This window comes from Streptomyces pinistramenti (genome assembly GCF_020564935.1).
Taxonomy (GTDB): domain Bacteria; phylum Actinomycetota; class Actinomycetes; order Streptomycetales; family Streptomycetaceae; genus Streptomyces; species Streptomyces pinistramenti.
The window spans coordinates 1-57,507 of record NZ_JAJCXB010000035.1 but is presented as its reverse complement, the minus strand read 5'-3'; the positions used below and the strand labels follow the sequence as shown (position 1 = coordinate 57,507).

General features: G+C 70.5%; 51 protein-coding genes and 1 pseudogene (1 of these 52 only partly in view). 33 read left to right on the top strand and 19 right to left on the bottom strand.

The features are described 5' to 3' along the window. Together LIU39_RS22525 and LIU39_RS22520 are read left to right on the top strand one after the other, a co-directional pair. On the top strand, window positions 1-268 hold the 3' end of the coding sequence (locus LIU39_RS22525) for an aldo/keto reductase (RefSeq protein WP_227048645.1). The gene continues 731 nt to the left of window position 1, outside the view; only the last 268 of its 999 coding nucleotides appear in the window; its start codon lies beyond the left edge, outside the window; its stop codon occupies window positions 266-268. Beyond that, a complete protein-coding gene (locus LIU39_RS22520; RefSeq protein WP_227048644.1) occupies window positions 268-1,122 on the top strand; it encodes an amidohydrolase family protein in 855 nt (284 codons plus the stop codon). The genes LIU39_RS22525 and LIU39_RS22520 overlap by 1 nt, the downstream gene beginning before the upstream one ends. Window positions 1,123-1,150: 28 nt before the next feature. On the opposite strand, the gene LIU39_RS22515 is transcribed toward LIU39_RS22520, so the two are convergent. The 5 genes from LIU39_RS22515 to LIU39_RS22495 form a co-directional block, all read right to left on the bottom strand. Then, window positions 1,151-1,822: a FadR/GntR family transcriptional regulator gene (locus LIU39_RS22515; RefSeq protein ID WP_227048643.1), complete on the bottom strand. Its 672-nt coding sequence runs from the start codon at window positions 1,820-1,822 to the stop codon at window positions 1,151-1,153. A gap of 214 nt (window positions 1,823-2,036) precedes the next feature. Next, window positions 2,037-3,641, bottom strand: a complete 1,605-nt coding sequence (locus LIU39_RS22510) for a glycerol-3-phosphate dehydrogenase/oxidase (RefSeq protein ID WP_227048642.1) — start codon at window positions 3,639-3,641, stop codon at window positions 2,037-2,039. 2 nt (window positions 3,642-3,643) lie between these two features. Further along, window positions 3,644-5,197, bottom strand: a complete 1,554-nt coding sequence (gene glpK / locus LIU39_RS22505) for a glycerol kinase GlpK (protein ID WP_227048641.1) — start codon at window positions 5,195-5,197, stop codon at window positions 3,644-3,646. 49 nt (window positions 5,198-5,246) lie between these two features. Next, window positions 5,247-6,035, bottom strand: coding sequence for an MIP/aquaporin family protein (locus LIU39_RS22500; RefSeq protein ID WP_227048640.1), 789 nt, complete (start codon window positions 6,033-6,035; stop codon window positions 5,247-5,249). A 228-nt stretch (window positions 6,036-6,263) separates the two neighbouring features. Next, a complete protein-coding gene (locus tag LIU39_RS22495; RefSeq protein ID WP_227048639.1) occupies window positions 6,264-7,028 on the bottom strand; it encodes an IclR family transcriptional regulator in 765 nt (254 codons plus the stop codon). 237 nt (window positions 7,029-7,265) lie between these two features. On the opposite strand from LIU39_RS22495, the gene metH reads away from it, so the two are divergent. The 3 genes from metH (at window position 7,266) to LIU39_RS22480 (ending at window position 13,628) form a co-directional block, all read left to right on the top strand. Then, complete coding sequence (gene metH, locus LIU39_RS22490; RefSeq protein WP_227048638.1) at window positions 7,266-10,775, top strand: methionine synthase; 3,510 nt, start codon at window positions 7,266-7,268, stop codon at window positions 10,773-10,775. A gap of 172 nt (window positions 10,776-10,947) precedes the next feature. Beyond that, the gene (locus LIU39_RS22485; RefSeq protein ID WP_227048637.1) at window positions 10,948-11,661 is read left to right on the top strand and encodes an HAD family hydrolase; all 714 of its coding nucleotides are present in this window, start codon (window positions 10,948-10,950) and stop codon (window positions 11,659-11,661) included. Between the two features lie 362 nt (window positions 11,662-12,023). Beyond that, entirely contained in the window at window positions 12,024-13,628 is a 1,605-nt protein-coding gene (locus LIU39_RS22480; protein ID WP_227048636.1) for an ABC transporter substrate-binding protein, read from the top strand. Between the two features lie 116 nt (window positions 13,629-13,744). Here LIU39_RS22480 and LIU39_RS22475 read toward each other — a convergent pair whose 3' ends face one another. After that, window positions 13,745-14,416 (bottom strand): response regulator, encoded by a 672-nt coding sequence (locus LIU39_RS22475; protein WP_227048635.1) that lies wholly within the window; start codon window positions 14,414-14,416, stop codon window positions 13,745-13,747. 13 nt (window positions 14,417-14,429) lie between these two features. Continuing rightward, window positions 14,430-15,392 (bottom strand): RecB family exonuclease, encoded by a 963-nt coding sequence (locus LIU39_RS22470; protein ID WP_227048634.1) that lies wholly within the window; start codon window positions 15,390-15,392, stop codon window positions 14,430-14,432. A gap of 175 nt (window positions 15,393-15,567) precedes the next feature. Here LIU39_RS22470 and LIU39_RS22465 point away from each other — a divergent pair, with 175 nt between their 5' ends. From LIU39_RS22465 to LIU39_RS22455, 3 genes are all read left to right on the top strand, one after another. Beyond that, window positions 15,568-16,851 (top strand): site-2 protease family protein, encoded by a 1,284-nt coding sequence (locus LIU39_RS22465; RefSeq protein ID WP_227048633.1) that lies wholly within the window; start codon window positions 15,568-15,570, stop codon window positions 16,849-16,851. Between the two features lie 67 nt (window positions 16,852-16,918). After that, entirely contained in the window at window positions 16,919-17,854 is a 936-nt protein-coding gene (locus LIU39_RS22460; RefSeq protein ID WP_227048632.1) for a tRNA (adenine-N1)-methyltransferase, read from the top strand. 181 nt (window positions 17,855-18,035) lie between these two features. Then, window positions 18,036-18,608, top strand: a complete 573-nt coding sequence (locus tag LIU39_RS22455) for a hypothetical protein (RefSeq protein ID WP_227048631.1) — start codon at window positions 18,036-18,038, stop codon at window positions 18,606-18,608. Window positions 18,609-18,680: 72 nt separating this feature from the next. On the opposite strand, the gene LIU39_RS22450 is transcribed toward LIU39_RS22455, so the two are convergent. Then, window positions 18,681-18,977, bottom strand: a complete 297-nt coding sequence (locus LIU39_RS22450; RefSeq protein WP_227048630.1) for a ferredoxin — start codon at window positions 18,975-18,977, stop codon at window positions 18,681-18,683. A 251-nt stretch (window positions 18,978-19,228) separates the two neighbouring features. Here LIU39_RS22450 and arc point away from each other — a divergent pair, with 251 nt between their 5' ends. From arc to prcA, 5 genes are all read left to right on the top strand, one after another. Continuing rightward, window positions 19,229-20,995, top strand: a complete 1,767-nt coding sequence (gene arc, locus LIU39_RS22445; RefSeq protein ID WP_227048629.1) for a proteasome ATPase — start codon at window positions 19,229-19,231, stop codon at window positions 20,993-20,995. A 278-nt stretch (window positions 20,996-21,273) separates the two neighbouring features. Then, complete coding sequence (dop, locus tag LIU39_RS22440; protein ID WP_227048628.1) at window positions 21,274-22,785, top strand: depupylase/deamidase Dop; 1,512 nt, start codon at window positions 21,274-21,276, stop codon at window positions 22,783-22,785. Window positions 22,786-22,952: 167 nt separating this feature from the next. Beyond that, entirely contained in the window at window positions 22,953-23,171 is a 219-nt protein-coding gene (locus tag LIU39_RS22435; RefSeq protein WP_227048627.1) for a ubiquitin-like protein Pup, read from the top strand. A 293-nt stretch (window positions 23,172-23,464) separates the two neighbouring features. Further along, window positions 23,465-24,310: a proteasome subunit beta gene (gene prcB, locus LIU39_RS22430; RefSeq protein ID WP_227048626.1), complete on the top strand. Its 846-nt coding sequence runs from the start codon at window positions 23,465-23,467 to the stop codon at window positions 24,308-24,310. Between the two features lie 66 nt (window positions 24,311-24,376). Next, a complete protein-coding gene (gene prcA, locus LIU39_RS22425) occupies window positions 24,377-25,222 on the top strand; it encodes a proteasome subunit alpha (RefSeq protein WP_227048625.1) in 846 nt (281 codons plus the stop codon). 97 nt (window positions 25,223-25,319) lie between these two features. On the opposite strand, the gene LIU39_RS22420 is transcribed toward prcA, so the two are convergent. Further along, window positions 25,320-26,372, bottom strand: a complete 1,053-nt coding sequence (locus tag LIU39_RS22420; RefSeq protein WP_227048624.1) for a LacI family DNA-binding transcriptional regulator — start codon at window positions 26,370-26,372, stop codon at window positions 25,320-25,322. Between the two features lie 123 nt (window positions 26,373-26,495). On the opposite strand from LIU39_RS22420, the gene LIU39_RS22415 reads away from it, so the two are divergent. From LIU39_RS22415 to LIU39_RS22360, 12 genes are all read left to right on the top strand, one after another. After that, window positions 26,496-27,755, top strand: a complete 1,260-nt coding sequence (locus tag LIU39_RS22415; protein WP_227048623.1) for an MFS transporter — start codon at window positions 26,496-26,498, stop codon at window positions 27,753-27,755. 9 nt (window positions 27,756-27,764) lie between these two features. Then, entirely contained in the window at window positions 27,765-29,126 is a 1,362-nt protein-coding gene (gene pafA / locus LIU39_RS22410) for a Pup--protein ligase (protein ID WP_227048622.1), read from the top strand. A 135-nt stretch (window positions 29,127-29,261) separates the two neighbouring features. Then, the gene (locus LIU39_RS22405; RefSeq protein ID WP_227048621.1) at window positions 29,262-30,251 is read left to right on the top strand and encodes an FKBP-type peptidyl-prolyl cis-trans isomerase; all 990 of its coding nucleotides are present in this window, start codon (window positions 29,262-29,264) and stop codon (window positions 30,249-30,251) included. Between the two features lie 57 nt (window positions 30,252-30,308). After that, window positions 30,309-30,683, top strand: a complete 375-nt coding sequence (locus LIU39_RS22400) for an FKBP-type peptidyl-prolyl cis-trans isomerase (protein WP_227048620.1) — start codon at window positions 30,309-30,311, stop codon at window positions 30,681-30,683. Window positions 30,684-30,832: 149 nt separating this feature from the next. Continuing rightward, on the top strand, window positions 30,833-31,819 hold the full coding sequence (locus LIU39_RS22395) for a helix-turn-helix transcriptional regulator (protein ID WP_227048619.1): 987 nt from the start codon (window positions 30,833-30,835) through the stop codon (window positions 31,817-31,819). Between the two features lie 17 nt (window positions 31,820-31,836). Then, complete coding sequence (locus LIU39_RS22390; protein WP_227048618.1) at window positions 31,837-32,787, top strand: helix-turn-helix transcriptional regulator; 951 nt, start codon at window positions 31,837-31,839, stop codon at window positions 32,785-32,787. Between the two features lie 37 nt (window positions 32,788-32,824). Next, window positions 32,825-33,085 (top strand): hypothetical protein, encoded by a 261-nt coding sequence (locus tag LIU39_RS22385; RefSeq protein ID WP_227048617.1) that lies wholly within the window; start codon window positions 32,825-32,827, stop codon window positions 33,083-33,085. Window positions 33,086-33,166: 81 nt separating this feature from the next. Further along, window positions 33,167-33,397: a hypothetical protein gene (locus tag LIU39_RS22380; protein ID WP_227048616.1), complete on the top strand. Its 231-nt coding sequence runs from the start codon at window positions 33,167-33,169 to the stop codon at window positions 33,395-33,397. A gap of 200 nt (window positions 33,398-33,597) precedes the next feature. Next, window positions 33,598-33,885: a Sec-independent protein translocase subunit TatA gene (tatA, locus tag LIU39_RS22375; RefSeq protein WP_227048615.1), complete on the top strand. Its 288-nt coding sequence runs from the start codon at window positions 33,598-33,600 to the stop codon at window positions 33,883-33,885. Between the two features lie 61 nt (window positions 33,886-33,946). After that, a complete protein-coding gene (gene tatC, locus LIU39_RS22370) occupies window positions 33,947-34,924 on the top strand; it encodes a twin-arginine translocase subunit TatC (protein ID WP_227048614.1) in 978 nt (325 codons plus the stop codon). A 142-nt stretch (window positions 34,925-35,066) separates the two neighbouring features. Next, window positions 35,067-37,883, top strand: a complete 2,817-nt coding sequence (locus LIU39_RS22365) for a DEAD/DEAH box helicase (protein ID WP_227048661.1) — start codon at window positions 35,067-35,069, stop codon at window positions 37,881-37,883. Between the two features lie 138 nt (window positions 37,884-38,021). Next, window positions 38,022-38,387: an L-rhamnose mutarotase gene (locus LIU39_RS22360; protein WP_227048613.1), complete on the top strand. Its 366-nt coding sequence runs from the start codon at window positions 38,022-38,024 to the stop codon at window positions 38,385-38,387. A 41-nt stretch (window positions 38,388-38,428) separates the two neighbouring features. On the opposite strand, the gene LIU39_RS35015 is transcribed toward LIU39_RS22360, so the two are convergent. From LIU39_RS35015 to LIU39_RS22335, 5 genes are all read right to left on the bottom strand, one after another. Further along, window positions 38,429-39,187 carry an SRPBCC family protein gene (locus LIU39_RS35015; RefSeq protein ID WP_264483118.1) on the bottom strand — a complete coding sequence of 253 codons (759 nt, stop codon included), beginning with the start codon at window positions 39,185-39,187 and terminating at the stop codon, window positions 38,429-38,431. A 3-nt stretch (window positions 39,188-39,190) separates the two neighbouring features. Continuing rightward, window positions 39,191-39,799 (bottom strand): winged helix-turn-helix domain-containing protein, encoded by a 609-nt coding sequence (locus LIU39_RS22350; protein WP_227048612.1) that lies wholly within the window; start codon window positions 39,797-39,799, stop codon window positions 39,191-39,193. Continuing rightward, window positions 39,796-39,933 carry a hypothetical protein gene (locus LIU39_RS22345; protein WP_227048611.1) on the bottom strand — a complete coding sequence of 46 codons (138 nt, stop codon included), beginning with the start codon at window positions 39,931-39,933 and terminating at the stop codon, window positions 39,796-39,798. The genes LIU39_RS22350 and LIU39_RS22345 overlap by 4 nt, the downstream gene beginning before the upstream one ends. 180 nt (window positions 39,934-40,113) lie before the next feature. Beyond that, window positions 40,114-40,968, bottom strand: a complete 855-nt coding sequence (locus LIU39_RS22340) for a siderophore-interacting protein (RefSeq protein ID WP_227048610.1) — start codon at window positions 40,966-40,968, stop codon at window positions 40,114-40,116. Window positions 40,969-41,018: 50 nt separating this feature from the next. Then, a complete protein-coding gene (locus LIU39_RS22335) occupies window positions 41,019-41,933 on the bottom strand; it encodes a 5'-3' exonuclease (protein ID WP_227048660.1) in 915 nt (304 codons plus the stop codon). 228 nt (window positions 41,934-42,161) lie between these two features. On the opposite strand from LIU39_RS22335, the gene LIU39_RS22330 reads away from it, so the two are divergent. The 4 genes from LIU39_RS22330 to LIU39_RS22315 all read left to right on the top strand — a co-directional run bounded on the left by LIU39_RS22330 (window position 42,162) and on the right by LIU39_RS22315 (window position 47,441). Further along, window positions 42,162-43,352 carry a quaternary amine ABC transporter ATP-binding protein gene (locus LIU39_RS22330; protein WP_227048609.1) on the top strand — a complete coding sequence of 397 codons (1,191 nt, stop codon included), beginning with the start codon at window positions 42,162-42,164 and terminating at the stop codon, window positions 43,350-43,352. Then, complete coding sequence (locus tag LIU39_RS22325; protein WP_227048608.1) at window positions 43,345-45,954, top strand: ABC transporter permease/substrate binding protein; 2,610 nt, start codon at window positions 43,345-43,347, stop codon at window positions 45,952-45,954. Before LIU39_RS22330 ends, LIU39_RS22325 begins: the two co-directional genes overlap by 8 nt. A 243-nt stretch (window positions 45,955-46,197) precedes the next feature. Next, window positions 46,198-46,632: a hypothetical protein gene (locus tag LIU39_RS22320; RefSeq protein ID WP_227048607.1), complete on the top strand. Its 435-nt coding sequence runs from the start codon at window positions 46,198-46,200 to the stop codon at window positions 46,630-46,632. Between the two features lie 74 nt (window positions 46,633-46,706). Further along, entirely contained in the window at window positions 46,707-47,441 is a 735-nt protein-coding gene (locus tag LIU39_RS22315) for a helical backbone metal receptor (RefSeq protein ID WP_227048606.1), read from the top strand. A 29-nt stretch (window positions 47,442-47,470) separates the two neighbouring features. Here LIU39_RS22315 and LIU39_RS22310 read toward each other — a convergent pair whose 3' ends face one another. The 3 genes from LIU39_RS22310 to LIU39_RS22300 all read right to left on the bottom strand — a co-directional run bounded on the left by LIU39_RS22310 (window position 47,471) and on the right by LIU39_RS22300 (window position 50,553). Then, a complete protein-coding gene (locus LIU39_RS22310; RefSeq protein WP_227048605.1) occupies window positions 47,471-48,172 on the bottom strand; it encodes a gamma-glutamyl-gamma-aminobutyrate hydrolase family protein in 702 nt (233 codons plus the stop codon). 57 nt (window positions 48,173-48,229) lie between these two features. After that, the gene (gene eat, locus LIU39_RS22305; RefSeq protein WP_227048604.1) at window positions 48,230-49,702 is read right to left on the bottom strand and encodes an ethanolamine permease; all 1,473 of its coding nucleotides are present in this window, start codon (window positions 49,700-49,702) and stop codon (window positions 48,230-48,232) included. Between the two features lie 119 nt (window positions 49,703-49,821). Next, window positions 49,822-50,553: a FadR/GntR family transcriptional regulator gene (locus LIU39_RS22300; protein ID WP_227048603.1), complete on the bottom strand. Its 732-nt coding sequence runs from the start codon at window positions 50,551-50,553 to the stop codon at window positions 49,822-49,824. Between the two features lie 73 nt (window positions 50,554-50,626). Between LIU39_RS22300 and LIU39_RS22295 the strand changes: the two genes are divergently transcribed. The 4 genes from LIU39_RS22295 (at window position 50,627) to LIU39_RS22280 (ending at window position 55,571) form a co-directional block, all read left to right on the top strand. Continuing rightward, window positions 50,627-51,994, top strand: coding sequence for a glutamine synthetase family protein (locus LIU39_RS22295; RefSeq protein WP_227048602.1), 1,368 nt, complete (start codon window positions 50,627-50,629; stop codon window positions 51,992-51,994). An 11-nt stretch (window positions 51,995-52,005) separates the two neighbouring features. After that, window positions 52,006-53,376 carry an aldehyde dehydrogenase family protein gene (locus LIU39_RS22290; protein ID WP_227048601.1) on the top strand — a complete coding sequence of 457 codons (1,371 nt, stop codon included), beginning with the start codon at window positions 52,006-52,008 and terminating at the stop codon, window positions 53,374-53,376. Continuing rightward, window positions 53,373-54,158, top strand: coding sequence for a 3-oxoacyl-ACP reductase (locus tag LIU39_RS22285; protein ID WP_227048600.1), 786 nt, complete (start codon window positions 53,373-53,375; stop codon window positions 54,156-54,158). Before LIU39_RS22290 ends, LIU39_RS22285 begins: the two co-directional genes overlap by 4 nt. Window positions 54,159-54,254: 96 nt before the next feature. Continuing rightward, a complete protein-coding gene (locus LIU39_RS22280) occupies window positions 54,255-55,571 on the top strand; it encodes an HAD family hydrolase (protein WP_227048599.1) in 1,317 nt (438 codons plus the stop codon). Between the two features lie 40 nt (window positions 55,572-55,611). Here LIU39_RS22280 and LIU39_RS22275 read toward each other — a convergent pair whose 3' ends face one another. Together LIU39_RS22275 and LIU39_RS22270 are read right to left on the bottom strand one after the other, a co-directional pair. Next, window positions 55,612-56,829: an amino acid deaminase/aldolase gene (locus tag LIU39_RS22275; protein WP_227048598.1), complete on the bottom strand. Its 1,218-nt coding sequence runs from the start codon at window positions 56,827-56,829 to the stop codon at window positions 55,612-55,614. 488 nt (window positions 56,830-57,317) lie between these two features. Further along, window positions 57,318-57,507: pseudogene (locus LIU39_RS22270) on the bottom strand (amino acid deaminase/aldolase); the annotation flags it as partial.

Sequence of the window (57,507 nt, the reverse complement as noted above, 5' to 3'; positions counted from 1 at the left end):
GCCCGACGTTCTGGCGCGCGCCCGCCAACTCTCCGAGGTGTGCGCGGAGTTCGGCGTCCCGCTCAAGGCCGCCGCGCTCCGCTTCCCGTTCGGCCACCCCGCCGTCGCCTCGGCGGTCGTCGGCGCCGCCACCGCCGATGAGGCCGCGCAGAACGCGGCGCTGTTCACCCACGACATCCCCGACACCCTGTGGCACACCCTCGTCGCCCGCGGCCTGCTCGGCCCGGACCTGCCGCTGCCCACCGCCGACCCCGGAGCGCGCCCCTGATGCGTATCGACGCCCATCACCACCTGTGGGACCTCGGCAGCCGCCCGCAGCCCTGGATGGACGGCCCCTGGGCCGACCCCATCCGCCGCGATTTCACCCTGTCCGACCTCGCCCCGGAGCTGGCCGCGCACGGCATCGGCGGCACCGTACTCGTCCAGTCCTCCTCCTCGTACGAGGAGACCGCCGAGCTGTTGGCGCTCGCGGCGGGGGAGGGGCCGGTACGCGGCGTCGTCGGCTGGGCCGATCTCACGGATCCGGCGCTCGGCGAGGCGCTGGTCGCGCTGGGGTCCGGCCTGGTGGGCATCCGTCACCAGGTCCAGGACGAGCCGGATCCCGGCTGGCTGACCCGGCCGGACGTGCTGCGCGGGCTGCGCGCCGTGGCCGCTGCGGGGCTCGTCTACGACCTGCTGGTCACGCCGCGCGAGCTGCCCGCGGCGCTGGCCGCGGCGCGCGCGGTACCGGAGCTGGCGTTCGTCCTGGACCACGCGGGCAAACCGGCGGTGGCCCGAGGGGAACGCCGGCCCTGGGCCGGGCACCTCACCGCCCTCGCCCGGCTGCCGAACCTCACCTGCAAACTCTCCGGCCTGGTCACCGAGGCCGACTGGGCCACCTGGCGGCCTCGGCAGCTCCTGCCGTACGCCCATCACGTCCTGGACACCTTCGGCCCCGACCGGGTCCTCTTCGGCTCCGACTGGCCGGTCTGCACCCTCGCCGCCCGCTACGACGGCGTCGTCGCCCTCGCCGAGTCGGCCACCCGCCGTCTCACCGCGGCCGAACGCGCCGCCGTCTTCGGCGAAACGGCGGCACGGGTGTACGGCATCGGGCGGCGCGGGACGCGGCAGCGAGGGGAGTGAGGGAGGGACGGGAAACCGGGGGCGGCCGTCACAGCGTCGAGCGCAGCCACTGTTCCACGCTCGCGATGTGCACCGTCGCCCACGCCCGCGCGGCCTCCGCGTCGCGGTCGCGCAGCGCCCCGATGATCGCGCGGTGCTCGGTGAGGGTGCGGGCCACCGCGTCCTTCTGCGTCAGCCCACGCCAGATCCTGGCCCGGGTGGTCGGCCCGGACAGGCCGTCCAGCAGCGAACAGAGCACGGAGTTGCCGGACGCGGAGACGATCCTGCGGTGGAACTCCAGGTCGCCGCCCACCAGATCCTCCACCGAAGGGGCCGGGCCCAGGGCGTCCAACTGCGCTTCCAGGGCGTCGAGTTCGGCCGGATCGATCCGGCCTGCCGCCATCGCCGTGGCGGCCGGCTCCAGGATCCGGCGGACGGAGAGGAATTCCAGCACCGTGTCGTCGCGGTGGAAGTCCACCACGAAGCTCATCGCCTCCAGCAGAAGCTGCGGATCGAGGCTGGTGACGTACGTCCCGTCGCCCTGCCGGACGTCCAGGATGCGGATCAGCGAGAGCGCGCGGACCGCCTCGCGCAGGGAATTGCGCGACAGGCCGAGATCGGCGGCCAGTTCGCTCTCCTTGGGCAGCCGGTCGCCCGGCCGCAGCGCCCCCGAGACGATCATGCCCTTGATCTTCTCGATGGCCTCGTCAGTGACGGCCATGGCCGACCTCCCCGCTCGGACCCGCCGGACATCCACCAAGACATCCGATGTCTGGCCCCATTATGGCCTCTCCCGCGCCCGCCGGCGGCCTCCGCACCCGGACCAGCCGTCCCCGCCCCCACGGCAAACCCCCACCGGCTCCGGCCCCACCGCACGCCGGAGGGGCGGCCCCCGCCCACCGGGAACCGCCCCTCCGTCCGACCGTGCCCGAGGATCAGCCCTCCAGCATGCCCTTCACCTTGGCGCGGACGTCCTCCGTGTCCAGGCCGCGGATCGTGAGCGTGGTACGGCGGCGCAGCACGTCGTCCACGGTCTCGGCCCACTCGTGGTCACGGGCGTAGGCGACCTGCGCCCAGATCTCCGGCGCGTCCGGGTGGATCCGCTCGGCCAGCTCCGGGTTCTCGTTCGCCAGCCGGGCGATGTCGAAGGACAGCGAGCCGTAGTGGGTGGCGAGGTGACGCGCGGTCTCCGGGGCCATCCGCGGGCCGGGGGTGGAGCCGTCGATCAGCAGCCGGTGCGCCACCGCGTTCGGGTTGGCGATACCGGGCAGCGGGAGCTTCTTCGGCAGGTGCGAGATCGGCTCCATGTCCTCGGCCAGCGGGTGGCCGGGGAGCGCGGCGAGCTTGTTCATGACCGTACGGCCGATGTGCCGGAAGGTCGTCCACTTGCCGCCCGCCACGGACAGCATGCCGCCGCTGCCCTCGGTGACGACCGTCTCGCGCTTGGCCTTCGAGGTGTCGCCGGGGCCGCCGGGCAGCACCCGCAGACCGGCGAACGAGTACGTGATCAGGTCGCGCGAGAGCTGCTGGTCACGGACCGAGAACGCGGCCTCGTCGAGGATCTGCGCGGTGTCCTTCTCGGTGACCGCGACATCCGCCGGGTCGCCCTCGTACTCCTCGTCGGTGGTGCCGAGCAGCAGCATGTCCTCCCAGGGGAGGGCGAAGGTGATGCGGTACTTGTCGATCGGCGTGGCCAGCGCGGCCTTCCAGGGGGCGGTGCGCTTGAGCACCAGGTGCGCGCCCTTGGACAGGCGGATGGAGGGGGCCGAGTCCTTGTCCTCCATCTTGCGCAGGTGGTCGACCCACGGTCCGGTGGCGTTGAGCACGAGGCGGGCGTTGACGCCGAACTCCTCGCCCTCCATCCGGTCCTTCAGCTCCGCGCCCGTGACCCGGCCCTGGGTGAAGCGCAGGCCGGTGACCTCGGCGTGGTTGAGGACCGTGGCGCCGGCCGCGACGGCGGCGCGGACGGTCATCAGGGCCATCCGGGAGTCGTTCATCTGGTCGTCGCCGTACACGGCAACGGCCTTGAGGTTGTCGGTCCGCAGCTCCGGCACGTCACGCTGGGCCTTGGCCGGCGATATGACGTGGCCGACACCGTCGCCGAAGGCGGACAGCGCGGAGTACGCGAAGACGCCGGCGCCGAGCTTGGCCGCGCCGTGCGGGCCGCCCTTGTAGACGGGCAGGTAGAAGGTCAGGGGGTTGGCGAGGTGCGGTGCCACGTCACGCGAGACCGCACGCCGCTCGAAGTGGTTCTCCGCCACCAGCTTGACCGCGCCGGTCTGCAGGTAACGCAGGCCGCCGTGCAGCAGCTTGGAGGAGGCGGAGGAGGTGGCGCCGGCGAAGTCACCGGCGTCCACCAGGGCCACCCGCAGTCCGGCCTGCGCGGCGTGCCAGGCAGTGGAGATGCCCAGGATGCCGCCACCGATCACCAGGAGGTCGTACGTCGCCTTGGAAAGCTGTTCCCGGGTCTCGGCGCGGCTCGCGGTCGAACCATCGGCCGGGTGCGTCCCAAGTGCCGGGACGCTCTGCAGGGTGCTCATGATTACTCCTCGACAATGCTGTCATCGAGCCAGCCCATGGAGCGTTCCACGGCCTTGAGCCAGCTCTTGTACTCGCGGTCACGGGTGGCCGCTTCCATCCGGGGGGTCCACTCGGCGGCCCGGCGCCAGTTGGCGCGCAGTTCGTCGGTGCTGGACCAGAAGCCGACGGCCAGTCCGGCCGCGTAGGCGGCGCCGAGGCAGGTCGTCTCGGCGACCATCGGGCGCACCACGGGCGCGTCCAGGAAGTCCGAGATGGTCTGCATCAGCAGGTTGTTGGAGGTCATTCCGCCGTCGACCTTCAGTGCGGTCAGCTCGACGCCGGAGTCCTTGGTCATGGCGTCGGTGATCTCGCGCGTCTGCCAGGCGGTGGCCTCAAGCACGGCGCGCGCGATGTGCGCCTTGGTGACGTAACGGGTCAGGCCCGCGATGACGCCGCGGGCGTCCGAGCGCCAGTAGGGGGCGAACAGGCCGGAGAACGCCGGCACGAAGTACGCGCCGCCGTTGTCGTCCACCGTGCTGGCCAGCGTCTCGATCTCGGCGGCGGAGTTGATCAGGCCCATCTGGTCGCGCATCCACTGCACCAGCGAGCCGGTGACGGCGATGGAGCCTTCCAGCGCGTACACCGCCTGCTGGTCGCCGATGCGGTAGCCGACGGTGGTGAGCAGGCCGTTGTACGAGTTCACCGGCTCGTGTCCGGTGTTCATCAGCATGAAGGTGCCGGTGCCGTACGTGGACTTGGCCTCGCCCTGGTCGAAACAGGTCTGGCCGAACAGCGCGGCCTGCTGGTCGCCGAGCGCGGAGGCGACCGGGACACCCGCGAGGACGCCGTCGGCGGTGGTGCCGTAGATCTCGGCGGAGGACTTGATCTCGGGGAGGACCTCCGCCGGGATGTGGATCGACTGGAGGATCTTCTCGTCCCACTCCAGCCGGTGCAGGTTCATCAGCAGGGTGCGCGAGGCGTTGGTGACGTCCGTGACGTGCACGCCGCCGTTGACGCCACCGGTGAGGTTCCAGATGACCCAGGAGTCCATGGTGCCGAAGAGGATGTCGCCGCGCTCGGCGCGCTCGCGCAGGCCGTCGACGTTGTCCAGCAGCCAGCGGATCTTGGGCCCGGCGAAGTACGAGGCCAGCGGCAGGCCGGTCTCGCGGCGGAAGCGGTCCTGGCCGACGTTGCGGCCCAGTTCCTTGCAGAGCGCGTCGGTGCGGGTGTCCTGCCAGACGATGGCGTTGTGGACGGGCTCGCCGGTGTGCTTGTCCCAGAGCAGCGTGGTCTCGCGCTGGTTGGTGATGCCGATCGCCTTGACGTCGGCGGCGGTGATGCCGGCCTTCTCGACGGCGCCGGCCACGACCTGCTGGACGTTGGCCCAGATCTCGGCCGCGTCGTGCTCGACCCAGCCCGGCTTCGGGAAGATCTGCTCGTGTTCCTTCTGGTCGACCGACACGATGCGGCCGTCCTTGTCGAAGACGATGCAGCGGCTGGAGGTCGTGCCCTGGTCGATGGCCGCGATGAACGGTCCGTGGCCGTGGGAGGAGGGCGTGTTGTGGGTGTCGCTCATGGTGTGCTCCAGAAAATCTGTGCGGGCGGGGTCGGGGCGGGGTCGCGGATCAGGCGAATGCCACCTGATAGATGCCACCGGCGATGGCCCCGCCAATCAGCGGGCCGACGACCGGGATCCAGGCGTATCCCCAGTCCGAACCGCCCTTGTTGGGCAGCGGCAGCAGCGCGTGCACGATGCGCGGCCCGAGGTCGCGGACCGGGTTGATGCCGTAGCCGGTGGGCCCGCCCAGCGACAGACCGATACCGACGACGACCAGGGCGACCAGCAGGGAGCCCAGCGGCCCGACGCCCTTGCCGTTGTCGCTCAGGCCGAGGTTGAGGATCGCCAGCACGAGCACGATGGTGGCGATGATCTCGGTTGCGAGGTTCTGTACCGCGTGCCGGATTTCCGGGCCGGTGGAGAAGATGCCCAGAACCGGGCCTGCCTTCGGTGCCGCGGCCTGATCGACGAGGCCGTCCGTGCCGTTGTGCGCGGCCAGCACCTCGGGGTCCGTCAGGTGCGCCCGGAACTGCCCGTAGTACGAGATCCACACCAGGAACGCGCCGATCATGGAGCCGAGCAGCTCGCCGCCGAAGTAGACCGGTACCTGGCTCCACTCGATGCCGCCCTTGATGGCGAGCCCGATGGTGACCGCGGGGTTGAGGTGCGCGCCGGACTTCGCGGCGATGTAAGCGCCCGCGAGGACGGCCAAGCCCCACCCGAAGGCGATGGCGACCCACCCGGCGTTGTACGCCTTGGAGCGCTTGAACGTGACGGCGGCGCAGACGCCACCGCCCAGCAATATCAGAACAGCGGTACCGATGGTCTCGCTGATGAAGATGTCGGAGCTGGACACCCGCGACTCCTTTGTCCTTCGTCCAGGGGAAGGCGGACCCCCAGGTCCCTCCGGTGGTCCGCACCCTCCAAGAGGGTGGTGGTCGGCCCGCGGCACTGCCCACCATAACGAAGATTGTCGCAAGGTGTTCGACAATGCCGACCGACGAACGGCAGTTTTGTTTACCCGCAGGAAACCGTCAAGGCATCTGTGGCGAAAACCTTGGGTGAGTAATTGCACCTAAAACGGTCAGAAGCGGCCTGCACCAAGATCCCTGGACACGGCGCGTGCGCAATCCCTCACAGCAGCGATGATTTCCGGCCGTAGCTCGCCCTCTTTGCACACCCGCTCCACGGCCCCTGTGATTCCCACCGCACCCACCGGCATCCGCCTGCGGTCATGGATCGGCGCGGCCACCGACGCCACCCCGTCCCAGGTCTCCTCGACGTCCGCGGCCCAGCCGCGCGCCCGGGTCACGTCCAGCACGCCCTCGAAGTCGTCGAGACCGGTCACCGTGCGCGGCGTGAGCGGCTGCCGCTCCACCTCCGTGACCTCGCTGTGCGCCACCGGGTCGTACGCGCACAGCACCTTGCCCAGCGCCGTGCTGTGGAGCGGGTGCATCGCGCCCACCTCAAGGACCTGGCGGCTGTCGTCCGGCCGGAAGACGTGATGGACGATCAGCACGCCCTGCTGGTGCAGCACACCGAGATACACGCTCTCGCCGCTGGAACGGGCCAGATCGTCGGTCCACACCAGCGCCCGCGCGCGCAGCTCGTGCACGTCCAGGTAGCTGTTGCCGAGGCGCAGCAGTTCGGCGCCCAGCTGGTAGCGCCCGGACGCCGGGTCCTGTTCGACGAAACCCTCCTGCTGGAGGGTGCGCAGGATGCCGTGTGCGGTCCCCTTGGCCAGGCCGAGGGCGGAGGAGATGTCGGACAGACCCAGCCGCCGTTCCCCGCCGGCCAGCAGCCGCAGCACTGCGGCGGCTCGCTCCAGCGACTGGATGGTGCGTGCCATCGGACAACCTCCGTATTGAGCGGTTCGACAATGCTGAACGATATCGGCCCATGCCGACCGGCGGGGGGCACTGGAGCCATCACGATCATGGATTGTGCCGCGCACGCGGCAGGCCACGTGGCTGTCCACGCGCTGGAATGCGGCACCCCCGTCCCGGGCCGGCAGCTACGCTGGCCGGGTGCGCCCTCTCCCGGAGGGTGCAAAGCCGACAGCCGTCGCAACCAGGGGAGTATCTCCATGGCCTCGTACACGCCATCGTCCGACAGCACATCCCGCGTCGATTCCTTCCGCGAGGCGCTGGCCTCCCGGGTGGTGGTCGCCGACGGGGCGATGGGCACGATGCTGCAGGCGCAGGACCCGACGATGGAGGACTTCCAGCAGCTGGAGGGCTGCAACGAAGTCCTCAACATCACCCGTCCGGACATCGTGCGCTCGGTGCATGAGGAGTACTTCGCGGTCGGCGTCGACTGCGTGGAGACCAATACCTTCGGTGCGAACTTCGCCGCGCTGGCCGAATACGACATCCCCGAGCGGGTCTTCGAACTGTCCGAGTCCGGCGCCCGGATCGCCCGCGAGGCCGCCGACGAGTTCACCGCGTCGACCGGGCAGCAGCGCTGGGTGCTGGGCTCGATGGGCCCCGGCACCAAGCTGCCGACGCTGGGCCACGCCCCGTACGTCACGCTGCGCGACGCCTATCAGCAGAACGCCGAGGGCATGATCGCCGGCGGCGCCGACGCGCTGCTGGTGGAGACGACGCAGGACCTGCTGCAGACCAAGGCCGCCATCCTCGGCGCCCGCCGCGCCCTCGCAGCGACCGGCACCCGCCTCCCGGTGATCTGCTCGGTGACGGTCGAGACCACCGGCACCATGCTGCTGGGCTCGGAGATCGGCGCCGCGCTGACCGCGCTGGAGCCGCTCGGCATCGACATGATCGGCCTCAACTGCGCCACCGGACCGTCCGAGATGAGCGAGCACCTGCGCTACCTCGCCCGCAACTCCCGCGTCCCGATCTCCTGCATGCCCAACGCGGGCCTGCCGGTCCTGGGCAAGGACGGCGCGCACTACCCGCTGTCCGCAGGTGAACTCGCCGACGCGCAGGAGTCGTTCGTCGCCGAGTACGGCCTGTCGCTGGTCGGCGGCTGCTGCGGCACGACCCCCGAGCACCTGCGGCAGGTCGTCGAGCGGGTGCGCGGCCTGGTCCCGCCGGCCCGCGAGGCGCGCCCCGAGCCCGGCGCCGCCTCCCTCTACCAGACCGTGCCCTTCCGCCAGGACACCTCCTACCTCGCCATCGGGGAGCGCACCAACGCCAACGGGTCGAAGAAATTCCGCGAGGCGATGCTGGAGGCCCGCTGGGACGACTGCGTGGAGATCGCCCGCGACCAGATCCGCGAGGGCGCCCACATGCTCGACCTGTGCGTCGACTACGTCGGCCGGGACGGTGTCGCCGACATGGAGGAGCTGGCCGGCCGGCTCGCCACCGCCTCCACCCTGCCGATCGTGCTGGACTCCACCGAACTGCCCGTGCTCCAGGCCGGCCTGGAGAAGCTGGGCGGCCGCGCGGTGATCAACTCCGTCAACTACGAGGACGGCGACGGCCCCGAGTCCCGCTGGGCGAAGGTGACCGCGCTGGCCGCCGAGCACGGCGCGGCGCTGATCGCGCTGACCATCGACGAGAAGGGCCAGGCCCGCACCGCCGAGGACAAGGTCGCCATCGCGGAGCGGATCATCGCCGACCTGACCGGCAACTGGGGCATCCACGAGTCGGACATCCTCATCGACACCCTGACCTTCACCATCTGCACCGGTCAGGAGGAGTCCCGCAAGGACGGCATCAACACCATCGAGGCGATCCGCGAACTCAAGCGCCGCCACCCCGACGTACAGACCACGCTGGGCCTGTCGAACATCTCCTTCGGCCTGAACCCCGCCGCCCGCATCACGCTCAACTCCGTCTTCCTCGACGAGTGCGTCAAGGCCGGCCTGGACTCGGCGATCGTGCACGCCTCGAAGATCCTGCCGATCGCCCGGCTGGAGGAGGAGCAGGTCAAGGCCGCCCACGACCTGATCTACGACCGCCGCGCCGAGGGCTACGACCCGCTGCAGAAGCTCATGGAGCTGTTCGAGGGCGTCAACACCAAGTCCCTCAAGGACGGCCGCGCCGAGGAACTCCTGGCCCTGCCGCTGGACGAGCGCCTTCAGCGCCGCATCATCGACGGCGAGAAGAACGGCCTGGAGGCCGACCTGGACGAGGCGCTGACGAGCCGTCCGGCGCTGGCCATCGTCAACGACACGCTCCTGGAAGGCATGAAGGTCGTCGGCGAGCTGTTCGGCTCCGGCCAGATGCAGCTGCCGTTCGTCCTCCAGTCCGCCGAGGTCATGAAGACCGCGGTCGCCCACCTCGAACCGCACATGGAGAAGAGCGACGACGAGGGCAAGGGCACCATCGTGCTCGCCACCGTCCGCGGCGACGTCCACGACATCGGCAAGAACCTCGTCGACATCATCCTGTCCAACAACGGCTACAACGTCGTCAACCTCGGCATCAAGCAGCCCGTTTCGGCGATCCTGGAGGCCGCCGAGGAACACCGCGCGGACGTCATCGGCATGTCGGGACTCCTGGTCAAGTCCACGGTGATCATGAAGGAGAACCTCCAGGAGCTGAACCAGCGCAACATGGCAGCCGACTTCCCCGTCATCCTCGGCGGCGCCGCCCTCACCCGCGCCTACGTCGAACAGGACCTGCACGAGATCTACGAGGGCGAGGTCCGCTACGCCCGGGACGCCTTCGAGGGACTGCGCCTGATGGACGCCCTGATCGCCGTCAAGCGCGGGGTGCCGGGTGCGGCGCTGCCCGAGCTGAAGCAGCGGCGGGTGCCCAAGCGCGAGACCGCCGTCCTGGAGGCCGAGGAACCCGAGGGCTCGGTGCGCTCCGACGTCGCCGTCGACAACCCCGTCCCCGAGCCGCCGTTCTGGGGCACCCGCGTCGTCAAGGGCATCCAGCTCGCCGACTACTCCTCCTGGCTGGACGAGGGCGCCCTCTTCAAGGGCCAGTGGGGCCTCAAGCAGGCCCGTACGGGAGACGGCCCGACGTACGAGGAGCTGGTGGAGGCCGAGGGCCGGCCGCGGCTGCGCGGCTGGCTGGACAAGCTCCAGACCGAGAACCTCCTGGAAGCCGCCGTCGTGCAGGGCTACTTCCCCTGCTACTCCAAGGGCGACGACCTCATCCTCCTGCACGAGGACGGCACCGAGCGCACCCGCTTCACCTTCCCGCGCCAGCGCCGCGGCCGGCGCCTGTGCCTGGCCGACTTCTTCCGGCCCGAGGAGTCGGGCGAGCGGGACGTCGTCGGGCTTCAGGTCGTCACCGTCGGCTCACGGATCGGCGAGGCGACCGCCGAGCTGTTCGCCGCCAACGCCTACCGCGACTACCTCGAACTGCACGGCCTGTCCGTCCAGCTCGCCGAGGCGCTGGCCGAGTACTGGCACGCCAGGGTCCGCTCCGAGCTGGGCTTCGCCGGCGAGGACCCCGCCGACGTCGAGGACATGTTCGCCCTCAAGTACCGCGGCGCGCGCTTCTCGCTGGGCTACGGCGCCTGCCCCGACCTGGAGGACCGCGCCAAGATCGCCGACCTGCTCGAACCCGGGCGCATCGGCGTCGAGCTGTCCGAGGAATTCCAGCTCCACCCCGAACAGTCCACCGACGCGATCATCATCCACCACCCCGAAGCGAAGTACTTCAACGCACGGTGAGCAGCACGCGGCCGCCCGTCATCCCCGGCGGGCGGCCCGCCACCGCCGCGGCGGGCACCTCGCCGTGGGCAGTCGTACACTGGTCGGTCCGGTAGTGGCCGGTCGCTTCCCCCGTCCGGGGCGGCGACCGGCCCTTTCGTCCCTTCGGGGACGCCCTCACGGAGGTGGACGGATGACCAGCAGCATCCCCGCGGTCGATACCCGTACGGCCGAAGGCGCGACCCTCCAGGCCGTCTTCCTCGACCTGGACGGCACCCTCGTCGACACCGAGGGCTTCTGGTGGGAGGCGGAGGCGGAGGTCTTCGCCGAACTGGGGCACATCCTGGACGACACCCACCGCGGCGTCGTCGTCGGCGGCCCGATGACCCGCAGCGCCGGCTACCTGATCCGCGCCACCGGAGCCGAGATCGGCCTGACGGAGCTGAGCGGCCTGCTCAACGCCCGCTTCGCCGCCCGGATCGCCCATGGCGTGCCGCTGATGCCCGGCGCGCACCGGCTGCTCGCCGAACTGGCCGCGCACGCCGTGCCCACCGCGCTGGTCTCGGCCTCGCACCGGACCATCATCGACCGGATGCTGCTCTCCCTGGGAGCGGCGAACTTCCACCTGACCCTCGCGGGTGACGAACTGCCACGCACCAAGCCGCACCCGGACCCGTATCTGACGGCGGCGGCGCGGCTGGGCGTCGACCCGGCGCGGTGTGCGGTGGTGGAGGACACGATGACCGGCGTGACGGCGGCCGAGGCCGCGGGCTGCCGGGTCGTCGCCGTGCCGTCCGTGCTGCCGATCCCGCCCGCCGACGGCCGTACGGTCGTCCGTTCGCTCGAAGAAGTTGATCTGCCTTTTCTCCGGTCACTCATCACGGAAAGCCGAGACGGCGTGCACTGAGCGTGCTTCGGTGAAAACCGACGGAACTCAGGGGAGTGGTGCGCTCATTTTCCGTGACGAATGCACGCCCGAATTCCCGCATCGTGAAGGGTAATTGGAGGCGTGACGTTTCTCACGCGCCATGGCGTCGACAGTCGGGCCGACAGGTGTTCCAGGGGGCCTCTTCGACCCTTTGTGCGGGGGTAAGTGTCCGGATTGGTGGAGCGACGTACGAATCGTTCCGCCGTCCGGTTATCGGTCGTCCGGGTACGGATATCCCGTGGCGATATAACGGCAACTCCGTTCCGTCCCGGACCGGCTGGCCGTGGCTACTAATGTCGACGCGAGCAACACCTCTGCAGCTGATAAGGAACCTGCCGACGATGAATCGCAAGACCTTGGTGCTGCCGGCCCTGGCCGGTCTGCTCGCCCCCGTACTCGCTGCCTGCGGCAGCTCGGACGGCGCGGGCGGGAGCGGCGACCCGATCGTCGTCGGGGTCGCCACGCAGATCGAGGCCACCAAGGCAGCGCCCGCCCCGTTCGACCCGGCGCAGGCGTACGACGTCGACGCGATGAACGTCCTGCGCGGCACCCTTCAGACTCTGATGCGGCTGCCGAGGACCGGTACGGCGCCGGTGCCCGAGGCCGCCAAGACCTGCGGGTTCAGCGACACCCGGAACGAACAGTTCCGGTGCACTCTGCGCAGCGATCTGAAATTCTCCAACGGCCATGCGCTCACCGCGCAGGACGTGAAGTTCTCCATCGACCGCGTGCAGAAGATCAACTACGCCAACGGTCCCGGCACGCTGGTCAACGACATCGACAAGGTGGAAACACCCAGCGACACCGAAGTCGTTTTCCACCTCAAGAAGCCGGACGCCACCTTCCCGCAGAAGCTCACCACACCGGCCGCCGGCATCGTCGACCACCGCGTGTACCCCAAGGACCATCTCTACAACGGCTTCGAGCTGGTCGGCTCCGGCCCGTACACGCTCAAGGCCGAGCACAGCGGCCAGCGCGTCACCAAGGTCGTCTTCACCAAGAACCCCACCTACAAGGGCGCCGTGAAGCCCCTGAACAACAAGGTGGCGATGCGGTTCTTCGGCAGCTCGTCCGACATGGAGACGGCCCTGCGCAAGGGCGATATCGACCTGATGAACCGTGGTCTGTCGCCCAATCAGGTCAAGGGCCTGAAGAACTCCCGGGACGAGCACATCACCCTCCAGGAGATGCCCGGCCAGGAAATCCGCTACCTCGCCTTCAACACGAAGGACCCGTCGGTCTCCGACCCGGCCGTACGCCAGGCGATGGCGCAGCTCGTCAACCGCTCCCAGATGCTGCGTGACGTCTACTCCTACGCCGGCGACCCGCTGTACTCCCTGGTGCCCACCGGCCTCACCGGCCACATCAATTCCTTCTTCACCAAGTACGGCAACCCCAGCGTCCCGGCCGCCCGCAAGATCCTTGAGCAGGCGAACATCCACACCCCGGTGAAGCTGACCCTGACGTACACCGAGAACCACTACGGCGCCAGCACCGCCAAGGAGTTCGCGGCCCTGCAGAAGCAGCTCAACGCCAGCAAGCTGTTCGACGTCGACATCAAGGGCATCCGCAACTGGCAGCAGTTCCGCACCGACTCGTCGGAGGGCAAGTACGCGATCTACGGCATGGGCTGGTTCCCCGACATCCCGGACGCCGACAACTACATCGCGCCCTTCCTCGGCAAGGGGAACTTCCTCAACTCGCCCTACCGCAACGCCAAGATCGATCAGCTGATCCCCGCCACCCGGCAGCAGACCGACCGCAACGCCGCGGGCGCCGGCTTCAAGGAAGTCCAGAACATCCTCGCCGAAGACGTCCCGATCCTCCCGCTGTGGCAGGGCAAGCAGTACGTCGCCGCCCGCGACGACATCACCGGCGTGGAATGGGCCCTCAACTCCTCGTCCGCGCTGCAGATCTGGGAGCTGGGCCGCGGCGTCGCCGACTGACCCACCGCGGGAGACCCGGCCGTTTCCCGCAGCCGTGCGCACGACCGCGGGGCCGGTCCTGATCTCAGGACCGGCCCCGCCGTCATGACCACCGCCAGTAGGCGGCCCCGCGCCGCCTACTGGGCCCCGGGGCGCACCAGCCCGCTCTCGTACGCGTAGACCGCCGCCTGCACCCTGTCGCGCAGCCGCAGCTTCGTCAGTACATGCCCCACGTGCGTCTTGACCGTCGTCTCGCTCACGAACAGATCCGCCGCGATCTCGGCGTTCGACAGGCCACGGGCCACCAGCTTCAGCACCTCGACCTCGCGTTCGGTGAGCGTGTGCAGCGTGTCCGGCACCGACTCCTCGCCCGACGGGAGATGACCGGCGTACTTGTCCAGCAGCCGGCGCGTGATGCTGGGCGCCAGCATCGCCTCGCCGGCCGCCACCACCCGGATCGCCTGCACCAGCTCGTTGGCCGGCGCGTCCTTGAGCAGGAAGCCGCTGGCCCCCGCCCGCAGCGCCTCGACGACGTACTCGTCCAGGTCGAACGTCGTCAGTACCAGCACCTTCGCCGGGCCGTCCTTCGCCGGACCGGTGATCCGGCGGGTCGCTTCCACACCGTCCATCCGTGGCATGCGGATGTCCATCAGCACCACATCGGGCTGCAACGCCCGCACCTGGTCCAGTGCCTGCAGGCCGTCCCCGGCCTCGCCGACGACCGCCAGATCCTGCTCGGCCTCCAGGATCATCCGGAAACCCGTACGCAGCAGCGGCTGGTCGTCGACCAGCAGGACGCGGATAGCCACCAAATCTCCTTCGTTAGACCGGCTCCATTCTGCCCTGCTCGGGGCCGCTCCCGTCCGCCGGGCGGACCGTCAGCGGATAGACCGGGGGAGTGCCGCCGAACTCCGGGCAGTGCGCCTGATGGTCGCACCAGCCGCACAGCTTCGTCGGCCGCGGTCGCCAGTCGCCGGACTCCGTCGCCTTCCCGATCGCCTCCCACAGCGCCAGCAACTTCCGCTCCACGCCCAGCAGTTCGGCCTCGCCGGGGTCGTACGTGATGACGTCGCCGCTGCCCAGGTAGACCAGCTGCAACCGGCGCGGCACCAGCCCGCGCAGCCGCCACATCACCAGCGCGTAGAACTTCATCTGGAACAGCGCGCCCTCGGCGAACTGCGGACGCGGCGCCTTGCCGGTCTTGTAGTCGACGATCCTGACCTCGCCCGTCGGCGCGACGTCCACCCGGTCGATGAACCCGCGCAGCTGCAGCCCCGAATCCAGCACCGTCTCGACATACAGCTCACGGTCCGCGGGCTCCAGGCGCGTCGGATCCTCCAGCGAGAACCACCGCTCCACCAGCGCCTCGGCGTCCGCCAGCCAGCCGGCCAGTCGCTCGCCCTCCGGATCGTCGGCGAAGAGCTCGGCCAGCTCCGGCCGCCTGCCCAGCAGCTTCTCCCACTCGCCCGCCACCATCGCGCGGGCCCCGGGCGCCGTACGCTCCGCCGCCGGCGCATCGAAGAGCCGCTCCAGCACCGCATGCACCACGGTGCCGCGGGTCGCCGCCGGGCTGGGCTTCTCCGGCAGCTTGTCGATCACCCGGAAGCGGTACAGCAACGGGCACTGCATGAAGTCGCTCGCCCGCGAGGGCGACAGCGCGACGGGACGCCCCGGCGGCCGCTGTGCCCCGCGCTGCGCGCCGGGGCCTGCCGTCTCCCGCCCGCCCCGCCCGTCCTGCGGCGCCGCCGCCACATCCGCCTCGGCATTCTCGGTGCTCGTTCCCATGACACCCGACCCTACGGCCAGGCACTGACAACACCCGCCACCACGGCACGGACCGGGGGCCCGCAGCGGAACGGCCGGGCACGCTCCGCATACCATCGACGTCAGACCCCTTTGCGCAGCATGATCGAGAGATCACGCCGAACAGCGCGAAGGCCGTATTCGACGAGGGGACACCGTGGACGAGAGCGGGAAGCCGCAGGGCCCCCACGAGCCCGTGCAGCCCCAGCCGCCCAATCCGCCCGAGCCGCCCAAGGGCCCCGATAACCCCAAGGATTCCAAGGGCCGCAAGGCACCGGCACCGGGCCGCAAGAAGGGCGGCGGCATCCTCATGGGCCGCCCCTTCGGCGTGCCCGTCTACGTCGCTCCCAGCTGGTTCCTCGTCGCCGCCCTGATCACCTGGGTCTTCGGCGCCCAGCTCGAACAGGTCCTGCCCGAACTCGGCGTCGCCCGCTACCTCGTCTCGCTCTTCTTCGCCGTCGCCTTCTACGCCTCGGTCCTCATCCACGAACTCGCGCACACCGTCGCCGCGCTCCGCTTCAAGCTCCCGGTACGCCGCATCCAGCTCCAGTTCTTCGGCGGCGTATCGGAGATCGAGAAGGAGACCGAGACCCCCGGCAGGGAATTCGTCCTCGCCTTCGTGGGCCCGTTCCTCTCCCTCGTGCTCTCCGGCGTCTTCTACGGCGGCATGCAGCTCGTCGAGGCCGGCACGGTCCCCGGCGTGCTGCTCGCGGGGCTGATGATCTCCAACCTCATCGTCGCGGTCTTCAACTTCCTGCCCGGACTCCCGCTCGACGGCGGCCGGATGCTGCGCGCCGTCGTCTGGAAGATCACCGGCAACCCGATGACCGGCACCGTCGCCGCCGCCTGGATCGGCCGCGCGCTCGCCGTCACCGTCCTGATCGGCCTGCCGCTGCTCACGCACACCGGAGCGCTCGGCGGCCCCCGCCCCGAGATCGGCGGCGCCGACTCCCTCACCGACGCCCTGCTCGCCGCGATCCTGGCCGCCATCATCTGGACCGGCGCAGGCAACAGCCTCCGGATGGCCCGGCTGCGCGAGCGCCTCCCCGAACTCCAGGCCCGTACGCTCACCCGGCGCGCCGTCCCCGTCGAGAACGCCACCCCGCTCTCCGAGGCGCTCCGCCGCGCCAACGACTCCGGGGCCCGCGCCCTGGTCGTCGTCGACGGGCACGGCGAACCCACCGCGGTCGTCCGCGAGGCCGCCATCGTCGGCGTCCCCGAACACCGCCGCCCCTGGGTGCCGGTCGGCACCCTCGCCCAGGACCTCAGGGAGGGCATGCGGGTTCCGGCCGAACTGGCCGGTGAGGACCTCCTCGAATTCCTCCGCACCACCCCGGCCACCGAATACCTCGTCGTCGAGGAGACCGGCGAGATCTACGGCGTGCTGTCCACCGACGATGTCGAGCGGGCCTTCGTCTCCGCCATGGCCCGCCACTCCTGACCCGCCCGCGCCGCCTACGGGACGCCCGCTGGTCCTGGGCGTCCTCCAGGGCCGGTAGGCTGGTCACATGTCCGAACCGACCGGTGCCGCCCGCCGTCGCGGGCCCTTCAAGGTCGGGGACCAGGTCCAGCTCACCGACCCCAAGGGACGCCACTACACCTTCACGCTCGAAGAGGGAAAAAGCTTCCACACCCACAAGGGAGCCTTCCCCCACGACGAGCTGATCGGTGCTCCCGAGGGCAGTGTTGTCCGTACCACCGGGAACGTCGCCTACCTCGCGCTGCGCCCGCTGCTCCCCGACTACGTCCTGTCCATGCCCCGCGGCGCCGCCGTGGTCTACCCCAAGGACGCGGGGCAGATCCTGGCGATGGCCGACATCTTCCCTGGCGCCCGCGTCGTCGAGGCGGGAGTGGGTTCCGGCTCGCTCAGCAGCTTCCTGCTGCGCGCCATCGGCGACCAGGGCATGCTGCACTCCTACGAGCGCCGCGAAGACTTCGCCAAGATCGCCACCCAGAACGTCGAGCGCTACTTCGGCGAGCCGCACCCCGCCTGGACGCTGACCGTCGGTGACCTCCAGGACAACCTCTCCGACACCGAGGTCGACCGGGTCATCCTCGACATGCTCGCCCCCTGGGAGTGCCTGGAGGCCGTCTCCAAGGCGCTGGTCCCCGGCGGCATCCTCTGCGCGTACGTCGCCACGACCACGCAGCTGGCCCGCACCGTCGAGGCGATCCGCGAACACGGCACCTTCAACGAGCCGTCGGCCTGGGAAACCATGGTCCGCACCTGGCACGTCGAGGGCCTCGCCGTACGCCCCGACCACCGCATGATCGGCCACACCGGCTTCCTGCTCACCGCCCGCCGTCTCGCCGACGGCGTCGAGCCCCCGCTGCGCCGCCGCCGTCCTGCCAAGGGCGCGTACGGCGACGACTACACCGGCCCGGGTTCCGCGTCGGGCGGTTCCAAGGACGCGCCCTCGGGCGACTCCGCGGAGCGCGGCTGACCGCCGGCTTCCGGCCACCGAACCACCGGGCGCCGCCGACGAGTTCCCTCTGCGGGAACCGTCGGCGGCGCTCCTTCGTTTCCGGCGTAAAACTCCGGTCCGGCTGGTTCCTGGGCGTCTTGTCCTGTGGAACGATGCTGGGCACTCCCACCGCCACAGCACTTCACAGGAGTTACCCCGCGTGCAGCCCTTGGCAGGCCAGGATCTTTCGCACACCCAGCCCCGCCCCATGCACTGGCTCGCCACAGCCACCGCCGTCGCCGCGGTCATCGCTGCGGCCTCGTTCGTCCAGCCCCCCGATGTGACCGCCATCCCGACCGCATCAGGCCATCCTGCGGCAGCCCCCGACCCGCGGGGTGTGGCCTTCCCCGTCGACTGCGGCCCGAACCGCCTCGACGTGGTGAAGAAGGTCTCCGGCGACCTCGACGGCGACGGCACGATCGAGACCGTCGCGACGGTCCGCTGCCACAGCGCCACCGGCACCCCGCCGAGCGGCGTCTACGTCCTCGCGCAGCCGACCGGCAAGGGGAAGACACCCCGCATCGTCGCCACGCTCCTGGCACCCTCCCAGCAGCTCAGCGTCCAGGACCTCTCCCTGGACTCCGGAGAGATCTCCGCGACGCTCCTGGGGTACTCCACGACCGACGTTCCGCGCTGCTGCCCCGACGTGCGTACTTCCGCCAAGTGGCAATGGAAGGGCGGGAAGTTCGTCCGCAACGAACTCCCCGCCACCGTAGGCACCGCGCGTATCTGAGCCATCACAGGGCGTACTCCGGAGAAGGCGGCGGCCCGGTGCCGGCGCTGCCTTCTCCCCGCCGCCCGGCGGCTATTCCGCCTCCGGGCCGTAGACCTCCACCCGGTCGGTGACCCGGCGCACGTGGATGCAGTCCCCCGGGCACTCCTTCGCCGAGTCCCGCACGTCGTTGAGCAGCGGCAGTGGAACGGGCGTTGTCGCCCCCTTGTCCTGCAGCAGTTCGTCGTCGGCGCTCTTGACGTAGGCCAGTCCGTCGATGTCCAGCTCGAAGACCTCGGGCGCGTACTGCGCGCAGATCCCGTCCCCGGTGCACAAGTCCTGATCGATCCAGACTTCGAGCTCTGGAGTGGCTTCTTCCTGCGCGGTCATCTCGCCTGCCGTTCCTGCGTACGTGAAGCGTTTTTGTCTAAGTGGCGCCAGCCCTGACGGGTGTTGACCGTCCCGACGATACAACCGGTCGCTTTCCGATGTTGTTCGGTGGGTATTCCCTTGGTGAGCGGACGTGCGCAAGGGTGAAGATCGGACACACCCCGACCGTCTTTTCGATCTAGGGGTTTCAACCTGCACCGGCCCAGGTAGGGTCAGGAAGCGTCCAGCTCCCCTTGGAGGAGGTGAGGACCGTGGCAGCCCACGACGACGACATCAACCGCGGCATCCGGCCGGGGCGGGGGTCTGAAGACCCCGCCGGCCAGGTTGCCTATCTTGAGCAGGAGATCGCCGTCCTGCGACGCAAGCTCGCCGACTCTCCGCGTCATACGAGGATTCTCGAAGAGCGGATCGTCGAGCTGCAGACCAACCTGGCCGGCGTTTCCGCGCAGAACGAGCGACTCGCCAATACTCTCCGAGAGGCCCGCGACCAGATCGTCGCGCTCAAGGAGGAGGTCGACCGGCTCGCGCAGCCGCCGGCCGGCTTCGGCGTCTTCCTGCAGACGAATGAGGACGGCACGGCCGATATCTTCACCGGGGGCCGAAAGCTCCGGGTGAATGTCAGCCCCAGCGTGGAGACGAACGATCTCAGGCGCGGCCAGGAGGTCATGCTCAACGAAGCGCTCAATGTGGTCGAGGCCATGGAGTTCGAGAGCGCCGGGGACATCGTCACCCTCAAGGAAATTCTTGAGGACGGCGAGCGCGCTCTGGTCGTCGGGCACACCGACGAGGAACGGGTGGTGCGGCTCGCCGAGCCGCTGCTGGACATCACCATCCGCCCCGGCGACGCCCTGCTGCTCGAATCCCGCTCCGGCTACGTCTATGAAGTCATCCCGAAGAGCGAGGTCGAGGAACTCGTCCTCGAAGAGGTCCCGGACATCGACTACACCAAGATCGGCGGTCTGGGCGGCCAGATCGAACTGATCCGGGACGCGGTCGAGCTTCCGTACCTCTACCCCGACCTCTTCAAGGAGCACGAACTCCGCCCGCCCAAGGGCGTCTTGCTCTACGGCCCGCCCGGCTGCGGCAAGACGCTCATCGCCAAGGCGGTCGCCAACTCCCTTGCCAAGAAGGTCGCCGAGGTGACCGGCCAGCCCGCGGGGAAGAGCTTCTTCCTCAACATCAAGGGCCCCGAACTCCTCAACAAATACGTCGGCGAGACCGAACGGCACATCCGGCTGGTCTTCCAGCGGGCGAGGGAAAAGGCCAGCGAGGGCACGCCCGTCATCGTCTTCTTCGACGAGATGGATTCCCTCTTCCGCACCCGTGGCTCCGGTGTCAGCTCGGACGTGGAGAACACCATCGTCCCGCAGCTGCTCTCCGAGATCGACGGTGTGGAGGGCCTGGAGAACGTCATCGTGATCGGCGCCTCGAACCGCGAGGACATGATCGACCCGGCGATCCTGCGCCCCGGCCGCCTCGACGTGAAGATCAAGATCGAGCGTCCGGACGCGGAAGCGGCGAAGGACATCTTCTCGAAGTACCTCACCGAGCGTCTTCCGCTGCACGCCGACGATCTTGCCGAGCACGGCGATTCCCGCAAGGCAGCCGTCAGCGGGATGATCCAGTCCGTCGTCGAGCAGATGTACGCGGAATCCGAGGAGAACCGCTTCCTGGAGGTCACCTATGCCAATGGTGACAAGGAAGTCCTGTACTTCAAGGACTTCAATTCCGGCGCGATGATCGAGAACATCGTCGGTCGCGCGAAGAAGATGGCCATCAAAGCCTTCCTCGAACACAACCAGAAGGGTCTGCGGGTCTCCCACCTCCTCCAGGCATGCGTGGACGAGTTCAAGGAGAACGAAGACCTGCCGAACACCACCAACCCGGACGACTGGGCCCGTATCTCCGGTAAGAAGGGCGAGCGGATCGTCTACATCCGTACGCTGGTCACCGGAAAGCAGGGCGCGGATACCGGTCGCTCCATCGACACGGTGGCGAATACCGGCCAATACCTGTAACACCGCGCTCCGGCTGCGGATGTCCTGCACGGGGCGTCCGCAGCCGGACGCTTTTCCGGGGTCACCCGGGCAGCCCCGGGCAAAGCGCCGGGCGGTGGCCGGGGAAACCGGACGGGAGCAATGACTGTAATGATCTCCCCAGCGCCGCAAAGGCGTTCTAGGCTCGTCAGTACCGCGACGTCACGCTGTGCGGGAGCGGGGATCGCACACAGACCGGAAGCGCAGCGGTACTTGAGCGCCGACCCCATCAGGGGGCGCCGCCGGGCAAGGAGGGCCGCATGACCGTACGGCGAGTAATGGGGATCGAGACGGAGTACGGAATCTCCGTCCCCGGACACCCGAACGCCAATGCCATGCTCACCTCGTCCCAAGTCGTCAACGCCTACGCGGCGGCGATGCACCGGGCACGGCGTGCCCGTTGGGATTTCGAGGAGGAGAATCCGCTGCGGGACGCCCGCGGCTTCGACCTCGCCCGCGAGGCCGCCGATTCCAGTCAGCTCACCGATGAGGACATCGGCCTCGCCAATGTGATCCTCACCAATGGCGCGCGGCTGTACGTCGACCACGCGCACCCTGAATACAGCGCGCCGGAGGTCACGAATCCGCGGGACGCCGTGTTGTGGGACAAGGCTGGCGAGCGGGTCATGGCCGAGGCCGCCGAGCTGGCCGGCCAGGTTCCCGGCGCCCAGCCGATCCTCCTCTACAAGAACAACACCGACAACAAGGGCGCCTCCTACGGCACGCACGAGAACTACCTGATGAAGCGGGAGACCCCGTTCTCGGACATCGTGCGGCACCTGACGCCGTTCTTCGTCTCACGCCAGGTCGTCACCGGCGCAGGCCGGGTCGGCATCGGCCAGGACGGGCGTGAGCACGGCTTCCAGCTCAGCCAGCGTGCCGACTACTTCGAGGTCGAGGTCGGCCTGGAGACGACGCTCAAGCGCCCGATCATCAACACCCGCGACGAACCGCATGCGGACGCCGAGAAGTACCGCCGGCTGCATGTGATCATCGGCGACGCGAATCTCTCCGAGATCTCGACCTACCTGAAGCTGGGCACCACCTCGCTGGTCCTCTCCATGATCGAGGACGGTTTCATCGCCGTCGACCTGGCCGTCGACCAGCCGGTCCGCGCCCTGCACCAGGTCTCGCACGACCCCGGTCTGCGCCACCTGATCACGCTCCGCAGCGGCCGCACGCTCACCGCCGTCCAGCTTCAGATGGAGTACTTCGAACTGGCCCGCAAGTACGTCGAGGACCGCTACGGCGCGGACGCGGACGAGCAGACGAAGGACGTGCTGACCCGCTGGGAGGACGTGCTCGGGCGGCTGGAGAACGACCCGATGAGCCTCTCCGGGGAGCTGGACTGGGTCGCCAAGCGGGAGCTGATGGAGGGCTACCGTCGCCGTGACGGCCTGGAGTGGGACGCGGCACGGCTGCACCTCATCGACCTCCAGTACGCGGACGTGCGGTCCGACAAGGGCCTCTACAACCGCCTGGCGGCCCGCGGCAAGATGAAGCGGCTGCTGGAGGAGCCCGAGGTCCAGCGGTCCCGGTTGCAGCCGCCCGAGGACACCAGGGCCTATTTCCGCGGCCGCTGCCTGGAGCAGTACGCGGACGACGTCGCGGCCGCCTCCTGGGACTCGGTGATTTTCGATCTGCCGGGCCGTGACTCTCTGCAACGGGTTCCCACTCTGGAGCCGCTGCGTGGGACGCGTGAGCACGTCAAGGACCTGCTGGACCGCTGCCGCACGGCCGAGGAGCTGGTGAGGGCGCTTTCCGGCCATTGAACGGGCACGGATTCGCGGCTGATCCACGGCTGAAAAGGTCGCGGGGCGGGAATCATCGAGGTGACTCCCGGGCGTTGCAACAAGTGCAGGGCCGATGTCAGAGCCAGCTTGTAGGGTCGGATCTTGAAAGTCACATCGAGCGGGGCGAACCGAGCGGGGTGAGGGAAATGGCGACCAAGGACAGCGGCGGCGGGCAGCAGAAGGCCACGCGTTCCACCGAAGAGGTCGAGGAGCAGACGCAGGAGGCGGAGGCTTCCGAAGACCTCAAGGAACGCCAGGAAAAGCTGTCGGACGACGTCGATTCGGTGCTGGACGAGATCGACGACGTGCTCGAAGAGAACGCCGAGGACTTCGTGCGGAGCTTCGTTCAGAAGGGCGGAGAGTAACCGGACCGTGGACCGGGCGCGGTGCCGGTGGTGTTCTGCGGAGCGCCGTCGGCCCGGCCCGGAGTGCCGGAGACCTTTCCCGCGTGGCCGTGCGGAGCCGGCGGCATGTCAGGCCGCCCGCTCCCCACGGCCGGTGAGGCCGGTGCAGCCCGGTTCTGGAACTCATGTGGATCACGGCCGCAGGACGGGTAGGGTCCGGGTCGTACAGTGCTTCAGCTGCACCGCAGCCTGGGACAATTCAAGCATCGGCGGGCCGCCCGGAGGGGGTCGGCCGAGTATCCGGAAGGAAACGTGTGGAAGCCAACACCCGTAGCACCGGGCGTCTACCAGCTGCCTTCCTGACGCCTGGATCCTCGTCGTTCATGGACTTCCTCGGCGAGCACTCTCCCGACCTGCTGCCGGGCAACCGCCCGTTGCCGCCCGTCCAGGGCGCCATCGAGGCACCGCACGGCACGACCATCGTGGCGGCGGCGTTCCCCGGCGGCGTGGTGCTCGCCGGTGACCGCAGGGCGACGATGGGCAACGTCATCGCCCAGCGCGACATCCAGAAGGTCTTCCCGGCCGACGAATACTCCGCTGTCGGCATCGCCGGTACGGCCGGTCTGGCCGTCGAGATGGTCAAGCTGTTCCAGCTGGAGCTGGAGCACTTCGAGAAGGTGGAAGGCGCCCAGCTGTCCCTGGAGGGCAAGGCAAACCGCCTCTCCACGATGATCCGGGGCAATCTCGGGATGGCCATGCAGGGCCTCGCCGTCGTGCCGCTGTTCGCCGGCTGGGACGTCGACCGGGAGAAGGGCCGCATCTTCTCCTACGACGTGACCGGTGGGCGGTCCGAGGAGCACGGCTTCGCGTCGACGGGATCCGGTTCCGTCTTCGCCCGCGGCGCCCTCAAGAAGCTGTACCGCGACGACTTCACGGAGCATCAGGCCGCCACGGCCGTCGTTCAGGCGCTCTACGACGCAGCTGACGACGATTCGGCGACCGGCGGGCCCGACCTGGCCCGGCGGATCTACCCGATCGTCACGGTGATCACCGAAGACGGCTTCAAGAGGTTCACCGACGCCGATGTCTCGGAAATCGCCCATGCCATTCACGAGCGCCGCCTCGAACAGCCCGACGGCCCGCGCGCCGCGGTGCTCTGACGGGACGGGCGGTCCGGAATGCGCGTGCCAGTGAGAGAGCCATTGACAGAAAGGGACGGATAACCGGTGTCGACGCCGTTCTATGTCTCACCCCAGCAGGCCATGGCCGATCGTGCCGAATACGCCCGCAAGGGCATCGCGCGCGGCCGCAGTGTCGTGGTGCTGCAGTACACCGACGGCGTGGTATTCGTCGCCGAGAATCCCTCCCGGGCCCTGCACAAGGTCAGCGAGATCTATGACCGCATCGCTTTCGCAGCGGTCGGCAAGTACAACGAATTCGAGAATCTGCGGATCGGCGGCGTGCGCTACGCCGATCTGCGCGGCTACACCTACCACCGCGAGGACGTCACCGCACGCGGCCTCGCGAACGTCTACGCACAGACGCTCGGCACGATCTTCTCCAGCGCCGCCGAGAAGCCGTACGAGGTCGAGCTGATCGTCGCCGAGGTGGGCAGCGCCGCCGAGGACGACCAGATCTACCGGCTTCCGCACGACGGCTCGATCGTGGACGAGCACGGCTCGGTCGCGGTGGGCGGCAACGCCGACCAGATCAGCAGCTACCTCGACCAGCGGCACCGCGACGGCATGACGCTGGGCGAGGCGCTGAAGCTGGCCGTGGACTCGCTGTCGCGGGACAACAACGGTGGCGAGCGCACCCTGACCGCCGAGCAGTTGGAGGTCGCGACGCTGGACCGTACGCGGCCGCAGCAGCGGAAGTTCAAGCGGATCCTGGGCCGCCAGCTCTCCCGGCTGCTGGACGAGCACGACTCGGCGTCCGGCGCCGAGCCGGCCGTGGACGGGGACGACGCGCCGGGCTCCGCCGACACGGACACGTCCCCGGAGGGCGACGACGCGTCCGGCGAGAAGGATGCGAAGGGTTCGAAGGGCCCGGAGAAGGGTTCCAAGGAGTAAACGGCGCCGTACGGCGTCCGGACAGCGCGTCCCGGTGGGTTACCGCCGGGGCGCGCTGTGGTGTGCGAGCGGTTCCGGAGGCCGGATGCTGTACGCGTCAAGCGGGCGCCGGGCCCGTGGAGCCGCGGGTGACCAGCTCGACCGGCAGGGTGCGGGCCGGGGCGGGGCGGCCGTCGAGCGCCGTCATCAGGGCGCGCATGCCGGCCGCGCCGAAGTCCTCGGCCGGCAGTCGTACGGTCGTCAGCTCAGGTTCGACCGCCACGGCCAGCGCCAGATCGTCGAAGCCGGTGACCGAGACGTCCTCCGGCACCCGTAGACCCAGCCGCCGCACGGCCTTGCAGGCGCCGGCGGCCACGATGTCGTCGTCACAGACCAGCGCCGTCGGGCGGGGCCCGGGACCGGTCAGTGCGGTGTGCGCGGCGTTCAGGCCCGCCGTGACGCCGAGTGCGGCCGGCACCCTGCGCAGCTCGGCGCCGGGAATCCCGCCGATGGCCCGGTCGAGGGTGCGGGCGCGCAGCGCGAAGGTCCAGGAGTCGATGTCGGCCGCGAGATGGCCGATCCGGCGGTGGCCGAGCGCGAGGAGATGGTCGGCCACCTGGCGGATGCCGTCGGCGATGTCGAGGTTGACGGTGGCGGCGGCCCGGTCGTCCTGCGGGTCGTTGTCCAGCATGACGAGCGGGAGCCCGGTGCCGCGGAGTGCGGCGAGCGCGTCGACCGCCATGGACGAGGCGATCACGCCGTCGAGGGTGGCGCGGGCCGAGCCGAACGGGTCGGGGGCCGGGCCGATGCCTTCGGGGGAGGGGTAGAGGACCACGCCGAAGCCGCGGTCCGCGGCGGCCCGGGACGCACCGGAGTGGACCAGCGCGAAGAATTCCGTGGTGAGCGCGGGGACGACGAGGAGTGCGGTGCGGGTGCGGCCCATGCGCAGGCTGCGGGCCGCGAGATTGGGGCGGTATCCGAGTTCGAGGGCGGCGGCCCGGACGGACTCGGCCTTGGCCGGAGAGACCCGGCCGCGCCACTTCTCGCCGAGCACGAGGGAGACGGCGGCCTGGGAGACCCCGGCGGCCCGTGCCACGTCCCGGCTCGTGACGCGGGGGGCGGCAGACGGCTGCGCGCCGCGGTCCGTAGCCGACGTGTCGTTGCTGCTCACCGGTGTCTGCCTCCTGGTGATCGGCCGGGCGGGCTGGACCGCCGGATGGCGCCATGATACGTATAACGCCTCACGTTATACGTATCATGTCCGGTCCGCTGTACCGGACGGAAAGGGGCCGGGATGGCTGCGGGATATGCGGAGCTGCTCAGGACCCGGCACGCCGTCCGGCTGCTGACCGGAACTCTGATAGGCCGGTTGCCGAACGCCACGGCCGCCCTGGCGGTGGTGCTCTTCGTCCGTTCCGAGGGCGGCAGTTACGCCCTGGCCGGTGCGCTTTCCGCGGTCTACGGCGTGTGCACCGCGATCGGCCAGCCGCTGCTCGGCCGGGCCGTCGACGTGTACGGCCAGCCCCGCGTCATGCTGCCCGCCGCGGTGGTATCCGCTCTGGGGATGGTGCTGCTCGCCGTCGTGGGGCTTGATCCGCTGCCTCTCGCCTACGCCGCCGCGGCGATTGCGGGGCTCTTCACGCCGCCTCTGGAGGGCGGTCTGCGGGCCCTGTGGCCCGGGGTGCTCAAGCGTCCCGAGCGGGTGCACGCCGCGTACGCGTTGGACGCGGTGGCGCAGGAAGTCATGTTCGCGGTGGGGCCGTTGCTGGTGACGCTGTGCGTCGCGGCCTGGTCGGAGCAGGTCGCGCTGCTGGTCATCAACGCCCTCGGCGTGCTGGGCGCACTCTCCGTCGTCGTCTCCCCGCCGTCGCGGCAGTGGCGCAGCGGTCCGCGCGAGGCGCACTGGCTGGGCGCGCTGCGGTCGCCGGGCATTCTGGTGCTGATCGGCTCGTTCTTCTTCGTCGGGCTGGCACTCGGCTCCATCGCCGTGGCCGCCGTGGCGTACGCGGACGGGCACGGCGACGGCATGGTTTCCAGCTTTTTGCTCTCCGCGCTGGGTGTCGGCGCGCTGCTGGGCGGCGTCGTCTACGGAGCCCGGGAGTGGCCGGGGAGTCCAGAGGGGCGGCTGCGGCTGCTCGTCGCCTTTCTGGCGCTGGGGTATCTGCCCCTCGTTCTCGCCCCTGGTGTGGTGGGGATGACGGCGCTGACCGGTGTCGCCGGTGTGTTCCTGGCGCCGGCGCTGGCGTGTGCGTTCGTGGTCGTGGACCGGCATGCTCCGCACGGCACGGTCACGGAGGCGTTCTCGTGGCTGGTGACGACGTTCGGCGTCGGTTCGGCGGTCGGCGCGTCGGTGGTGGGGCCCGCGGTGGAGCACGGCGGTGCGGCGGCGGGATTTGCGGTGGCGGGGGCCGGCGGAATCGCCGCGCTGCTGGTGCTTTTGTCGATGAAGCGATTTCTTGGGGATCCCGTGGAGCGGACGGTTGTTGCGGCCCCGGCGGAAAATGATCGAAACGGGGCTGTCGAACCCGGTTTCAGAGCACGCCATCAGGCGTAATGTTCAGTCATGGACCGCCGCATTTTCGGGCTGGAGAACGAGTACGGCGTCACGTGCACGTTCAGGGGACAGCGCCGACTGTCGCCTGACGAAGTGGCGCGGTACCTCTTCCGCCGTGTCGTGTCATGGGGCCGCAGCAGCAATGTCTTCCTGCGGAACGGCGCCCGCCTGTACTTGGACGTGGGTTCGCACCCGGAATATGCAACTCCCGAGTGCGACAACGTGACCGAGCTGGTCACCCACGACAAGGCCGGCGAGCGCATTCTCGAAGGCCTTCTCGTCGACGCCGAACGCCGCCTGCACGAGGAGGGAATCGCGGGCGACGTCTATCTCTTCAAGAACAACACCGATTCGGCGGGCAACTCCTACGGCTGCCACGAGAACTATCTCGTCGCCCGCCACGGGGAGTTCTCCCGGCTCGCGGACATCCTCATTCCCTTCCTCGTCACCCGTCAGCTGCTGTGCGGCGCGGGCAAGGTGCTGCAGACCCCGCGCGGCGCCGTCTACTGCGTCAGCCAGCGTGCCGAGCACATCTGGGAGGGGGTGTCGTCCGCGACGACCCGTTCGCGGCCGATCATCAATACCCGGGACGAACCGCACGCCGACGCCGAGCGCTATCGCCGGCTGCATGTGATCGTCGGCGATTCGAACATGTCCGAGACGACCATGCTGCTGAAGGTCGGGGCGACCGATCTCGTCCTGCGCATGATCGAGGCGGGCACCGTCATGCGCGATCTGACGCTGGAGAACCCGATCCGGGCGATCCGTGAAGTCAGCCATGACATCACCGGGCAGCGCAAGGTGCGGCTGGCCAGCGGGCGCGAGGCGTCGGCGCTCGAAGTCCAGCAGGAGTACTACGAAAAGGCGGTGGATTTCTGCGAGCGCCGCGGAATCCGTACGGGCACCGTCGAACGCGTCCTGGAGTTGTGGGGGCGCACCCTCGAAGCAATCCGGGATCAGGAGCTCGACCGTATCTCCACCGAGATCGACTGGGTGATGAAACATCAACTCATCGAGCGATACCGCACAAAGAACAACATCACGATGTCCCACCCGCGAGTGGCGCAGATAGACCTCGCGTATCACGACATCCACCGCCGCAGGGGGCTCTATTACCTTCTGGAGCGGAAGGGACAAGCGGCGCGGATCTGCAACGACTTGAAGATCTTCGAGGGCAAGTCGGTGCCGCCGCAAACCACTCGCGCCAGGTTGCGCGGCGACTTCATCCGCAGGGCCCAGGAACAGCGGCGTGATTTCACGGTCGACTGGGTGCACCTCAAGCTGAACGATCAGGCGCAGCGGACGGTGCTGTGCAAGGACCCGTTCCGTTCGGTGGACGACAGGGTGGAGAAGTTGATCGCCGGTATGTGACGCGGGCCGCAGCAGGGTGTGCCGGGAGTGTAAGTGCTCCCGGCACATTGCTGTGTTGCGCCGGGAAACGTATGGGGGCACAGGGTCGTAGAGTGGCGGGCATTGGCCACCCACCCACGAGCCCGAGTTGGACTGATGAACCCCACGAAGAACACCCGTCGCGCCGCCGCTGCGGCGCTGACCGTGCCCATCCTGCTGTTCACCGCCGCCTGCGGGTCCGATGACGGCAAGGGCTCTGCCGACGGCTCAGTCGTCAAGGTCGAGGGCAAGGCTGGCGCCGAGCCCAAGATCTCGGTGTCCAAGGATGCCAAGCCGGCCGACAAGGTCGTCACCAAGACCCTCACCGAGGGCAAGGGCGCCACTGTGAAGAAGGGTGACCTGGTCCGCCTGGACTACTCGGCCCAGTCGATGAAGGGTCAGAACCTCGGCAGCAGCTGGACCAAGCAGCCCGGTGCCAAGAAGGACGCGCCGCGTACCCAGGTCGTCACCGAGGTCACCGACCAGATGACCCAGCAGATGCTGCCCCCGAAGGTGCTGACCGCTGCCGCCGGGCAGAAGGTCGGCGGCCGCTTCGAGGTCGAGGGCACCGCCAAGGCGCTGATCGGCGCGGGCCTCAACCCGCAGGCAGGCATCAAGCCCGAGGACGGTCTGGTGTGGGTCGTCGACGTGGCCGGCGTGAAGAAGGTCGACAAGAAGGCCAAGGCCGAGGGTGACCAGGCGGCTCCGGACAGCGGGATGCCCGCGGTGAAGGCGAACGGCGAGAAGGCCGCGTCGATCACCGTTCCCAAGGGGGAGAAGGCGCCGAAGGACCTCAAGCAGCAGGTGCTGATCAAGGGCAAGGGCCCCGAGGTGAAGGCCGGCGACGGGCTGATCGCGCAGTACACCGGCGTGAAGTGGGAGGACGGCAAGAAGTTCGACTCGTCCTGGGACCACGGTGGCGCGACCGCGTTCCAGATCGGTACCGGGCAGGTCGTCCAGGGCTGGGACCAGGCGCTGGTCGGCAAGCACGTCGGCGACCGCGTCGAGATCGTCATTCCGCCGAAGCTGGGCTACGGTGCCAGCCCGCAGCACGAGCTCGCCAAGAACACCCTGGTCTTCTCGGTCGACATCGTCGGCACGGTCTGACCTCGGTCTGCGAGACTGTTGCGGTCATCGCAATGATTCGTAAGTAGGAGCACATTCGTGAGCATCGACAAGCCCGAGATCGATTTCCCCGAGGGCCCGGCTCCCAGCGATCTGGAGATCGTGGACCTGTGGGAGGGTGACGGGCCGGTCGCCAAGGCCGGGGACAACGTCTCCGTGCACTACGTCGGCGTCTCCTTCAGCAGTGGCGAGGAATTCGACGCGAGCTGGAACCGCGGCAACCCGCTGCAGTTCCAGCTGGGTGCCGGCCAGGTCATTTCCGGCTGGGACAAGGGCGTGCAGGGCATGAAGGTCGGCGGCCGCCGCCGGCTGACCATCCCCCCGCACCTGGCGTACGGCGAGCGCGGCGCCGGCGGCGGCCGCATCGCCCCGGGCGAGACGCTGATCTTCGTCTGCGACCTGGTCTCCGTCTGAGACCACCGCCGACCCACCGAGGGCCCGTGCCGAACGGCGCGGGCCCTCGGCGTGTCCGGGCACGGCCCGGGGCCCGCCCCTCCGGCTTTTGCCCTGAGCACCCCGGACGGTACGGTCAACGGTCGGGAGATCCACGAGAGAGGGTGCCGATGGCGATTGCCAAGGCCGAGCGGCTGATGAACCTGGCACTGTGTCTGCTGGGTACGCGTCGTCCGTTGACCAAGCGCGAACTGCGGTCGTCGATCGAGGCATACGTCGAGTCCTTCGGCACGGGGGACGGCCCGGCGAGCAGCGACGAGTCGTTCAACCGGATGTTCGAGCGGGACAAGGACGATCTGCGTGAGCTGGGCCTGGTCATCGAGACCGTCGACGGCCTGGAGGGCGACGTCGGCTATCTCGCCCGCCGCGACAGCAACCGCCTGCCCCCGATCACCCTCGACGCCGAGGAAGCCGCGGCGCTCGGCCTGGCCGCCAAGATCTGGCAGCAGGCCCGGCTGGCCGGCGCGGCCAGCGGCGCCCTCCAGAAGCTGCGGGCCGCCGGCATGCCGCTGGCCGCCGAGACCGAGGACATCGACGCGCCGCACAGCGCGCTGGAGCCGCGGATCCCGGCCCACGAAGCCGCCTTCGAGCCGCTGATGCTGGCCTGCCGCGACCGCCGCCCGGTGGTCTTCGACTACCGCAAGTCCAACGCCGCGCACCCCGAGCGCCGTCAGGTCGAGCCGTGGATCCTGGAGTGCTGGCGCGGCCACTGGTACGTCGCGGGCTGGGACCGTGACCGCACGGCCGAGCGGGTCTTCCGGCTCTCCCGCATCACCGGCAAGGTCCGTTCCAGGCAAGGGGCGTTCACCGCGCCGGTGCCCGATCACGTCACCGTCCGCGAGACCGTCGAGAGCTGGGCGGGGGAGACCGCCACGGGGAGCGCCCGGATCAAACTGCGGGCCGGGCACGGCTATCCGCTGCGCGCCCGTGCGCTGACCGTCCGCGCGCTCGGCGACGGCTGGGACGAGCTGGAGATCCCCAACGGGCACGGACTCGACGCCTGGCTGGTGGAGTTCGGGCCCGACGTCGTGGTGCTGGAACCGGCCGAACTGCGGGCCGACGTCATCGACCGGCTGCGCGCCGTGGCCAAGGGCTGAGAGGGACACGAGAACCCATGGCTACCAACGCGATCGACCAGACCCGCCGGATGCTGTCCCTGGTGACCTACCTGCGCGAGCGCCCCGGCGCGCGCGTCGGCGACGTCGCCCGCGCCTTCGGCATCACCGAGGACGAGCTGATCGCCGACCTCGACGTGCTGCCGATGTGCGGGACGAGCTTCCGCGGCGGCGACCTCCTCGACATCGACACCGACGGCGACCGCATCTGGTGGCACAACCCCGACGACGTCGCCGAACCGCTGCGGCTGGCCGCGGACGAGGCCACCGCGCTGCTCGTCGCCGCCCGCGCCGTGGCCACCCTCCCCGGGCTGCGCGAGGGCGACCGGCAGGCCCTGCTGCGTGCCACCGCCAAGCTGGAGGCGGCGGCCGGCGAGGCGGCCGGAGCCAGCTCCCGGCTGTCGGTGACCTTCGAGTCCGAGGGCGGCGTCTTCGCCGACGTGGACCGCGCCATCGCCGAACGGCGCCGGCTGTGGCTGCGCTACTACTCGCCGGCCCGCGACGAGCTGACCGAGCGCGAGGTGGACCCGATCCGGCTGTTCGCCGTCGGCCACACGTACATGGAGGCGTGGTGCCGGCTCTCCGAGGCCCGGCGCACCTTCCGCCTCGACCGGGTCGCCGAGATCAGGCTGCTCGACGCGCCTGCCGACCCGCCGCCCGTCGAACTGCGCGACCTCTCGGAAGGGCTGGTCCAGCCCGCGGCCGAGGACCCCGAGGTCACCATCGAGGTCGGGCCCGGGGGCCGCTGGGTCGCCGAGTACTACCCGCACGACAGTGCCGACGAGCTGCCGGACGGCGGGCTGCGCATCACGCTGCGCACCCCCGACCCCACCTCGCTCCGCAGGCTGGCGCTGCGCCTCGGACGCGACGGCCGGATCGCCGCGCCCCAGGACCTCGCGGACAGGGCGCGGCAGGCCGCGGCCAAGGCACTGGCCGCATACGGCGAGTGAGCGCGGCGCCGCGCACACCGTAAGGAGGCAGCGAAGGATGACGACCACGAGGGCGACCGGAACCCTGGCCGGCCCGACCGGTCCGGTGCTCTTCAAGGCGGCCTGCCCCGACTGCCGGGGCCGCTTCGAGCTGGGATCGGACGCCTTCCGGCTGGCCATCGGCGCCAGCAGCCGCACCACGTTCTACTCCTTCACGTGCCCCGACTGCGGCCGCGCGGTGCGCAGACCGGCCGGCGAGCGGATCGTCGAGCTGCTCACCGGCGGCGGGGTGCGGACCCTGCGGCTGCACACGGGCTGACCCCGTGCCCGACCGGAACCGGAAGGTCCGGTGCCGTACGACACCCGCGGAACCCCCTCGCACCCCCGATAGGCTCGCCCCATGTTCTGGCCCATGATCGCTGTCGTCCTCGGCTTCCTCGGCATCGCCGTGCTCGGCGTCCTCGCCGCCCGCGTCTTCGTCGAAGTGCGGCGGCTGGCCCGCCAGGTGGGCACGGCGTCGGAGCGGATCCAGCGGGCCGCGCAGGACCTGGAGCGGGCCGCGACCCCGCTCGCCGCCGCCGCGCCCGCAGGGAAGCGGAGCGAGCGGCGGGACGACCGAGCCGGGGGTTGACGGGACGCAACGGTCGTACGTATGGACGGTAGGCTGGGGCGCCGGGCCGGAGAGTGCGGCACGGCCCGTGTCCGGGAGTGCGCACAGGGGTTGCCGAGCGTTCACCCGTGAGCGCTACGATCGCTGGAAGCACGGCGGGCGGACGGATGTCCGGCCAAGTCAGGTAGTCCTCAGCCGCCTCGGTGAGAAGGTAATTGCTTATGTTTGGAAAGATCGGCTGGCCCGAGATCATTCTGATTCTCGTCGTCGTGATTCTCCTGTTCGGCGCCAAGAAACTTCCCGACATGGCCCGCTCACTCGGAAAGTCCGCCCGCATCCTCAAGAGCGAGGCCAAGGCGATGAAGGCGGAGGGCGCCAAGAAGGACGAGGCCCCCGCCGACCCGCCGCACGACGACACGCAGGCCGCACCCCGGACCATCAAGGCCGCACCCGGCGATGCGAGCAGCGCCCGACCGGTCACCGAGACCGATCACACCGCGAATCGCTGACCGAGGGCCTGACTGCGGTGGCGGCCCGGCCGCTGCCCGCTGCATGAGATGAGGACGAGGGTTGCTCAAGTCTGCCCCCAACAAGCAACAGCGGGAGAAGGATCCCGAGGGCCGCATGCCCCTCGTGGAGCACCTGCGTGAGCTGCGGAACCGGCTGGCCAAGGGAATCCTGGCGATCGTCATCGCGACGATCGTCGCGGCGTTCTTCTACGAAGCGATCATCAACGTTTTCACCAAGCCGGTCCTGCAGTCGGTGGGCTGCGACTCGCTCTTCACCGACATCGCCAAGCAGGACAAGGGTTCGCGCTGCGCGAGCATCGTGATGATGGACCTGCTCGGTCCCTTCACCCTCGCGCTCAAGGTCTCCCTGGTGGCCGGTGTCATCCTGTCCTCGCCCGTCTGGCTCTACCAGCTGTGGGCCTTCCTGGCCCCGGGGCTGCACCGCAACGAGAAGAAGTACACGCTCGGTTTCGTCAGCGCCGGCTTCCCGCTCTTCCTGGCCGGCGCGTACTTCGCCTACCAGGTGCTGCCGACCACGGCGAAGGTGCTCATCGGCTTCACGCCGGAGGGCATCGGCAACCTCCTGACGCTGGACAAACTGCTCGACGTGATCCTCCGCATGGTGATCGTCTTCGGCCTGTCCTTCGAGCTGCCGCTGCTGCTGGTCATGCTCAACTTCGCCGGCATCCTCACGGGCAAGCGGATGCTCGGCTGGTGGCGCGGCATGATCATGGGCATCACCGTCTTCTCGGCCATCGCCACGCCGAGCACCGACCCGCTGACGATGATCCTGCTGGCCATGCCGATCTGCGTGCTCTACTTCGCCGCCGTGCTGGTCTCGCTGTCCAACGACGCCAGGCGGCGCCGGCGGATGGCGGAGCAGCCGGCCGACGACGAAGCCTCCGACCTGGACCTGACGCCGGAGAGCATCGGCGAGATGGAGCCGGTGGCCGCGCCCGGAGAACTGACGGAGCGGGGCAGCAGTGAGGACGGCGAATCCGGCGGGCGGCGCCGTGGGGACCTCGACGACGTGACCTGACGGATCCGCGCGACCCGGCCGGTGCGCCCTGACCTGACCAGGAGCGCGGCCGGCCGGGGCCCGGGCCGGGTGCTCCGGCTGACCGGCGGCCGGGGAATTTTCCGGTCGGGTGTCAGAGGTGGCCGGTAGGCTCGTGAGCACGATGACCGAGGACATGTCCCCTGCTGAGCGCTATGCCGCCGCCAAGCTCCGTGCGGCCGAGCAGGCCACCGCACTCGCCCCTTTCCGAGAGATGTACGACTTCGCCCTGGATCCGTTCCAGATCGATGCCTGCCGGGCCCTGGAGGCCGGGAAGGGCGTGCTGGTCGCGGCCCCCACCGGATCCGGCAAGACCATCGTCGGCGAATTCGCCGTCCACCTGGCCCTGGAGCAGGGCCGCAAATGCTTCTACACCACGCCTATCAAGGCGCTGTCCAACCAGAAGTATCAGGATCTGGTGCGGCGTTACGGCGCTGACAAGGTCGGCCTGCTGACCGGCGACAACAGCGTCAACTCCGAGGCGCCGGTGGTCGTGATGACCACCGAAGTGCTGCGCAACATGCTCTATGCGGGCTCCCGGTCGCTGATCGGCCTCGGCTATGTGGTCATGGACGAGGTGCACTACCTCTCCGATCGCTTCCGGGGCGCCGTCTGGGAAGAGGTGATCATCCATCTCCCCGAGTCCGTGACCCTGGTGTCACTGTCGGCCACGGTCTCCAACGCCGAGGAGTTCGGCGACTGGCTCGACACCGTCCGCGGTGACACCGAGGTCATCGTCTCCGAGCACCGCCCGGTGCCGCTGTGGCAGCACGTCCTGGCGGGCCGGCGGATGTACGACCTGTTCGAGGAGCGGAACGGGCAGGGTGGCGGCCGCCGCGAGGTCAACCCCGATCTGGAGCGGCTGGTCAGGATCGAGAACAGCCGGCCCACGTTCGGCAAGGACAAGCGGCGCGGCCGGAACATGCGCGAGGCGGACCGCGAGCGCGAGCGGCGGCAGCGCAGCAGGATCTGGATCCCCAGCAGGGCCGAGGTCATCGACCGGCTCGACAACGAGGGCCTGCTGCCCGCGATCACCTTCATCTTCAGCCGCGCCGGGTGCCAGGCGGCCGTCCAGCAGTGCCTGTACGCGGGCCTGCGCCTCAACGACCAGGAGGGCCGCGAGAAGGTCCGCCGCATCGTCGAGGCACGCACCGCCGGCATCCCCGACGAGGACCTGCATGTGCTCGGCTACTTCGAGTGGCTGGAGGGCCTGGAGCGCGGCATAGCGGCGCACCACGCCGGCATGCTGCCGACGTTCAAGGAGGTCGTCGAGGAGCTGTTCGTCCAGGGCCTGGTCAAGGCCGTCTTCGCCACCGAGACGCTGGCGCTGGGCATCAACATGCCCGCGCGTTCCGTGGTGCTGGAGAAGCTCGTCAAGTGGAACGGCGAGCAGCACGCCGACATCACGCCGGGCGAGTACACGCAGCTCACCGGGCGAGCCGGGCGGCGCGGGATCGACGTCGAGGGCCATGCCGTGGTGCTCTGGCAGCGCGGCATGAATCCGGGTGCGCTGGCCGGCCTCGCGGGGACGCGGACGTATCCGCTGCGTTCGTCGTTCAAGCCGTCGTACAACATGGCGGTCAACCTCGTCTCGCAGTTCGGCAGGCACCGCTCGCGTGAGCTGCTGGAGATGTCGTTCGCGCAGTTCCAGGCGGACAAGTCGGTGGTCGGCATCTCGCGGCAGGTGCAGAAGAACGAAGGCGGCCTGGAGGGGTACCGCGCCTCGATGACCTGTCATCTGGGCGACTTCGAGGAGTACTCCGCCCTGCGGCGGAAGCTGACGGACCGTGAGACGGAGCTGGCCAAGCAGGGCGCGGCACAGCGGCGGGTCGCGGCCGCCGCGGCGCTGGAGAAGCTCAGGCCGGGCGATGTCATCCATGTGCCGACCGGCAAGTACGCCGGGCTCGCCCTGGTGCTGGATCCCGGCATGCCGTCGGGGCGTACCGACCGGCACCGCGGCTTCGAGGGGCAGGACGGCCCACGGCCGCTGGTGCTGACCGCCGAGCGGCAGGTCAAGCGGCTGGCGGCGATGGACTTCCCGGTGCCGGTCGAGGCGCTGGACCGGATGCGCATCCCGAAGTCCTTCAACGCCCGCAGCCCGCAGTCCCGCCGGGATCTGGCCTCCGCGCTGCGCACCAAGGCCGGTCACGTGGTGCCGTCCCGGCACCGTAAGCAGCGCTCCGATGCGGTCGACGACAGGGAGATCGCGCGGCTGCGCAAGGACATCAGGGCGCACCCCTGCCACGGCTGCGACGACCGCGAGGACCACGCCCGGTGGGCCGAGCGGTATCACCGACTGCTGCGGGACACCCGCCAGTTGGAGCGCAGGATCGAGGGGCGTACGAACACCATCGCGCGCACCTTCGACCGGATCTGCGCGCTGCTGACCGAGCTGGACTACCTGGAGGGCGACACCGTCACCGAGGAGGGCCGCAGGCTGGCCAGGCTCTACGGCGAGCTGGACCTGCTGGCCAGTGAGTGCCTGCGGGAAGGCGTCTGGGAAGGGCTCGGACCTGCCGAACTGGCGGCCTGCGCCTCGGCGTTGGTGTTCGAGGCCCGACAGGCCGACGACGCGACGGCGCCCAAGCTGCCGGCCGGCCGGGCGCGGGACGCACTGGCGGAAATGGTGCGCATCTGGGGCCGGCTGGACGCACTGGAGGAGGACCACAAGATCAATCAGGCGGAGGGTGTCGGCCAGCGGGAGCCGGACCTCGGTTTCGCCTGGGCCGCCTACCGCTGGGCCTCCGGGTTCGGGCTCGACGAGGTGCTGGTCGAGGCGGACATGCCGGCCGGCGACTTCGTCCGCTGGTGCAAGCAGCTGATCGACGTGCTCGGCCAGATCGCGGCGGCCGCGCCGCCCGGCGGCACGGTCGCCCGCACGGCACGCAAGGCCGTGGAGGGCGTGCTCCGCGGCGTGGTGGCGTACTCGTCCGTCGGCTGACGCCCGCGGTGTCCGGCGCCCGTTCCTCCGGTATCCGGAGGGGCGGGCGCCGTCGTGCGGGACCGCCCTGCCAGGTGTGACCGGCCGCCGGCCGAGGTACGCAACGGGTGCCGGACGCAGCGGACGACGGGAGCGGACATGACGCACAGCGCGGGCAGCAACGCCGGGGACGGCACGCGGATACGGCGCTTCGGGAAGGTGATCAGGCTCCGCGCCGAGCATCGTGAGCGGTATCTGCGGCTGCACGCCGACGCGTGGCCCGCGGTCCTCGCGACCCTCACCGCCTGCGGCATCCGCAACTACTCGATCTTCCTGGAGGGCGATCAGCTCTTCTCGTACGCCGAGTACGTCGGCGACGACTACGCGGCGGACCTGGCCAGGATGGCCGCCGATCCCGCCACCCAGGAGTGGTGGAAGCTGACCGATCCCTGCCAGGAGCAGACCGCGGGCGCGGTGCCGGGGGAGTGGTGGACGCCGATGCGGGAGATCTTCCACCACGAATGACGGGATGTCAGGGGGCGGGTGCGTCGCCCGCCGCGGGGCGGTCAGCCGGTCGTGGCGCCCTGTGCGTACAGGCCGTCCAGCCAGTTCTGCCACGTGGTCCTGGTGTTCTCCGGGTCCGGGCGGGCGGCGGTGTGCGGGGTGTCGTCGGCGAAGAGGTGGAGGGAGATGCCGACCGGCCCGCCGAAGGCGTTGCGGCCGAAGAAGCGGTAGAGGCCGTGGTCGGTGCGCAGGCCCAGGAAGTGGTCGGTGCGGTAGTCGACGACCGCGTCGAGGGGCTCGGCGCCGGGGAGTTGGACGCGCAGCCGGTCGCCGGCGGTGACCGTGCCGGTGACGCCGAGGGCGCGTTGCAGGACGGCGAACGCGTCGGGGGCCTGCGAGTTCTGCGGGCCCGGCACGTCGATGAAGGTGACCGGGCGGCCGGCGAAGTACCGCAGGTACTGGCCGAGGGTGTGCAGGTAGAAGTCGGTGTGCAGGGCGACGCCGTCGTACCGGTCGTCCCGGCCGGTCGCGTCCAGGACGCCGCTGTGGACGTAGCGCAGGACGGCCGTGCCCCCCTCGCGCGCCTCGATCAGGTACTCCAGCGCGTTGAACCAGCCCTCCTCGCCCGTGACACGGACCGCGAAACGGTGGGGCGGATCCCAGGCGGTGACGCCGTCGGCCTCGGGCGTTCTGCCGCCGACGGCGGAGACCTTCTCCGTGGGGAACATCCACGCGTCGGTCTCCGCCGTCACCGCGGCGAACACCTCTTCGGGCGTGGCCGGCAGGACGACCTCCCGGCGGATCTCGAATTCCTTGCCCATTCGTTACTTCTCCTCGGTGGATGGCTGATCCGGCGCGGACGGCGGGGTGGGGCCCGGGCGCCGGGTGATGCTGGGGTGCAGGGCGATGACGAGCCGGTGCGGGCGGCCGCCGGATGCGTGCTCATCGTGGTACTTGGCGGCCAGGTGGCGTACCGACGCGCTCAGTTCCTCGGCGAAGGCCGCCCGGTCGGCGGCCGAGGCGAAGCGGCTCTCGCCGTCGACGGCGAAGGTCGCCAGCCGCTGGTCGGCGGCGCGGGCGCCGTGGATCAGCTCGCCGACCTCGCGCACCAACCGGGCGGCGAGGGCGAGCAGCCAGCGGGCCGACAGCGGGTCGGGCGCGCGGGCCGGATCGGGGGCCACCGCGGGCAGGGCGGCGGGGGAGATCACGTAGGAGGCGGCCGTGGCCTGCATGATCCGTTCGGTGACGTTGCCCTTGCGGCGCTCCTCGACCAGCTCGATCAGGCCGTGCCGTTCCAGGGCGCACAGGTGGTAGTTGACCTTCTGGCGGGACAGGCCGGCCGTTGCGGCCAGGGTCGTCGCCGAACCCGGTGCGGCCAGGGCGGCCGGCAGCCGCGCGCACCGAGAGCCCGGGGGCGGGTCGCCCCCGGTCATCCGTCGGCGGAGGCGACGGCCGTCGCGCCGGCCACCAACCGGGGCCTCGGCACGGCGCGTTCGAAGAGGTCCTGGACGGCTACGCGGACGCCTGCGAGCGGATCGCCGAGGCCGATCTCGCGTTCGCGGGGCACACCGACGGGGTCGACCGGCTCCTGGAGCGCGTGGTGGTCGGCACGGTGCTGGGCGACGTGGTGCTCACGGCCATGCGCCGGCTCGTGCAGGTGGAGGCGTCGGCGCGTGAAGACGGCGAGGGCGCCCGCTGACGGGTGCCCTCGCCGAGGGGGGACGGGCGGTCGGCTGCCCGTCGTGTGTCAGGACGCGGCTGCCGTGGCCTCCTGCTCGGCCTCGACCTGCTGGTTCCAGTCCCGCTTGGACGCCTGCCAGCCGTCCTCGTCGTGGCCCTTGCGCCAGTATCCGGAGATCGACAGCGCCTCGCGCGGGATCTCCCGCTCGACCCGCAGCAGCCGCCGCAGCTCCTTCACGAAGCCCGCCTCGCCGTGCACGAACGCCTGCACCTGCCCTGCGGGGAACTCCAACGCGCCGACGGCGGCGACCAGTTCGCGGCCCACGGGCGCGTCGCCGCGGTGCAGCCAGGAGATCTCGGCGCCGGCCGGCGCGGACAGCTCCTGCTGCTCATCGGGGCCCGCCACCTCGATGAAGGCGTGCACCGGCACACCGGCCGGCATCCGGGCGAGCGAGGCCGCGATGGCGGGCAGCGCGCTCTCGTCGCCCGCGAGCAGGTGCCAGTCCGCCGCGGCCTCCGGGACGTACGCGCCGCCCGGCCCGAGGAACAGCAGCTCCTCGCCCGGCTTCGCATTCGCGGCCCACGGCCCGGCCAGGCCCTCGTCGCCGTGCACCACGAAGTCGACGGCCAGCTCGCGGGCCTCGGCGTCCCAGGAACGGACCGTGTACGTACGGGTCTTGGGCCACTGCTCGCGCGGCAGCTCGGCACGGATCTGCGTGATGTCGAACGGCTCGGGGTAGGTGATGCCGGGCAGCGGGAAGACCAGCTTGATGTAGTGGTCGCTGCAGGTGCCCGCCGTGAACGCGGCCAGCCCCTCGCCGCCCAGGACGACGCGCACCATGTGCGGGGTCAGCTGCTCGGTGCGCCGGACCTCGGCGCGGTGCAGCGTTTGCTTCTTGCGGGCCGGTCGCTCTGCTGCCACGGCGGTCTCCCCTGACGCGAAGATGAGTTAGGTTTACCTAACCTAACAGTTCACCCCCGGAGTGTGTCGAGCAGTCGCTGCAAAGAACCTCCCAAGCCCCACTGGGCGGCGAGCGCCTCCAGCCGCTCGGGATCGGCCGGCTCGCGGGGCAGCGCCTGATCGACGTCCGGGATCCCGACGTCGGTGGCCACCCGTACGACGGCCGGAGCGACGGCGAGGTACGGCCGGGCGTCCGTCAGGCGCTTGCGCTGGGTCGGGGTCAGCTTCGATGCCGGGTCGTCGGCCGCCGCCATGATCCCGGCGAGGTCGCCGTACGCGTCCAGCAGCTTGGCCGCGGTCTTCTCGCCGACACCCGGCACGCCGGGCAGTCCGTCGCTCGGGTCGCCGCGCAGCAGCGCCAGATCGGCATAGCCGGAGCCGTCCACCCCGTACTTCTCGCGCAGCAGCGCCTCGTCGGTGATCTGGAGGGTGCCGACGCCCTTGAGCGGATAGAGGATGCGGATGCCGCGCCGGTCGTCGACGAGCTGGAAGAGGTCGCGGTCACCGGTGACGACGTCCACCGGGCCCGCCGCCCGGCCGGTGAGGGTGCCGATGATGTCGTCGGCCTCGTAGCCCGCGGCGCCGACCCGGGCGATGCCCAGCGCGTCGAGAACCTGCTCGATCACCGGGACCTGCGGGGACAGGGTGTCCGGGATCTCCTCCTCGTCCGGATCCGGGGAGCCCTCGGGGGCTTCTTCGGCGACCCGGTGTGCCTTGTAGGAGGGGATCAGGTCGACCCGCCACTGGGGGCGCCAGTCGAAGTCCATGCAGGCGACCAGGTCGTCGGGGTGATGGTCCTGGACGAGCCGGGTGATGAAGTCCAGCAGTCCGCGCACCGCGTTGACGGGGGTGCCGTCGGGTGCCCTGACCGATTCCGGTACGCCGAAGTAGGCGCGGAAGTAGAGGGAGGCGGTGTCGAGGAGCATCAGGCGTCGAGTCACAACCCGCATGATGCCGCATACCCCAAACGTCACGCGGATGTGAAGTGGGTCACGGAACGGTTTGAGCCAGATAAAGAGGGGCAGGCGCGCACCCGGAGAGGACCCGGTAAGCGATTCAACTTTTCTACCGGTAAAGGCGGGCGGATCCCGTCCCGCTCCACGACCTGCCTACGGGGGTGGCAGGTCGTTTCTCGTGCGACAAGAGAGGTGTATGTGTCCAGGCTTCAAGCCGAGCACCTGTACATGGTGTTCGGCAGACGACCGAAGGACGCGGTGCGCAGGCTCGAAGACGGAGCCGACCGCGACGAACTGCGCGCCGAGGGCACGACCGCCGCGGTGATCGACGCGTCGATCGAGGTGGACGAGGGCCAGATCTTCGTCGTCATGGGTCTGTCCGGGTCCGGTAAGTCCACGCTGCTGCGGACCCTCAACGGGCTGCTGGAGCCGACCGCAGGAACCGTACGGTTCGACGGTCAGGACCTGACCTCGCTCAGCGACAAGGAACTGCGCAAGGTCCGCTCCGAGAAGATATCCATGGTCTTCCAGCACTTCGCGCTCTTCCCGCACCGCAGCGTGCTGGAGAACGCCGCCTACGGCCTTGAGGTGCAGGGCGTCCCGCGCGCCGAGCGTGAGAAGCGTGCCTACGAGGCGCTGGAGCTGACCGGCCTCAAGGGCTGGGAGAAGTCCTGGCCCGACGAGCTGTCCGGCGGCATGCAGCAGCGCGTCGGCCTGGCCCGCGCGCTGGCCACCGACGCGGATCTGCTGCTGATGGACGAGTCCTTCAGCGCGCTGGACCCGCTGATCCGCCGGGACATGCAGGACCAGCTGCTGGAACTGCAGAAGACCCTGAAGAAGACCATCGTCTTCATCACCCACGACCTCAACGAGGCGATGCGCCTCGGCGACAAGATCGCGGTCATGCGGGACGGCCGGATCGTGCAGATCGGCAGCGCCGAGGACATCCTCGTCACCCCGGCCAACGACTACGTCGCCTCCTTCACGCAGGACGTCGACCGCACCCGGGTGCTGACCGCGGGCGCGATCATGACCGATGCCGCTGAGGCGCTCGGCAGCACGGCGCCGGACGGCAAGAAGCTCGCCACCGCCGCTGACCTGCTCGCCGCCGCCCCCGCCACGGTCGGCCTCGACACCCCCATCGTCGACCTGTTCACCCCCTGCTCCACCAGCACCGTCCCGGTCGCCGTCACCGACAAGGCGGGCAAGCTCGTCGGTGTCGTACGGGCCGACCGGCTGCTGGCCGTCGTCGGCGAGAGCGGCGACCAGCCGACCGCCGCTGCCGTGCCCGCCCCGGCGGACCGGAAGCCGTCGGACACGCAGGACAAGAAGCCCGGGAACGCGCCCGCGGACCACGACCCCGAGGGCAAGGTGATCACCGGTGCCTAGAGTTCCGATAGGCAGCTGGGCCAGCGACGCCGTCGACTGGCTCACGGCTCACGTCGCCTGGCTCTTCGACTTCGTCACGACCGTGCTGAACGGGTTCTACACCGGGATCCACGCGGTCCTTGCAGGGCCCGAACCGCTCATCCTCGCCGGCATCTTCGCGATCATCGCCTGGTGGCTGCGGGGTCTGCCGGCCGCGCTGCTGACCTTCATCGGCTTCGCGCTGATCGACTCGATCGAGCAGTGGGACGAGACCATCTCGTCGCTGTCGCTGGTCCTGGTGGCCTGCATCATCACGATCGCGGTCGCCGTTCCGCTCGGCATCTGGGCCGCCCGCAGCCGCGCCGTCGGCGGGGCGCTGCGTCCGGTCCTGGACCTGATGCAGACGATGCCCGCGATGGTCTACCTGATCCCCGGCATCCTCTTCTTCGGACTCGGCGTCGTCCCCGGCATCGTGTCCACGATCGTCTTCTCCATGCCGCCCGCGGTCCGTATGACCGAGCTGGGTATCCGGCAGGTCGACGAGGAACTGGTCGAGGCGGCCGAGGCGTTCGGCACGCACCCGCGGCGCACGCTCTTCCGCGTGCAGCTGCCGCTGGCGCTGCCCACGATCATGGCCGGCATCAACCAGGTCATCATGCTGGCGCTGTCCATGGTCGTCATCGCCGGTACGGCAGGCGGCGGCGGTCTGGGCGGTTCCGTCTACAACTCGCTCAGCTCCGTCGACGTGAAGCTGGGCGCCGAGGCCGGCCTGTCGGTCGTCATCCTCGCCGTGTACCTGGACCGGATGACCGGTGCGCTCAACCAGCGGGTCTCGCCGCTCGGCCGACGCGCCCTGGCCAAGGCGCAGGCCGCGCTCGGCGGGCTGAAGTTCCTGCGCTGGAAGCCCGCCACCTCGCTCGCGACCGTCGGCGTCGTCGTGCTGGCGCTGGTCGCCGGCGGGATGGGCTACTTCGGCAAGAGCAGCGGTAACGGCACCGGTGGCACGGACGGCAACGGCCGCTCGATCAGCCTGGGTTACGTCAACTGGGACGAGGGCCGCGCCACCACGTACCTGTGGAAGGAAATCCTCGAACAGCGCGGCTTCAAGCCCAAGCTCCAGGCGCTGGACGCCGGCCCGCTCTTCGCCGGCCAGGCCCGCGGCGACATCGACGTGCAGTCCAACGCCTGGCTGCCGACGACGCACGCGACGTACTGGAAGCAGTACAAGGACAAGCTGGAGGACCTCGGCGCCTGGTACGACAAGACGTCGCTGGAGATCGCCGTCCCGTCGTACATGAAGGACATCAAGTCGCTCGACGACCTCAAGGGCAAGGGCGGCGAGTTCAAGGGCAAGATCACCGGCATCGAGCCGGGTGCCGGTGAGATGAAGATCCTGAAGGACAAGGTCCTCAAGGACTACGGCCTGTCCGGCGAGTACTCCGTGCAGGACTCCAGCACCTCGTCGATGCTCGCCGAGCTGGACCGCTCCATCCGGGCCAAGAAGCCGATCGCCGTCACGCTGTGGTCCCCGCACTGGGCGTACAACAAGTACGACCTCACCAAGCTCAAGGACCCCAAGGGCGCCTTCGGTTCCGGTGACAGCCTGCACATGCTGGGCCGCAAGGGCTTCTCCAAGGACGAGCCGCAGGTCGCCCGGTGGATGAAGAACTTCCACCTGGACGAGGGGCAGCTCACCGGCCTGGAGAACGAGATCAGGGAAGCCGGCAACGGCCACGAGCAGGACGGCGTGCGCAGCTGGCTCAAGAAGAACCCGGGCCTGGTCGACAAGATCGCCCCGTCCAGCCACGTCTCCTACGCCAAGGGCAAGGACGCGGGCAAGTCCCCGAACATCGGCTACCCGGCGTGGGACGAGGGCATCGCCACCACGTACCTGTGGAAGAACGTCCTGGAGAAGCGCGGCTACCGGCCGAAGCTGCACAACCTCGACGTCGGCCCGATGTGGACCGGCCTGTCGACCGGCCAGATCGACGTGGAGACCGACGGCTGGCTCCCGGTCGCGCAGAAGCAGTACTGGGACAAGTACAAGAAGGATCTCGTCGACGTCGGGCCCTGGTACGACAAGACGTCGCTGGAGCTCGCGGTGCCGTCCTACGTCAAGGGCGTCAAGACCCTCGACGACCTGGCGAAGCACAAGGACGAGTTCAAGGGCAAGATCATCGGGATCGAGCCGGGTACCGGCGAGATGAAGCGCCTGAAGAGCACCGTGGCCCCCGCGTACGGCCTGGAGGACTTCCAGGTCACCGAGGCCGGGACCAGTGCCATGCTCGCCGAGCTGCAGCGGGCGTACCAGAAGAAGGAGCCCATCGCGGTCGTCCTGTGGTCCCCGCACTGGGCGTACAGCAAGTACGACCTCACCAAGCTCAAGGACCCCAAGGGAACCTGGGGCGCCAACAACCACATCACGACGATCGGCAACAAGAGCTTCCCGGAGAAGTTCCCGGAGTTCTCGGGCTGGTTGAAGAACTGGAAGATGACGCCCGACGAGCTGGGCTCCCTGGAGAAGGACATCCAGGACGCCGGCAAGGGTAACGAGGACAAGGGCGTCCAGAAGTGGATCGACGCCCACCCGGGCATCGTCGACAAGATGGCCCCCGTGAAGTAGCCCCCCGCGGCACGCACTTCACGACGGCGGGCCCCGCCCCCGGCATCCGGCCGGGAGCGGGGCCCGCCCCTTTTCGCCCCGCGCCGCGACCGGCTCCCCGGCCCGCCGTCCCCCGACCGGTCCGCCCGATGGCGTAACGGCGGCCGTCCCCGTGTCGCGCTGCCCGGCGCCCGGTGGTGTGCTCGGTGGGTGCCGGTTCCTCCTGTGCGGCCGCCGCGGTCGTGGCCGGTGCGGGAGAAGACCGTGAGATCAGCGCACATATCCGCAGCCGTGCTGTCCGCCGTCGCCGTCGTGACGCTTGCCGCTCCGGCCGCTTCGGCGCGGGTCGTCCCGGATCCGATGGCGGCCGGCGAGCGGGTGACCGTCAGCGACGACGGGCGATGCGTGGGGGAGGGGGCGGCGCGTGCGCGGTCGACGCTGTTCGGCACCGTGCCGCTGCGGCCGTCGGCCCGGGGCAGCTCCGGAGCGGCCACCGTCGCCCGCGGCGCCACGGCCGGCCGCTACTCCGTCACCGTCGAATGCGGCGCGGGCGGCCCACGGCACACCGAGACGGTCACCGTGCGCGGCGTCAGGGCCGCGGGGATGAGCGTGACGCACGCGGCCGGCGGCCTGGCTCTGCTGGTGCTGGTGGGTGGCGCGGCCTTTCTGCTGCGCCGCACCGTGAAGACGTATCTGTGACGGGGGAGCCGGGGCAGGGGGCCCGGGTCGCGTAACGGGTGCTCAGCAGACGGCAGTTGCGTACCGTGGGGGCCATGACCGGTCACAGTTTCCCGCGCCGGGTGGTGTCCCTGGTGCCCTCGCTCACCGAGTCGGTGGCCGCCTGCGCGCCGGAGTTGCTGGTCGGGGCCACCGACTGGTGCAGCCACCCGGAGGGCCTCGACGTCGTCCGCGTCGGCGGCACCAAGAACCCCGATACGGCCCGGATCGCCGCGCTCGCCCCCGGCCTCGTGCTGGCGAACGAGGAGGAGAACCGCCCGCAGGACCTCGCCGCGCTGCGGGCCGCGGGCCTCGACGTGCTGGTCACCGAGATCCGCACGCTGGACCAGGCGCTGAGCGAGCTGGACCGGGTGCGCACCCGCTGCGGGCTGCCGCGGCCTGACTGGCTGGACGCGGCCGGGGACGCCTGGCACCGACTGCCGTCCAGGAGCGCGGAGTTGACCGCGATCGTGCCGATCTGGCGGCGGCCGTGGATGGTGCTCGGCCGCGACACCTTCGCCGGCGACCTGCTGGCCCGGCTCGGCGTGCGTCACCTCTACGCCGAGCACGCCGAGCGCTATCCGCGGATCCCGCGGGCGGAGCTGGCCGCGAGCGGCGCCGAACTGGTGGTGCTGCCCGACGAGCCGTACCGTTTCACGGCCGATGACGGCCCGGAGGCGTTCCCGGGGCTGCCCGCCGCGCTGGTCAGCGGGCGCCATCTCACCTGGTACGGACCGTCGTTGGCGGAGGCGCCCGAGGTCCTGTCGGCCGCGCTGGCGGCGGCCCGCTGACGCCGCCGCCAGCTCTGAGAGCCGGTGTCTCAGCGCGCCGCCGACCGCTCGCGCGCCGCGGCCACCAGCGCCGCCATCAGCCGGTCGTCGTCACCGGCCTCCGGGTGCCACTGCACCGCGAGCGTGAACGCCCGCGCGTCCGGCAGCTCCAGGGCCTCCACGGTGCCGTCCTCGGCATGGCCGGAGGGGAGCAGCCCGCGCCCGAGCCGGTCGACGGACTGGTGGTGGTAGGTCGGCACGGACACCGGCTCGGGCAGTACCGCCGCCAGCGCCGTCCCGGGCACCGGCTCGACCGCGTGCCGGCCGAAGACACCGGGCGGCCCCGCGTGCCCGTCGAGGTGCTGGACGAGAGTGCCGCCCCGCAGCACGTTCAGCAGCTGGAGGCCGCGGCAGACGCCGAGCAGCGGTACGCCGCCGTCCAACGCGGCCTCGATCAGGGCCAGTTCCCAGGTGTCCCTGGCTTCGTTGGGCGGCCCGGTCCTGGGGTGCACCTCGGCGCCGTAGCGGGCCGGTGCCACGTCCGCGCCGCCGGCGATCACCAGGCCGTCCAGCCGGGCGACGGCGCCGGCCGCGGCCGCTGCGGTGTCCGGCGGCAGCAGGGCCGCGAGCCCGCCCGCGCGCTGGGCCATCCGGTGATAGCCGGCGGGCAGCACCGCGGCGGGCAGCGTCCACACGCCCCACCGCGCCTCGTCCTCCAGGTAGGTGCTGATGCCGATGAGTGGCCGGGACATCGGGTCCTCCGTGCGTGGGTGCGGGGCGGGGCGGGTGATTCGGGCCGGCGGGAGGGGTCAGTCGCGTGCCAGCTCGGCCTCGGCGGCGGCCAGCGCGGCGAACTCCTCCTCGGGTGCCGCGGCCACCAGCCGGTGCCGGGAGTAGCAGGCGAAGTAGGCGAGCGCCACGGCGTACACACCGAGGGCGATGACGGCGGCGTCCTTGTCGACCAGGAACGTCGCCACCAGAGCCGAGCAGGCCAGGACGAAGGCGACGGACGAGGTGAGCATGCCGCCCGGAGTGCGGTACGGGCGGTGCAGGCCGGGCTCGCGGCGGCGCAGCACGAGGTGCGAGAGCGCCATCAGGGCGTAGGAGATGGTGGCGCCGAAGACCGCGACGTTCAGCATCCGGGCACCGTCACCGGTGGCCGCCGCCAGGCCGAAGCCGAGCGCGCCGGGGACCAGCAGGCCGAGGTAGGGGGCCTTGCGGCGACTGGTCAGGGAGAGGAAGCGGGGCAGGTAGCCGGCCCGGGAGAGGGCGAACAGCTGCCGCGAGCCCGCGAAGATCAGCGAGAAGAAGGACGCCACCAGACCTGCCAGGCCCGCGTAGTTGACGATCCGGCTGACGGTCGTCGGCTCGCCGTGCGGCTGGAGCGCCTGCACCAGCGGATCGCCCACCGACCGGATCGCCGCCGAGCCGCGGGCGCCGGTCGCCGCGGTGAAGGTGATCAGCGCGAGCAGCAGCAGGACGCCCATCGCGGCGGCCATCGCCTTCGGCAGCACCCGGGCCGGGTCCTTGGTCTCCTCGGCGGCCAGCGGCACCCCTTCGACGCCGAGGAAGAACCACATGCCGAACGGGAACGCGGCCCAGATGCCCAGCACCCCGAACGGCAGCCAGGAGGAGGCGCCGAATGCGCCCGCATCGACCGGGATGTCGTTGAGGGTGTCCACGTGGAAGTCGGTGAGCGCGGCCACCGCGAAGACGACCAGCGCGGCCACGGCGACGGCGGTGACGACGAGGCTGAAGCGCAGCGCCTCGCCCACGCCCCACAGGTGGATGCCTATGAAGAGCACGAAGCAGGCGAGGTAGACCGGCCAGCCGGAGTGCAGGCCGAACAGGCCGAGCGATTCGACGTAGTCGCCGATGAAGATCGAGATCGCGGCCGGTGCCAGGACGTACTCGATGAGGATCGCCGTGCCGGTCAGGAAGCCGCCCCAGGTGCCCAGCGCGCGCCGGGCGAAGCCGTAGCCGCCGCCGGCCGTCGGCAGGACCGAGGCCAGCTCCGCGAGGGCGAAGACCAGGCAGGTGTACATCAGGCCCATCAGGACGGCAGCGATGGCCAGACCGCCGAAACCGCCCTGGGCCAGGCCGTTGTTCCACCCCGAGAAGTCGCCGGAGACGACATAGGCGACGCCCAGGCCGGTCAGCAGCAGCGGTCCCGCGCTGCCGCGGCGCAGCGACCTGCGCTCCAGGTAGGTGTCGTCGGCCGGTGTTCCGCCGCCGGGGGAGGTCGCGGGCGGTGCGCTCTGCGGTTCCGTACTGTCGGCCATCAGCCGCTCCTGCCTCGCCGGGGGTGTTCGGTACCTGTGCGGATCCGAAGCAAAGGTTCAGCGGCATACCTTTGCTGGGTTCGTGGTCCCGGCGCAAGACCTGTGCGGTGAAAGTCCGGTTACGCCGGCGGCCCGGTCAGGAAGCCGCGCAGCAGCGCCGCGGTGCCGCCGCAGTGCTCGCGCGCCACCTCGCGCGCGCCGTCCGCGTCGCCGTCCAGGACCGCTTCGACCAGTACGCCGTGCTGGGTCTGCGAGTGTTCCAGATTGCGGACCAACAGCGGGATGCAGTCCAGCAGTTCGTTCACGCTCGCCCGCACCGCCGCGTACTGCGCGGCGAGCGAGGGGGAGCCGGACAGCTCGGCGAGCGTGAGGTGCAGCATCGTGTCGCACCTGCGGTAGTCGGTGAGCGGCGCGTCCCGGGTGGCGGTCAGCGCGTCCCGCAGCCGGGCACCCTGTTCGCCGGTCAGGCCGTGGCCCGCGCACAGGCCGGCCGCGCCGGACTCCAGCACCTCGCGGAAGCGCAGTGTGTCCTCGACGTCGATCCGTTCGATCCGGCGCCGCAACCCGGCCTCGTCCGGGCCCGCGGCCCGCACCCGGACGAAGGTGCCGCCGTAGCGGCCCCGCCTGCTCTCCACCAGCCCCTCGTCCTGGAGAACCTTCAGCACCTCGCGCAGCGTCACCCGGCTGATCTGCAGCCGCTCCGCCAACTCCCGTTCCGCGGGCAGTCGTTCGCCCTGCGGTACCAGGCCGAGCCGGACGACCTGGAGTATCTGCTCCAGCGCCTCCTCGAAGCCGTTGCCCGCCCGTACCGGCCGCAGTACGGGTGCCAGCCGATCCGCCGCACCGTCCATCTCAGCCCCTTCCCAAGCAATGGTCCATGTGCATACCTTATGACCTCCGGATGCAGCGACAGGAGGCAACACCGTGGCACCTCGTACGCCCCCGCTCTCCGTCGAAGAGCTGAAAATGCTCGTCGACGCCGGGGAGATCGACACTGTCGTCCTCGCCTTCACCGATATGCAAGGGCGGCTCCAGGGCAAGCGGTTCGCCGCCCGCCACTTCCTCGACACCGTCCTGGAACACGGCACCGAGGGCTGCAACTACCTGCTGGCCGTGGACGTCGACCTCAACACCGTCGAGGGCTACGCCATGGCCTCCTGGGAGCGCGGCTACGGCGACTTCGCGATGCACGGCGACCCCGCCACCCTGCGCCGCACCCCCTGGAACCCCGGCACCGCCCTGATCACCGCGGACCTCGCCTGGCACGACCACTCACCCGTAGCCGCCTCCCCGCGGCAGATCCTGCGCCGCCAGCTCGACCGCCTCGCCGAGCACGGCTGGAGCGCGTACGCAGGCACCGAGCTGGAGTTCATGGTCTTCAAGGACACCTATGAGGACGCCTGGTCGCGCGGGTACCGGCAGATGAACCCCGCCAACCAGTACAACGCCGACTACTCCGTCCTGGGCACCGGCCGGGTCGAACCGCTGTTGCGCCGCATCCGCAACGAGATGGCAGCGGCCGGCCTGACCGTCGAGTCGGCCAAGGGCGAGTGCAATCTCGGCCAGCACGAGATCGTGTTCGTCTACGACGAGGCGCTGACCACCTGTGACCAGCACAGCATCTACAAAACCGGCGCCAAGGAGATCGCCGCCCAGGAAGGCATGGCGCTCACCTTCATGGCGAAGTACGACGAGCGCGAGGGCAACTCCTGTCACATCCACCTCTCGCTCCAGGACGCCGAAGGGCGGCCGGTACTCGCCGACGACGACGGCCCGTACGGCATGTCCCGCATCATGCGGCACTTCCTCGCGGGCCAGGTCGCCGCGATGCGCGACTTCACGCTGCTCTACGCCCCCAACATCAACTCCTACAAGCGCTTCCGGCCCGGATCCTTCGCGCCCACCGCCGTCGCCTGGGGCCCCGACAACCGCACCTGCGCCCTGCGTGTGGTCGGCCACGGCCGCGCGCACCGGCTGGAGAACCGGCTGCCCGGCGGCGACGTGAACCCCTACCTCGCCGTCGCCGGCATGGTCGCGGCCGGCCTGTACGGCATAGAACACGAGCTGGAACTCCCCGACGCCACCACCGGCAACGCCTACAGGGGCGACGCCGCCCACGTTCCCACCACGCTGCGCGAGGCCGCCGAGCTGTGGGAGCACAGCCCGATCGCCCGCGCCGCCTTCGGCGACGAGGTCGTCGACCACTACCGCCACATGGCCCGCGTCGAACAGGACGCCTACGACGCGGCCGTCACGGACTGGGAGCGCTTCCGCTCCTTCGAGCGCATGTAAGGAACCGTCACGTGCTGCACGAGCTGGACATCATCAACCCGGCGACCGAGGACACGGTGGCCACCGTCCCCACCACCTCTCCCGCCGAGGTCGACGCCGCGGTCCTGCGGGCCGCCGCGGCCCAGGAGACGTGGGCGGCCCTGCCGCCCGGCGACCGGGCCCGCGTCCTGCGCCGCTTCGCCGAGGTCGTCGACGCCCACATCGGACCGCTCGCCCAACTCGAACTGCTCGAAGCCGGCCACCCGTTGGGCAACGCCACCTGGGAAGCGGGCAACGTCCGCGACCTGCTGCACTACGCGGCCGGGGGAGTGGAGCGGCTGACCGGCAGCCAGATCCCGGTCGCCGGCGGCATCGACGTCACCTTCCAGGAACCGCTCGGCGTGGTCGCCGTCATCGCCCCCTGGAACTTCCCGATGCCGATCGCCGCCTGGGGCACCGCCCCCGCCCTCGCGGCCGGCAACGCCGTCCTCCTCAAGCCCGCCGAGACCACCCCGCTCACCGCGCTGCGGCTCGCCCAGTACGCGTTGGAGGCCGGGCTGCCCGAAGGGCTCTTCCAGGTACTGCCGGGCGAGGGGCCGGTCACCGGCGCCGCGCTGGTCGACCATCCCGGCGTCGCCAAGGTCGTCTTCACCGGCTCCACCGCCACCGGACGGCAGATCGCCGCCCGCTGCGCCGCGCAGACCAAGCGCCTGACCCTCGAACTCGGCGGCAAGAGCCCCAACATCGTCTTCGCCGACGCCGACATCGAGGCCGCCGCCGCTGCCGCGCCCGGCTCGTTCCTCGACAACACCGGACAGGACTGCTGCGCCCGCAGCCGCATCCTCGTCCAGCGCACCGTGTACGACCGCTTCATGGAGCTGCTGGAGCCCGCTGTCAAGGCGTTCACCGCGGGCGACCCGGCCGACCCCGCCACCGACATGGGTCCGCTGATCTCCGCGGCCCAGCGCGAGCGGGTACGGTCCTACGTCCCCGAGGGCGCCCCCGTCGCCTTCCGCGGCGAGGCACCCGAGGGCAAGGGCTTCTGGTATCCCGCCACCGTCCTGGAGGGCAGGCCCGACGACCGCAGCGCGGTGGAGGAGATCTTCGGCCCGGTCGCCGTCGTCCTCCCCTTCGACGACGAGGCCGACGCCGTCCGCATCGCCAACGCCACCGAATACGGCCTGTCCGGCTCCCTGTGGACCCGCGACGTCGGCCGCGCCCTGCGCGTCTCGCGCGCCGTAGCGGCCGGCAACCTCTCCGTCAACTCCCATGCCAGCGTGCGCTATTCGACCCCCTTCGGCGGGTTCGGGCAGTCCGGGCTCGGCCGTGAACTGGGCCCCGGCGCGCTGGCCGCCTTCACCGAGACCAAGAACGTCTTCATCAGCACCGAGGAGAGCAAGTGACCGACCAGACCCCCGTGTGCCGCCGCCTGGTGGGCCGTACCGCCGTGATCACCGGAGCCGGCAGCGGCATCGGCCTGGCCACCGCCCGCCGGCTGGCATCCGAAGGCGCGCACGTCGTCTGCGCCGACATCGACGCGCGCGCGGGCAAGGCCGCGGCCGACGAGGTCGGCGGCACCTTCGTCCAGGCCGACGTGACCGATTCCGACCAGGTCGAGGCGCTCTATCAAGCCGCCTTCGACACCTACGGATCGGTCGACATCGCCTTCAACAACGCCGGCATCTCCCCGTCCGATGACGACTCCATCCTCACCACCGGGCTCGACGCCTGGAAGCGCGTCCAGGAGGTCAACCTCACCTCCGTCTACCTCTGCTGCAAGCACGCCCTGCCGTATATGCAGCGCCAGGGCCGCGGCTCCATCATCAACACCGCCTCCTTCGTCGCCGTGATGGGCGCCGCCACCTCGCAGATCAGCTACACCGCGTCCAAGGGCGGCGTGCTGTCCATGTCCCGTGAGCTGGGCGTGCAGTTCGCCCGCGAGGGCATCAGGGTCAACGCGCTGTGCCCCGGGCCCGTCAACACCCCGCTGCTCAAGGAGCTGTTCGCCAAGGACCCGGAGCGGGCCGCGCGCCGCCTCGTGCACGTGCCGGTCGGCCGGTTCGCGGAGCCCGAGGAGATCGCCGCCGCCGTCGCCTTCCTCGCCAGCGACGACTCCTCGTTCGTCAACGCCGCCGAGTTCCTCGTCGACGGCGGCATCGCCGGAGCGTATGTCACGCCCGTGTGATCCTCCTCGATAAGGTCGCATGATCACACCGGGGCCGGCACCGCAGTGGTGCCGGCCCCGGTGTCCTCCTGCCCCCACTGACACATCGGAGCACTCATGCGCCACAGGCACGCCCTCGCCCTGGGCCTCACCGTGACCGCGCTCCTCGCCGGCAGCGTGCCGGCGACCGCGGCCACCCCGACCCGCACCGCCGCCGCCCAGGACACCGCGGCGGCCCGGCCCGGGACGAACTGCCCGCAGCTCTCCAGAGACCTGCCCTGGTACGGCCACAACCGCGCCAAGCTGCAACGTGCCATCGACACCCGCGGCACCTGTAGCCACCCGGAACTCGCCCACGGCCACGGCCGGGCCCCCGTCGCCGCGTTCGACTGGGACAACACCATGACCAAGAACGACGTCACCGACGCGACGATCAACTGGTCCCTGCGGCACGACAAGATCCTGCGCCCCGCCCGCTGGAGCGACACCAGCAAGTGGCTCACCCCCGCGGCCGACCGCGCCCTCACCGCGGCCTGCGGCACCGCGGTTCCCGTCGGCAGCCCGCTGCCCACCTCCACCGACGCCGGCTGCGCCGACGAGATCCTGGAGATCCGTGGCGAGGCGAAGACCATGAACGGCGATGCGGCCTTCGCCGGCACCTGGAACCACCGGCGCACGGTGCCCCAATACGCCTGGGTGCCGCAGCTGTTCGCCGGCCACACCGACGCCGAACTCCGCTCGTACGCCGCCGCCGGACGCAAGGCCGCGCTCGCCGCGCCCGTGGGCAGCACCGAGAAGATCGGCACCCACACGCTCCCCGCCTACGTGCGCTACTACCCGCAGCAGAAGGACCTGGTCCGCACCCTGCGCCGGGCCGGCTTCGACGTCTACATCGTCTCCGCCGGATCCGAACCCGTCACCGAGGTCTGGTCGAAGTCCGTCGGCTTCGACCGCGCCCACACGATCGCCATCCGCAGCGTCACCGAGCACGGCAGGATTTCGTACGGCATGCAGGGCTGCGGCGACGTCCCCACCGGCAAGGGCGACGCGATTCCCTACATCGACGGCAAGCGCTGCTTCATCAACCAGGAGATCTTCCACATCAAGGGCGCCGAAGCCTGGCGCAAGCAGGACCCCGCGCACCGCATCGCGATCGGCGGCGGTGACGCCGACACCGACGTCACGTTCGTGAACGACGCCACCAGCGCCCACCTGGCCGTCAACCGCAACAAGACGGAACTGATGTGCCGCGGCTACGACAACGCCGACGACCGCTGGGTGGTCAACCCGATGTTCATCGAGCCGCTGGGACGCAAGTCCGGCGCCTACCCCTGCGCCACCGAGGGCTACACCAACACCGACGGCGTCCCCGGTCCGGTCCGCCGCCCCGACGGCACCGTCGTGCCCGACCAGCACGACCGCATCCACGCCTGACACCGCAGCGCGGGCCGCGCCAACGCCGCCCGGCCCGCGCTCACAGGAACGTATGCCCCTCGCCCCGGTACGTCGGCACCGTCTCCACCACCCGGTCACCCGCGACCAGATGCAGCCGCGCGAACCGCTCGCACAGCTCACCGGCCTTCGCGTGCCGGAACCACACCAGGTCGCCGATCGCCAGCAGGTCGGCGGCCGCCCCCAGCAGCGGCGTCTGCACCTCGCCCGCACCCTCCTGCGGGTCGTAGCGCAGCCCGGCCGGCAGATGCGGCTCCGGCAGCCGGTCGGCGCCCGCGGCGCCCGACGCCGGATAGCCGCCGCCCAGCACCGTCACGACACCGGGTCCTGGCCGGCGCACGACGGGCTGCGCGAACAGCGCCGCCGGACGCCCGCTGAACGAACGGAAGTTGTCGAAAAGCCGCGGCACGTACAGGCCGGAACCGGCCGCGATCTCGGTGATCGCCGCCTCCGCCGCCGTGTGCTGCACGCTGCCGGTGCCGCCGCCGTTGACGAATTCCAGGCGCGGCGCCACCGCCCGCACCGCCCGCACCGCCTCCCAGCGCCGCTGCGCCAGCTCCTTGCGCGCCGCCGCCTGAAGCACCCGCACGGCCCGTGAGAACACCGGCTTCCCGGCCACCTCGTCGCCCACACCCGCCACGTGCCCCTCGTACGCCATCAGCCCCACCAGCCGGAACCCGGGGCGGCGGGCCACCGCACGGGCCAGCGCGCCCAGTTGGGCGGGCCGGCGCAGCGGCGACCTGCGGGCCCCGACCCGCACCGCGTTGCCCATCAGGCGGTACGAGGTGTCCAGCTCCAGGCACACCCGGACCTCCTCGCCGCGGCCGGCCGGGCGGGACGCGTCGATCAGGTCCAGCTGCACGGGGTCGTCGACCATCACCGTGACCGCCGCGGCGAGTCCGGCGTCCTTGGTCAGCTCGCCGAACGCCGCGCGGTCCGCCGACGGATACGCCAGCAGGATGTCGGTGAACCCCGAACGCGCCAGCCACAGCGACTCGTCGAGGGTGAAACTCATGATTCCCGCGAAGCCGTCGCGCGCCAGCACCCGCTCCAGCAGCGCCCGGCAGCGCACCGATTTGCTCGCCACCCGGATCGGCTTGCCCTTCGAGCGGCGCACCAGATCGGCGGCGTTGGCGTCGAACGCCTCCAGGTCGACGAGGGCCAGCGGAGCGTCGAGATGCGCGGTCGCCCGGTCGTAACGGGCTTTGTCGCCATACGCGTCGGCGGGGTAGCGGGACATGGCGGCAGCCTGCCAGAGACGCCTACCACTGGGTAGGGGGAGATAGCGGCAGAACGGACACGGGGTTGGAGGCCCGCCCGCGCCAGCCCGTAGAGTGGCGGTACGCCGCAACCAGCAGGTCAGCGGCGGTTTCTATGGATACGGACCACCTTGCCCCGATTGCTGGTCGGGCGCGGGGCGAGCGGCGCGAGGGGGCGCGGGTGAGCACCGAGGCCGACTGCGCCGGAACGCGGAGCAACCCTCCCATACCCCCGCCGCCGCAGCACCCTCCCGCCCCGCCCAGGGCGGACCGCACCACGGCCCCCGCCACGCGCCGCGTGGAACACCCCGAGCCCCCCGCACAGCCACAGCCGCCGGGCCAACAGACCCCGCCCGCACCGCCCGTGGACACCGACGACGCCCCGCGGACCGCCGTCCTGCACCGGGCGCCGTCCGACGCCCCCGTCCCGTCGCTGGACCGGACCTCGGCCTCGGCGTCCGCCCCGGCCGCGGATCAGGCCCCGGCCCCGTCCGGCGCGGAGCCGCAGCCCGGCGACGACTCGCAGACCGCCGTACGAGGTGTCCAGCTCCAGGCACACCCGGACCTCCTCGCCGCGGCCGGCCGGGCGGGACGCGTCGATCAGGTCCAGCTGCACGGGGTCGTCGACCATCACCGTGACCGCCGCGGCGAGTCCGGCG

What these genes read in the sequence shown, in the direction of transcription:
- LIU39_RS22450 (WP_227048630.1), bottom strand. Translation starts at nt 18,977, where the DNA reads ATGACCGCGCAGGAAGAAGCCACTCCAGAGCTCGAAGTCTGGATCGAT.
- LIU39_RS22315 (WP_227048606.1), top strand. Translation starts at nt 46,707, where the DNA reads ATGACCGGTCACAGTTTCCCGCGCCGGGTGGTGTCCCTGGTGCCCTCG.
- LIU39_RS22335 (WP_227048660.1), bottom strand. Translation starts at nt 41,933, where the DNA reads ATGCTCCTCGACACCGCCTCCCTCTACTTCCGCGCCTACTTCGGCGTA.
- glpK (WP_227048641.1), bottom strand. Translation starts at nt 5,197, where the DNA reads ATGAGCGACACCCACAACACGCCCTCCTCCCACGGCCACGGACCGTTC.
- LIU39_RS22480 (WP_227048636.1), top strand. Translation starts at nt 12,024, where the DNA reads ATGAATCGCAAGACCTTGGTGCTGCCGGCCCTGGCCGGTCTGCTCGCC.
- metH (WP_227048638.1), top strand. Translation starts at nt 7,266, where the DNA reads ATGGCCTCGTACACGCCATCGTCCGACAGCACATCCCGCGTCGATTCC.
- LIU39_RS22515 (WP_227048643.1), bottom strand. Translation starts at nt 1,822, where the DNA reads ATGGCCGTCACTGACGAGGCCATCGAGAAGATCAAGGGCATGATCGTC.
- LIU39_RS22435 (WP_227048627.1), top strand. Translation starts at nt 22,953, where the DNA reads ATGGCGACCAAGGACAGCGGCGGCGGGCAGCAGAAGGCCACGCGTTCC.
- eat (WP_227048604.1), bottom strand. Translation starts at nt 49,702, where the DNA reads ATGGCCGACAGTACGGAACCGCAGAGCGCACCGCCCGCGACCTCCCCC.
- LIU39_RS22415 (WP_227048623.1), top strand. Translation starts at nt 26,496, where the DNA reads ATGGCTGCGGGATATGCGGAGCTGCTCAGGACCCGGCACGCCGTCCGG.
- LIU39_RS22390 (WP_227048618.1), top strand. Translation starts at nt 31,837, where the DNA reads ATGGCTACCAACGCGATCGACCAGACCCGCCGGATGCTGTCCCTGGTG.
- LIU39_RS22380 (WP_227048616.1), top strand. Translation starts at nt 33,167, where the DNA reads ATGTTCTGGCCCATGATCGCTGTCGTCCTCGGCTTCCTCGGCATCGCC.
- LIU39_RS22520 (WP_227048644.1), top strand. Translation starts at nt 268, where the DNA reads ATGCGTATCGACGCCCATCACCACCTGTGGGACCTCGGCAGCCGCCCG.
- LIU39_RS22310 (WP_227048605.1), bottom strand. Translation starts at nt 48,172, where the DNA reads ATGTCCCGGCCACTCATCGGCATCAGCACCTACCTGGAGGACGAGGCG.
- LIU39_RS22275 (WP_227048598.1), bottom strand. Translation starts at nt 56,829, where the DNA reads ATGTCCCGCTACCCCGCCGACGCGTATGGCGACAAAGCCCGTTACGAC.
- LIU39_RS22395 (WP_227048619.1), top strand. Translation starts at nt 30,833, where the DNA reads ATGGCGATTGCCAAGGCCGAGCGGCTGATGAACCTGGCACTGTGTCTG.
- LIU39_RS22460 (WP_227048632.1), top strand. Translation starts at nt 16,919, where the DNA reads ATGTCCGAACCGACCGGTGCCGCCCGCCGTCGCGGGCCCTTCAAGGTC.
- LIU39_RS22365 (WP_227048661.1), top strand. Translation starts at nt 35,067, where the DNA reads ATGACCGAGGACATGTCCCCTGCTGAGCGCTATGCCGCCGCCAAGCTC.
- LIU39_RS22470 (WP_227048634.1), bottom strand. Translation starts at nt 15,392, where the DNA reads ATGGGAACGAGCACCGAGAATGCCGAGGCGGATGTGGCGGCGGCGCCG.
- LIU39_RS22300 (WP_227048603.1), bottom strand. Translation starts at nt 50,553, where the DNA reads ATGGACGGTGCGGCGGATCGGCTGGCACCCGTACTGCGGCCGGTACGG.
- pafA (WP_227048622.1), top strand. Translation starts at nt 27,765, where the DNA reads ATGGACCGCCGCATTTTCGGGCTGGAGAACGAGTACGGCGTCACGTGC.
- tatA (WP_227048615.1), top strand. Translation starts at nt 33,598, where the DNA reads ATGTTTGGAAAGATCGGCTGGCCCGAGATCATTCTGATTCTCGTCGTC.
- LIU39_RS22280 (WP_227048599.1), top strand. Translation starts at nt 54,255, where the DNA reads ATGCGCCACAGGCACGCCCTCGCCCTGGGCCTCACCGTGACCGCGCTC.
- LIU39_RS22510 (WP_227048642.1), bottom strand. Translation starts at nt 3,641, where the DNA reads ATGAGCACCCTGCAGAGCGTCCCGGCACTTGGGACGCACCCGGCCGAT.
- dop (WP_227048628.1), top strand. Translation starts at nt 21,274, where the DNA reads ATGACCGTACGGCGAGTAATGGGGATCGAGACGGAGTACGGAATCTCC.
- LIU39_RS22405 (WP_227048621.1), top strand. Translation starts at nt 29,262, where the DNA reads ATGAACCCCACGAAGAACACCCGTCGCGCCGCCGCTGCGGCGCTGACC.
- LIU39_RS35015 (WP_264483118.1), bottom strand. Translation starts at nt 39,187, where the DNA reads ATGGGCAAGGAATTCGAGATCCGCCGGGAGGTCGTCCTGCCGGCCACG.
- LIU39_RS22385 (WP_227048617.1), top strand. Translation starts at nt 32,825, where the DNA reads ATGACGACCACGAGGGCGACCGGAACCCTGGCCGGCCCGACCGGTCCG.
- LIU39_RS22350 (WP_227048612.1), bottom strand. Translation starts at nt 39,799, where the DNA reads ATGACCGGGGGCGACCCGCCCCCGGGCTCTCGGTGCGCGCGGCTGCCG.
- LIU39_RS22495 (WP_227048639.1), bottom strand. Translation starts at nt 7,028, where the DNA reads ATGGCACGCACCATCCAGTCGCTGGAGCGAGCCGCCGCAGTGCTGCGG.
- LIU39_RS22360 (WP_227048613.1), top strand. Translation starts at nt 38,022, where the DNA reads ATGACGCACAGCGCGGGCAGCAACGCCGGGGACGGCACGCGGATACGG.
- LIU39_RS22485 (WP_227048637.1), top strand. Translation starts at nt 10,948, where the DNA reads ATGACCAGCAGCATCCCCGCGGTCGATACCCGTACGGCCGAAGGCGCG.